Genomic DNA, 56653 nt, shown 5'->3' with positions numbered 1-56653 from the left:
GTGGATGCGGGAAGCGAGGTCGTCCAGCCAGGCGTGCCAGGTCTCGTCGCGGACGAGGCTGAACTGGAGGCCGAACTCGTCGAGCAGCGCCTCGAGCTCCTGCTCGGAGAGAGGCCGGAGTCGCTCGATCTCCTCGAGGAGGGCGTCGGCATAGGGGCCGGAGCCGGTGGCGAAGGCGGCGATGACCTCCGGGTACTCCTGACGGGCGTCCCAGCGGTCGAAGAAGTAGGCGTCGCACAGGTGTCGGAGGCCGGGCAGGTCCGTGCGTCCGCGCCGGGGGAACTCCGGAAACGAGGTCTCCACTCGGAACCTCTCGGGCTGTTCAGCATCCTGGCTGAGGATCACTCGTACGACGTGCTGGTCGCTCATTCCCAGCCGATAGTTGCCGACGCTCCCGACTGGCATCGGGAAAGTCCCCTCGATGACAAGTCGCTCCTCGTCGGTCTCGAGCCACCGTTCAATCTGGTCCTGGTGCGCGCGGACAACGGCCTCCGTGAGGCGCTGTCCCGTCTCCTCGTCCCGAAAGCGCGTCGTGTACCGCCCGGTGCGCCAGTCGGTGAAAGGCGGGGGGAGGAGTGAGTCGTCGGGTCCGAGGCGGGCGCGTCGGGCGGTCTCACTCAGCCATTCTCGGTATCCACCGGAGAACTCGGACCCTGTGTAGTTCAGGCCCTCCGCGTCGAGGAACGCGTCCAGTTGGACGTCGTCCATCTCGTTCAGCAGTAGATCGATCTCCTCGGGCAGTCTCCTCGCCAGACTCCCGGAACCGCGCAGGAAGTCGTCGAGGAGCAGCCACACGTCGTTCTTGTAGAGGAGGTCCCAGTCCTCATGGAAGTAAGCGCCCATCAAGTGATCCAAAGCAGGGAAGCGCTTGTTCATCGGGAGCAGTCGCTTTCGGTCATATGTGTGGGAAGGACGTGAGGAGTCGGAAGCCCTCGTCCATCTTTGCGTCTCTTATCAGGACGATGCGCACCTTCGTCGCCTCGTGGACCATGCCATCGCGGCCCAGGATGCGCCCGACCGAGGCATGAGCCGGATGCTCGAGCGTCAGCTTGGTGACGTCGTGAGGGCCCGCCAGCCATCGCTGGACCACATCGCTCTGTGACTCGATCCCATCGGCGATGACGCGTTCGGCGGTGTCTTGGTCGACATAGGTTGAAGAGTGCTTCAGTTTGCTGTTGGCGAAACGCCCACGTAGGAACCCGTCGGACTTTCCTACGTGCCGCTCGAGGGTGTGCCCCGGGCCCTCATGAGTTCTCAGCCAGCCCGGCTGCCGCAAGGAGGGGAACCGCCAGCTCCCGGGGACGCGACCCGCACCGCCACCCAGCGACCCCCGCTCGTCCCGCAGCCGCGCCCGCGCCCGCACGAACTTCGAGAGCTGCCCTTGTGAGTGAGCCAGCCCCTGACCGGCGGCGCGCACCCCGCTGGCGGAGGTGCCGGCGTACGCCGCGAGGGCGAGCGCGAGGGCATGCAGCTTCGGCGCCTTGGCGGCGATCTTGGCCGAGACCACTCCGGCCCCGCCGAGAGCGGCAACCCCGCCGCTGAGCAGGGCGAGCACGCCGGAGACCACCGCGCCCTCCACCAGCATGGCGATGATCTCGTCGAGCACCGCGTGCATCGCCTGGTGCGCCGCCTCGACCCGGTCGGCGTACTCCTCGCACGACTGGGCCAGCGCGGTGAGATCGGCCTGCACGTCGGCGACCAGGCCACGGATCTCCGCGAGGGCGTCCAGAGCGAGCGGCACCTCGGGGGAGACCTCGTTCTGGAGTCGATCCGCGGCCACCGCGCAGGAGTCGGGCAGGTCGGCCACGATCCGCGCGGCGTAGCGCCAGGCGGCACCGGCCCGACGCAGTGCGGCGATGTCCGCCGAGGGCCAGGCGAAGCCCTCGACCTGGTCGACGATCCAGCCCTTCACGTCGCCGGGGGGAGCGGGGGTGCCGCCGGCTGCGCTCGGCAGCGGGCCGGGGGTGAAGCTGCTCAGCGTCGGCGCGGCTCTGCGCGGCACGTCGGACCGGCCGGCGCTGGCCTCCTCGGCGGCCGCGTGGTTGGTCTCGGAGGCGGCCAGCAGGAGGGCCAGGCTCCCGAAGGTGTCGGTCAGGTCGGCCAGGGTGGCGAGCGCCTGGGGCGCTGCCTGGTCGTAGGCCTGCGCGAAGTCGTGGCTGGTCGCGTCGTCGCCCGCCATGCCGCCGCAGCCATCCAGCCGCTGCGCCAGGATCCCGGCGGCGACGGCGAGGACCTCGTTGCCGGTGGCGAGCTCCTCGGCGGCGCTGGAGTAGCCCTCGCCGAGGAACGCGATCCTCATGGGGTGGACTGCGAGGTGGCGTGCTCCACCCGCCGCGCGAGGTCCTCGACCCAGCCGTGCCAGGTCTCCCCGGCAGCGAGGGTGAACTGGCAGCCGAGCTCCTCCAAGAGCCGGTCGAGCTCGCCCTCGGTGAGCGGCCGCACCCGGTCGAGCTCCTCGAGGAGGGGGCGGGCGAACTCGGGGGAGTCGCGCAGGAACGTCGCCAGGGCGACGGGGTAGGTCCCGAAGTCGTGGTCCCAGTCCTGGTGGAAGTAGACGCCCGTGAGGTGCCGCAGGACGGGGAGGTCGGTGTGGGGCTCCAGGCCCGGCTCCGGATAGGCGGTGTGGACCCGGAAGCCGTCGGGCATCCGCGCGTCGCGAGCCAGGACGACGCGGACGCCCGTGACCTCGACGACGCCCCGGGGGCTGCCCAACCGGCCCGTCGGCACGCCGAAGCTGTCCTCGACCATCAGCCACGGGCGACCCGAGTCGAGCCAGTCGAAGACCTCGGGGGCGTGGCCGTTGATGACCTCGCCCACGAAGGTCTCGGCGGCGTGCTCGTCGGGGAAGGACGAGGCGGTGCGGGGCGGACGGCTGGCGCTGGTGAAGGGTTCCATGGTCAGGAGCATGGCGAAGACGGACGAACGCTGCCGGAGTTATCCCCAGCCCTCGCGACGAGCTCTCGGCCGCCGCGACGCCGCGTCTCACAGGAGAAGACGCTGCTTGTTATCGAACAGGTGTTCGATCAGGATGGGGTCATGACGACGGACGATCTCTCCTCAGCGGCGCTGCTCGCGGCCGCCTCCGAGGCTCTCGCGGCCCGCCGCTGCGCCGAGGTCGCCGAGATGGAGCTGGCTTCCCAGTGGGCGGTGCTGCACGGTCATCCGGCTGACGAGCGCGACCCGATGACCCGCTGCGGTGGGGAGGGGACGCCCCCGGTGCGCGAGTACGCCCTCCCGGAGCTGGCGATGGCCCGCGAGACCCACGTGGCCACGACCAGGGCCCTCGTCGCGGACACCCTCGACCTCCGCCACCGGCTTCCCAGGACCTGGTCCGTGGTGGTGGCGGGGGAGTGCGAGCCGTGGGTCGCCAGGAAGGTGGCGGTCCTCTCGCGTGAGGTCCCGCGGGAGGCAGTGGCCATCGTGGACGCCGCCGTCTCCCGTGCGATCGCCGGGCACGCCCCGTCCACCGTGCTGGAGATCGCCCGGGCCAAGGTGATCGAGGCCGATCCCGAGACCTACGCGATGCGGCGCGAGGCCGAGCGGCACCGGCGGTACGTCGCACTCGGCCGGACCGACGAGCTCGGCTTCCGGCACGTGATCGCCCGGGTCGGCTCCGGGGACGCCGCCTGGGTCGATGCGATGGTCGACCGGGTCGCCGACATCCTCAGTGCCGAGCTGGGGCGTGACCACAACCGCGACGAGCTGCGAGCGGAGGCGTTCGGCTGGCTGGCCCGCCCCGCCGACCTGTTGAAGCTCCTGCTCGACCACCACACGCCGGACGACGAGGAGCCCGACCGTCCCGCCTGGGCCCCCGACCACCTGCGGCGCACCGTGGAGCGACTGGCCGCCATGTCCACCCGACAGCTCGCCGCGCTGCGCGGCCGCGGCCGCGTCTTCGTGCACGTCACCGCCGCCTCGATGGCGCTCCAGGCCGGGACGGCCCGGGTCGAGGGGATGGGCCCGGCGCTGGTGCAGGCGCTCCGAGAGATCCTCGGGCACGCCGACGTCCGCCTCACCCCCGTGGTCGACACCCGGATCCGCCCGCGGGTCGACCAGTACGAGCACCCCGAGAGCACCAAGGACCTCGCCTGGCTGCTCAGCGGGGGAGACGCCTTCCCCTTCTCGCCCCGCAGCGCCACCCGCGACGGCGTCGACTTCGACCACGTCGCGGCCTACCAGCGCAACGGCCCGCCCGGCCAGACCGGCCCGCACAACTCCCGCCCCCTGCGCCGCACCCACCACCGCTGGAAGACCCACGGCGGCTTCCGGGCGCGCGCCTGCGGCCCCGGACGCGTGCTGTGGCAGACGCCTTACGGCGTCTGCGTGCTCGTCGACCAGGACGGGAGCCGGCGCCTGGCGGACCAGGAGGCAGCGACCATGCTCTCCGCCCCACCCGGGGTCGACCTCTACCTCTCCCGGTTCGCGCTTGACTACGACGGGTCGGAGCACTCGCTCACCGGACCTGCTGCCACATCGTGAGGTTGGCCTCCACCGCCCCTTCGTAGTTGGCGTGCGCGTCCGCCCCCAGGGCCCGGATGCCCGCCAGGGCCGCTCGCATGTCGTCGAGCTCGGCCTGCCACCGCTCGTGGGAAGCGGCGTGAGCGTCCCGGGCTACCCCGGCCCACCGCTCGTGCAACCCCTGCGTGGTCAGGGCCACGTCGGCGGCCAGGTCGGCCAGCTCCGCGTGGAAGCGGGCCATCTCCGTCACCACCAGGCGCAGCTCGTCCAGGTCGACGCGGTAGCCGGTCATCCCAGCCTGCTCAGCAGCCGGGCCTGCGACCGGCCGCTCTCCGAGTCGGCGGCCACGAGCACAGCGCCCGCGTGCCGGGCTGCCGCCAGGTCGGCGTCCATCTGGTCCAGCACCTCGCGGGCGCTGGACCGCCACTCCTCCCAGTGCGCCGCGAACCGGTCCGCGGCGTCACCGCGCCACTGCCCGAGCAGCGACGCCACCGCGGCCTCGATCCGCGCCGCGCGGGCGGCCGTCTCGTCAGCACGGGCCTCGAGGGCGTGGGTCGCCGACGTCAACGCCTCCTGCTGGAGCCTCATCTCCATGCTTCCTCCCCAGGGGCGGCCCGCGGACGGGTGCGCGCCCGGGCACGATCCTGCCGAGTCCGGGCACTCCGTGTGGACGCGGGACGCCCGGCCTGTGGAGAGAGCGGCTGTCCTCAGTCGCTCAGGCGCTCCGACGAGCGGCCCAGGCGGCGACCAGTCGCCAGCCGAGCATCGCCGCCCCCAGCACCCCGGTGGCCACGGCGACGAACGACCACGCGGTGCCGTCACCCGTGAGCTGGCGCAGGACCATGCCGGCCACCACCGTGGTCGGCCAGACCACGAGGCCCGCCACCAGGGTGGCGGCGGGGCGTCCGCGCAGGGCCGGCACTCCGAGGAGCAGCAGGTGCCCCAGGGCCGCGCCCACCAGGAACGGCCAGGCGATGTCCGCGACGGCCAGCAGGCCGTCCTCCCCGTCGTGGGACCGGCGGCCGAGCGCCGCGAAGACCACGACGGCGACGGCGTCGAGCAGGATCGCGAGGAAGGGCATCTCCTACTCCACCGTCACGGTGCGGGTGTCGGCGATCACCGGACCGCCCTCGCCGCCGGACATGTCGTCCTCGGCGACCTCGATCGTCCAGATGCCCGGCTCCAGGTCGACGGTGAAGCTGAACGGCGAGAGCGTCATGCCCTCGGCCGCCGTGGTGAAGCCGGTCTGCACCTCCTGGCCCTGCGCGTCGAGCACCCGCCACGGCACGTTGGCCTCGAAGGCCGCCGCCTCGCCGGTCACCGTCACCGGCGAGGTCACCCTCGCCCCCTCACCGGGGGTGTCGATGTTGAACAGGGTGCGGACGTCGTCGGCGCCGCCGCGCGTCGTCGCGCCGGGCCAGGTGACCCCGGCCCACAGCTCGCCGGCCGGCTCGCCCTCGATCAGCAGGTCGACCGGCAGGTCGACGCCGAGCGCCTCGGTGGCCGTCCAGACGAGCTGCTGCACCATCATCTTGGCGGTACGCCGGTTGGCGTCGGCCTCGAGCGCTTCCGCGGAGAGGTCGACCGTCACGACGCCGTCCGCCTCCTCGACGCCCAGCACCTGCGTGGCGGGGTTCCAGGTGGCCCGGTAGTCGGGGTCGAGGGGCCCCGCGAGCATCGCCTCGAGCGCCCCGGCTCCCGGGTCGCCGGCGACCGGACGCGACTCCCGCGCCAGCCGCGGTCCCAACCGGGTGTCGACCAGGTGGTAGACCAGCCCGGCGCTCGCGGGGGACGCGCTCGCCGTGGGGCTGGGGCCGGGATCCGTGGCCGTGCCGTCGTCGTCCTGGTCGCCGCAGGCCGCCAGGGCGCCGAGCGCCACCAGGGTCGCGGCGAGCGAGGCGGTACGGCGCAGGGTCGGTCGGACGAGCATGGGGACCTCCGGTTCCGAGGGGGAAGTGCAGGAGGCCCCATCGTGGCAGGCGCAGCGCCTCATTCGGGATCCGGGCGGCTCCACTCCTCCGACTGGGTGAGACGGAAGAGGTAGTAGAGGGCCGGGCCCACGATCACCACGGCGAGGCCGACCACGATGATCAGCCCCCACAGCGTCGAGTCGGCCCCGGCGGCGTCCTCGATGGTGACCTCGTCGACCAGCAGCCACGGGTACTGGCCGAACCCCCAACCGAAGAGCACCGCGGCGACCGCGCAGACGGCGGTCACCCGCGCGACGACGTACTCGCGCCGGTAGAGCAGCACCAGCGTGGCCGCGCCGGCCAGGGCCGAGACCACCACCAGCGGGGCGGCCCGTCCGGTCAGCCCGTCGGCGAGGGTGGGGGCGTCCCGCGAGATCGGCACCAGCGCGGCGAAGACCACCGCGCCGGTGACCAGGCCCCCGACGATGGTGCGGCGGCGCAGCCGCAGGGCCAGGCTCGTCGACCCCGACCGCTGGGCGTCGGCGGTCAGGAAGACGCCGGCCAGGAACGAGCAGGTCAGCACCGCGATCACCCCGCCGAAGAACGACGTCGGGGTCAGCCACGACGACCACAGCTCCCCGCGGCCCTCCGCAGGCACCCGGCCCGAGGCGATGGCGCCCGCCACCGCGCCGAGGAAGAACGGCGTGATCACCGACGACGCGGCGAAGACCACCCCGAAGATCCTGGCCTGGCCCAGCGTCGCGGAGTACTTGCGGAACGCGAAGCTCGACCCCCGCAGCACGATCCCCAGCAGGGCGAAGAGCATCGGGAAGATGAGCGTCGACATCGCCGACGCGAACGACTCCGGGAAGCCGGTCCACCACACGACCAGCACGTAGATCAGCCAGACGTGGTTGGCCTCCCAGACCGGGCCGATGCTGTGGTCGATCAGGGTCCGCAGCTCCGCCCCGTCGACGTCCCCGCCGGCGGTGAGGTCGTAGGAGCCGGAGCCGAAGTCGGCGCCGCCCAGCACGCCGTACGCCACCACGCCCACGAAGAGCGCGGCGGCCACGACCAGCGCCAGGCTCACGGCCGCTCCCTGTCGCTGTCGTGCATCCGCAGCTGCGGACCGTAGGGGCTGGGGAGGTCGAGGTTGCCGGAGCGCCACCGGGCGGTCATCGAGCGGATGACCACGGTCGCGGCCACCGTCATGGCGGCATAGAGCAGCAGCGTCGCGGTGACCAGCCACCACAGCCACCCGTTGCTCTCCGCGGCGTCGGCGGTGCGCAGCACGCCGTAGACCACCCACGGCTGCCGGCCCACCTCGGTCGCGGTCCAGCCCAGCTCGACGGCTACGACCGCCAGCGGCCCGGCGGCGACGCAGGCGCGGAGGAACCAGACGTTGCCGAGCAGGTCGTGCCCGCGCCACCGGGCGATCCAGTAGACGAGCACCAGCAGCATCAGCGCGAAGCCGATGCCCACCATCCCCTGGAACGTCAGGTGGGTGATGTTGACCGGAGGCTGGTCGGCCACCGGCACGGTGTCGAGCCCGGGGACGGGTGCGTCGAAGGAGTTCCGGGCGATCAGGGAGCCGATGTAGGGAATGTCGATCGCCCCCCGGACCTTCCCGTCGATCAGCAGCCCGCCCAGCCGCAGCGGCGCGCGCGTCTCGGTGGTGGTGGCCAGCTCGAACGCCGCGAGCTTGGCCGGCTGCCGGTCGGCCAGGCCGCCGCCCAGGAGGTGACCGACGACCGGCTGGAGCACGGCGGCCACCGAGCCGAAGGCGAAGGGGATCGTGAAGCCGGTGCGGTGGTGTGCGTCCCGCCGCCCCCGCAGCATCCCGACGGCGTAGACCCCGGAGGTCAGCAGGCCCACGACCATGAACGCCGCCACCCACATGTGCAGGAACTGCAGGAACGCCAGGTCGTTGAACATCGCGCGCCACGGGTTGACGTCGACCACCTCGCCGTCCCGGATCCGGAAGCCGGCCGGCTGGTTCATCCAGGCGTTGACCGCCACCACGCAGAAGGTGCCGATCACCCCGCTCACCGCCATCGGCAGCAGGGTCAGCAGGTGTCGCTTCGGCGCCATCCGCCCCCAGCCGTAGAGGTAGATGCCCAGGAAGATGGCCTCGGTGAAGAACGCCAGCCCCTCGAACGCGAAGGGCAGCCCGAGCACGTCGCCGAACGGACCCATCAGCCCGGGCCACAGCAGCCCCATCTCGAAGCTCAGCACCGTCCCGGAGACCGCGCCCACCGCGAAGAGCACGGCCGAGACCTTGGCCCAGCGTTGCGCCAGCCCCAGGGCGACGGGGTCGTCGCGGTAGATGCCACGCCAGTGCATCACGAAGATCATCGACGGCAGCGCGACCCCGAAGCAGGCCAGCACGATGTGCCAGCCGAGCGAGAACGACATCTGCAGCCGGGCGGGGAGAAGACCCGCGGGTTCCTCCGCGGTGACCACCTGGAGGAGCACCTCGGGCAGGAGCACCCTGACCACGGTACGACCGGGCTAGACAGGCGGCTAGTCCCTTCAGCCCCTAGGCTCACGGGGTGACCGACGCCGCGCCCCCCAGTGACGTGCTCGTCGTCGACTCGCTGGAGCGCCGCTTCGGCGACCTGCGCGCCGTCGACGGCGTCTCCTTCCACATCGCCCCCGGCGAGACCTACGGCCTGCTGGGGCCCAACGGGGCCGGGAAGACGACGACCATCTCGATGGTCGCCGGACTGATCCGTGCCGACGCCGGCACGGTCACCGTCGCCGGGCAGCCGATGACGCCCTCGACCCTCGAGCCCAAGCGACACCTCGGCCTGGTGCCCCAGGACCTCGCCGTCTATCCCGAGCTGACCGGCCGGGAGAACCTCACCCTCTTCGGCAGGCTCCAGGGCCTGCGGGGCAAGGCGCTCGGTGCGCGGGTCGAGGAGGTGCTCGACCTCATCGGCCTCGCCGACCGAGCCAAGAGCCTGACCAAGGAGTACTCCGGCGGCATGAAGCGCCGCCTCAACATCGGCATCGGTCTCCTCCACCAGCCCACCCTGCTGATCCTCGACGAGCCCACCGTCGGGGTCGACCCGCAGTCGCGCAACGCGATCCTGGAGTCGGTCGAGGCCCTCTCTGCCGAGGGGATGGCGGTCCTCTACACGACCCACTACATGGAGGAGGCGGAGCGGCTCTGCGACCGGATCGGGATCATCGACTCCGGCCGCCTCCAGGCCGAGGGCACCCGTGACGACCTGATCCGCCTGACCGGGGGCGTCGACACCATCCGGCTCAGCGGCAGCGGTGGCCTCGACGCGGCCGCCGACCGGCTCCGCGCCCTGCCCGGCGTGGAACGGGTCGACGCCGACCGGCGTACCGCCACCCTGACGGTGCGGGACGCGCCGGCCCTCGTGGCCCAGGTGGTCGGCACCGTCGCGGACGCGGGTGTGACGCTGGCGGACGTGGAGATCTCCCGCCCGGACCTCGAGTCGGTCTTCCTGCACCTGACCGGCAAGGCCCTGAGGGACTGACCGTGCGCCAGCTCCTCGCCCTGACCGCCAGCGACCTGCGGATGCGGATCCGGGACCGGTCGGTCCTGATCTTCGCCTTCGTGGTGCCGCTGGCGCTGATGTTCGTCTTCAACCTGGTCTTCGGCAGCACCGACGACCTCGAGCTGGAGCCGATCACCGTCGCGGTGAGCGTCCCGGAGGGCGACCCGATGGCCGCGGTCGTCGTCGACGTGCTCGCCGGCCTCGACGGCCAGGACGGCCTCGAGGTCACGGTCACCGAGACCGGCGAGAAGTCCGCCCGCCGGCAGGTCGAGGACGGCGAGGCCGCTCTCGCCCTGCTCGTCCCCGAGGGGTTCGGCGACGCCGCGCAGGCGGGCGAGCCGGTCACCGTCGACGCCGTCCGCGGCGACGAGGCGGGGCTCGAGGCCGACGTGGTGCTCTCGGTGGTCCTCGGCGTGCTCGACCGGTTCGGCGCGGGCGCCGAGACCGCGCGCGCCGGGCTGGCCTCCGGCGTCCCGCCGCAGCAGGTGGGCGCCCTGGTGGAGGAGGCCACCACCGCGGGCCCGGCCTACGAGCTGCGCCAGGGCGAGGCCTCGGACCAGCAGCTCGACGCCGGCGCCGCGCTCGTCGCCGGACAGGCCGGGCTCTTCCTGCTCTTCACCGTCAGCTTCGGCGTCACCTCGCTCCTGGTGGACCGCGAGACCGGCACCCTGGCCCGGCTCCGCTCGATGCCGATCCCGCCCTGGCTGATCGTCTCCGCCAAGGCCCTGGTCAGCTTCGTCCTGGGGGTGGTCTCCACCAGCGTCCTGCTCACCGTGGGGAGCTTCTTCTTCGACGCCGACTTCGGGTCGCCGCCGGCCGTCGCCCTGCTCGTCGTCTGCGTCGTGGCGGCCGCCACGTCGGTGATGTTCCTGATCGCCCGGGTGGCCCGCACCAGCGAGCAGGCGAGCATCGCCACCTCCATCGTGGCGGTGGTCCTGGGGATCGGCGGCGGCGCATTCTTCCCGATCAGCGCCGCCGGGAGCCTCGCCGTCGTCCTCGACCTCAACCCGGTGGCGGCGCTGCTGCGCGGGCTCGGGATCACCTCGGCCGGTGGCGGCGTGGGCGACCTCGGCGCCCCGATCGCGATCATGCTCGGCTTCGCCGCCACCATGTGGCTGCTCTCCCGGCTCGTCCCCGACCGGGGAGCACTCTCGTGAGGGGGCAGGCATGAGGAACGCGCTCACCGTCGCCGGCCTCGAGCTGCGGCTCTTCCTCCGCGACCGCTCCAACATCTTCTTCGTCTTCGTCTTCCCACTGCTGCTGGTGCTGATGATCGGCGCGCAGTTCGGGGACTCCGCCAACGCCGGCCGGGTGGCGCTCAGCGGCAGCGGCAGCGCGCTCGAGCAGCAGCTCGCCGACCAGCTGGAGGACTCGGACGTCGTCCTCAGCGACCAGGACTGGGACGGCGCCCTGGAGCAGCTGGCTCGCGGCCGGATCGACGTCGCCGTCCGGGTGGACGCCGAGGCGGAGGCCGCGCACGAGGCGGGAGAGCCCGTCGTGCTGGAGGTCGTCCGCGGCTCCTCGGCCAACGCCCAGGTGGTCGAGCAGCAGGTCCGCGACGCGGTGGGCGCCCTCCGCGTCGCCCAGGGGCAGATCGCCGCCCTCACCGCCCGCGGCGTCCCGGTGGACCGGGCGCGGGCGGCCCTGGCCGACGCCGCCGGGCAGGTCGAGGCCCCGGCCCTGGAGGTGACCAGCGTCGACGAGCTCAGCGAGCAGTTCGCCGGTCTCGGCCAGTTCGACCTCGGCGCCTCGGGCCAGCTGCTGCTGTTCGTCTTCCTCGCCTGCCTGGCCGGCTCGGCGACGCTCATCCAGGCGCGCCGGCTGGGGGTGATCGCGCGGATGCTCGCCGGCCCGGTCTCCACCGTCGAGCTGATCGCCGGCGAGACCCTCGGCCGCTGGGCCATCGGCCTCTTCCAGGGTGCCTACATCATGCTCGCCACCTCCCTGCTCTTCGGCGTCCGCTGGGGCAACCTGGCGCTCTCGCTGCTGGTGCTGGCGGTCTTCAGCCTGGTCGCCGCCGGCGCCGCGATCCTGCTCGGCACCCTGCTGGAGAACGAGGGCGCCGCGGGTGGCGCGGGCGTCGGGATCGGCCTGGTGCTGGCCGCGCTGGGTGGCTCGATGCTGCCGCTCGAGCTCTTCCCCGACACCATCCGCACGGTCGCCAACCTCACCCCGCACGCCTGGGCCTACGAGGCGTTCGCGGAGATCCAGCGGCGCGGCGGCGGCCTGACGGACGTGCTGCCCCAGCTGGGGGTGCTCGCCGCGATGGCGCTGGTGCTGCTGGCGCTGGGCGCCTGGTCGCTGCGCCGCAGCCTCGCCCGGGCGATGTAGCGGGACCGCGCAGAAAAACCTCGGGCGTCTTTCGCCGTTCTGCTGCGCGACCCGTGGTGCGCCCGGCATGCTCTTGCTCAGACCCCGCCGGTGACCCGAGACACCGGCGGGGTCTTCCTCGTCCGCGGCACGCGCCGGATGGCAGGATCGCCCGGGTGAGCGACCCCCGAGCCCTGACCCCCGACCAGCTCCGCGAGCACCTCAACTCCTGGCCGACGTTCGCCGCGCAACGGATCACCGTCGAGGAGATAGCCCCCGACTGGACCCACGCGCTGGTCCGGATGGACCTGACTCCGGAGAACGCGAACTTCTTCGGCACCGCCTTCGGCGGCAGCCTCTTCTCCATGGTCGACCCCTTCGTGGTGATCCTCGCCGCCCAGCAGCTCGGTCCCGGGTACGCCGTGTGGGACAAGGTCGTCGAGATCGACTTCCTGCGCCCCGGCACCGGTCCGGTGACCGCCCGGGTCGAGATGCCGGTCAGCGCGGTCGAGCGCCTGCGTGAGGGGACCGCCGACGGGCAGCGCCTGCTGCGGGTCTTCCCGGTCGACCTGGTCGCCGAGGACGGCAGCGTCGTCGCCCGCCAGGAGCGCACCCTCTACGTCCGCCGGCTGCAGCCGGACGCGGTCGAGGCCCCGTGAGCGCCAGGCGGGTGGGGGAGCGCGAGCTCGTCGCCCCGGTCCCGCTGACGCTGCCCGACGGCCGGCTCAACCCCGACGCCGTCGGCTGGAGCCGCACCCCGCTGGTCAACACCGACGGGATCGGTCGCGGCCGGCTCGGCTTCGGGCGCAACAAGCGGTGGGAGTACTGGGCGGTGACCACCCCCACCCACGTGGTCGCCCTGGTGACCTCCGCCCTGGACTACGCGGCGGTGCACGGCATCTGGCTGCTCGACCGGGCCACGGGGGAGACCGTCGCGCACGACGCCATCGGGGTGCTCGGGGGCAGCGTCTCGCTTCCCGGCACGCTCGGGGCCGGCCCCGTGCGGACGAGGACCAGGAAGCTGCGCATCGAGATCGATGAGGTCCCCGGTGGCACCCGGCTGCGCGCCGCCGGACCGCGGGTGCGGGTCGACGTGATCGCCGAGCGCCCGGCGGGCCACGAGAGCCTCGGGGTGGTGGTGCCGTGGAGCGAGCGCCTCTTCCAGTACACGGTCAAGGACGTCGCCCGGCCGGCGACCGGGAGCATCCGGGTCGACGGGGCCGAGGTCGAGGTCCCGGCGGGGGAGTCGTGGGCGACCCTGGACCACGGCCGGGGTCGTTGGCCCTACGCGGTGCGCTGGAACTGGGGCGCGGGGTCCGGGCGGACCGACGGCCGCGTCGTCGGCGTCCAGGTGGGTGGCCGTTGGACCGACGGCACCGGTTCGGTGGAGAACGCCCTCCATGTCGACGGCCGGCTCTCCAAGATCAGCGAGGAGCTGGTCTGGGAGTACGACCGCGACGACTGGATGGCACCCTGGCGCGTCCTGGGGGAGAGCGTGGAGCTGACCTTCACACCCTTCCACCTCAAGCGTTCGGTGATCGACATGGCGGTCTTCGCCTCCCGCACCCACCAGTGCTTCGGTCACTGGGAGGGCCGCATGCGTGACGACACCGGGGCGTGGGTCCGGGTCGCCGACCTGGTGGGGTGGGCCGAGGACGTGCGCAACCGCTGGTGAGGGTGTTTCCATCTGTCGCCGGCCACGCCTAGGGTCGGGCGCAGCACCATCGACTTCACCGGTCCTGGAGGGCTGTCATGCGTTCGTTCCACTCTCGTCCGGCCTACTGCGCGGCCGCGGCCGTCCTGGCCGCCTCGCTGCTGCCCCTGGCCGGCGCCGCGCAGGCGGCTCCCGCGACCGAGCTCTTCCTCTCCGAGTACGTCGAGGGCTCCGCCAACAACAAGGCGCTCGAGATCTACAACGGGACCGGCGCCCCGGTCGACCTCGCCGCGGGCGGCTACAGCGTGCAGATCTTCTTCAACGGCGGCAGCACCGCCGGCCTCACGGTCCCGCTGAGCGGCACGGTCGCCCCCGGCGACGTCTTCGTGCTCGCCCACTCCGGCGCCGGACCCGAGGTGCTGGCGGTCGCCGACCAGACCAGCGGCTCCGGCTTCTTCAACGGCGACGATGCACTGACCCTGCGCCGGGGCGACACCGTGGTCGACTCGCTCGGCCAGGGCGGCGTCGACCCGGGCACCGAGTGGGGCAGCGGCCAGACCTCCACCGCCGACAACACCCTGCGCCGCAGGGAGGCGGTCACCGCGGGTGACACCGACCCGGCCGACCCGTTCGACCCGGCGGTGGAGTGGGAGGGGTTCCCCACCGACACCTTCGCCGGCCTCGGCTCCCACCTCGGTGGCGGCGAGGAGCCGCCGCCTGCCGAGGGGCCGTCCCCGGCGTGCGGTGACGAGTCGACCCCGATCGGCGCCATCCAGGGCAGCGGTCCGTCCGCGGCCCTCACCGGGGTGGTCGCCACCGAGGGCGTGGTGGTCGGCGACCACGAGGGAGCCTCGCCGCGGCTGCGCGGGTTCTACCTCCAGGACCCCGAGGGCGACGGGGACGAGGCCACCTCCGACGGCATCTTCGTCTTCAACGGCACCGACGACGACGTCGCGCTGGGAGACCGGGTGCGCGTGGTCGGCACCGCCGAGGAGTTCGCGGGCCAGACCCAGATCTCCCGGACCACCTCGGTGGAGGTCTGCGCCTCCGGGCAGACGGTGGAGCCCACCGAGATCAGCTTCCCGGCCGACGAGGCGGAGCTCGAGCGCGTGGAGGGGATGCTGGTCAGCGTGCCGCAGACCATGACGGTCACCGAGCACTTCCAGCTCGGCCGCTTCGGCCAGGTGGTCGTCTCCTCCGGCGGACGGCTGCTCCAGCCCACCGACGTGGCGGCGCCCGGAGCGGAGGCGCAGCGTGTCCAGGAGGCCAACGACCGGCGGCGGCTGATCATCGACGACTCCACCCAGGCGCAGAACCCCGACCCGATCGTCTGGGGGCGTGAGGGGCGGCCGCTCTCCGCCGACAACACGCTGCGCGGTGGCGACACCGTCACCGGCGCGGTGGGCGTGATGACCTACACCTGGGGCGGCAACGCCGCCAGCCCCGACGCCTACCGTCTGCGCCCCGTGGACGCGCTCGGCGGGCAGGCGCGCTTCGAGGCCGCCGGTGAGCGCCCGGGCGGTCCGCCGCAGGTCGGCGGCAGCCTGCAGGTGGCCGGTCTCAACGTCCTGAACTACTTCAACACCTTCACCGGCTGCACCCTCGGTGTCGCCGGCGGGCCGACCGACTGCCGCGGGGCCGACGACGCCGCCGAGCTGGAGCGGCAGGCGGCGAAGACCGTCGAGGCGATCACCCGGATGGGCGCCGAGGTCGTCGCCGTGGTCGAGATCGAGAACGACGGCTACGGTCCCGACAGTGCGCTGGCCGACCTCGTCGCCCGCCTCGACGCGGTCGAGGGTGACGGGACGTGGGCCTTCGTCGACGCGGACGCCGGCACCGGCGAGGTCGATGCGCTCGGCACCGACGCGATCAAGGTCGGCATGCTCTACCAGCCGGCGGCCGTCACCCCGGTCGGCACCACCGCGGCGCTCAACACCGACAGCTTCGTCTCGGGCGGGGAGGCGGGCCGCGCCAACAACCGCCCCGCGCTGGCCCAGGCGTTCCGGGAGCGCGCGACCGGCGGGGTCTTCACCGCCGTGGTCAACCACCTCAAGAGCAAGGGCAGCGCCTGCGCGGTGCCCGACGCGGGCGACGGGCAGGGCAACTGCAACGAGGTCAGGCGGGTGGCCGCCGCCGAGCTGGGGGAGTGGCTGGCCGCGGACCCCACGGGAACCGGCGACACCGACACGCTGATCCTCGGCGACCTCAACGCCTACGCCCAGGAGGACCCGGTGCGCGCCCTGGAGGAGGCCGGGTTCTCCGACCTGGTGGCCCGTGAGCGTGGCGAGGAGGAGTACAGCTACGTCTTCGACGGCCAGTGGGGCTCGCTCGACCACGCCCTCGGCTCGCGGAGCCTCGCCGCGCAGGTGACCGGGGCCGCCCCCTGGCACGTCAACGCCGACGAGCCGAGCGTCCTGGACTACAACACCGACTTCAAGAGCCCGGGGCAGGTGGCCTCCCTCTTCGCCCCCGACGAGTTCCGCAACTCCGACCACGACCCGGTGCTGGTCGGCCTCGACCTGCGCGGCGCCGTCGCGGACGGCTCGGTGCTCGGTGCGGGCTTCGTCCGCACCGAGCGCGGCCAGGGCGTGTTCGCCCTGGGCGTCCAGGGCCGGGGCGGGCGGGCCGCGGGGGTGGTCACCTTCGCGAGCGCGTCGGTGCGGCTCCTCGGCACCCGGGTCGACCGGCTCGAGATCACGGACCGCCAGGCGCGCCTGGCCGGCACCGGATGGGTCGACGGCCGGTCCGGCTCCTACGAGATCACCGTGGTCGACGGCGGCCGGTCGGGTCCTGACCGGTTCCGGTTGGTGGTGCGCGACTCCGCCGGGAGCCAACTCCTCGACACCGGGTCGCGGCAGGTCACCGGCCAGGTGAAGATCCTCGGGTAGTACCCGGCCGTCACCGCCCGATTGCGTGAGATTCGCGTCACTTCCCTGCAGGAACGCGTGCGCGCAGGCCCGGTGCGACCTAATCTCTTCAATAGACCCCGCTGGTGACCCGAGACATCAGCGGGGTCCTCCAATTTCAGCAGGAGACGTTCCCGAGGCGGGCGAGCCCCTCGAGGTCACCCGGCCCGAAGCGTCCCTGCGAGGCCCCGCTCGGGTGCATCAGCTCACCCTCGTCGTCCACGTGGTCCAGACCGACCAGGTGGCCGAGCTCGTGGTCCAGGATCGCCGCGGCGTGGGCCCGGCCCGCCGGGCTGCCCATCAGGTCGGCGAAGGTGTCGCGGTCCAGGGCGACCATCCCGGTCACGAACTCCCGACGTCCCGAGCCCCGGGAGACCACGGTGCTGCCCGCCACCCCGGCGACGTCCCCGGCGAGGTCGGGGAGCTCCTCGGGGGTCGCCCACCCGATCAGCACCGGGTCGCTGCGGTCGAGCGCCCGGGCCAGGAAGTTGCGCGAGGCGGTCTCCCCGGCGTACTCGAAGACCAGGCCCGTGGCCTGTCCGATCCGCGCCACCGAGCCCTCGACCAGGGCCATGTGGTCGCTGGGGGCTCCCTCGGGGTTGACGGTGTAGCGCACCGGGCGGCACGGGCTGTAGGAGACCGGCTCGTCGGAGCCCCGCTGGGTGTACAGGAACTTGAAGGTCCCCGACCCCTCGTGCACCGGCAGCGGGGCGCTCAACCGGTCCGGGCCCATCCCGAAGATCCGCCGCAGGTCGTCGTACTCGGCCCCGGGGTGGAGCATGAAGACGCCTCCGAGGAGCACCGCGACCACGAGCAGCCCGCCGACCAGCGGGCTGCTCTGACGTCCCAGGCCCCTGCGGCCCTGCTGCTCCATGGATCAAGCCTGCCTCACCCGAGGTCGACGCAGAGCGCGCGGTGGTCGGAGAGGTCGAGCCGGGTGGAGCCCCCCGAGCGCACCCGCGCGGCCAGGCCCGGGCTGCCCAGGATGTGGTCGAGCTGCTCCGTGGGCCGGTCCGCGGGGAAGGTCGGCGCCTCCACCAGGGACCTCAGGGCGGTGAGACGCTGCGCCCGCTCGGTGCCCATGTTGAGGTCGCCGAGCACCAGCACCGGCCCCTGGCGACCCGCGAGCGCGGCGCGCAGGGTGCGCAGCTGACGCCGCTGCCACCACTCGATGAAGGTCAGGTGGGTGTTGGCCACGGTCAGCCGGCCGGTCGGCCCCTCCACCGTCGCCACCACCGCGACCCGGGCCTCGTCGCGCACCAGCTCGGGTCGTCGGCTCCCGTCGAAGCGCATCGGCACCCGCACCGGCACCGGAGCCAGGCGGACCGACTCCCACGCCGTGACGGGGTGGCGCGAGAGCAGCGCCACGCCGTAGGCCGCCGCGTCGGGGGCCAGGTCGCCGTCGGCCGCCATCCACACCCCCGGGCTGCCGTGCAGCGCCGCGACGAAGAGGTGCTCCGTGGCCCCCATCGCCTCGGCGGCCAGCGCGGTCAGATCGGCGCCGGCGGAGCGGGCCTGGTTGCGGTCGACCTCCTGGAGGGCCAGCACGTCGGCGTCCAGGCTGGCGATCGCGGCCGCGAAGCGGTCCAGGTCGACCTGGTCGTCCTCCGGTGAGCGGCCGTGGAGGATGTTGAAGGTCGCGACGCGCATGGCGGGCCTGTGCCCGCTGGGCACGTTGATCAATCGCGCCGCTGGGTACCGTGGCGCCGTGGACGTCGATGAGGAGAAGGCCAACCTGCGCGAGGCGCTCAAGCGCGTCGCCGTGGCCCTGAAGGAGTCGGGACTGCCTTTCGCGCTGGCGGGGGGCTACGCGGTGTGGGCGCGGGGCGGCCCCGAGCCGAGCCACGACGTGGACTTCCTGGTCGCCGAGGCGGACGCACCGGCGGCCGCGACGGTGCTGGCCGAGCACGGCCTCCAGGTGGTCCAGCCCCCCGAGGACTGGCTCTTCAAGGTCTTCACCGACGACGTGATGGTCGACGTCATCTTCCGGGACGCCACCGTCCCGGCCGAGCGCGCGATGTTGGCCGACGCGGACGAGATCGAGGTGATCTCGGTGGTGATGCCGGTGCTCTCCGCGACCCGGCTGATGATCCACAAGCTGCACGCCATGGACGAGCGGTACTGCGACTTCGGCCGGCTGCTGCCGGTGGCGCGGGCGCTGCGCGAGCAGGTCGAGTGGGACGTCGTGGCCAAGGAGACCGACGACAACGAGTTCGCCGTCGCCTTCCTCTACTTGCTCGAGCGGCTCCGCATCATCGACTGAGCCGGGCTCACCCGGCCCGCACGGGGGAGGAGTGCTCGCTCACGCCGTACCTGGCGTGCAAGCGCTTCATCCACCGCGGGGCCCACCAGTTCCAGCGACCGAGCATCGTCATCGTGGCGGGCACGATGACCATCCGGACGATCGTCGCGTCGATCAGCACCGCGACCGCGAGGGCGAAGCCCGTCTGCTTGATCACCAGCATCTCGCCGGCCGCGAAGCCGGAGAAGACGATGACCATGATCGCCGCCGCGGAGGTGATGATCCGTCCCGACCGCTGGAGGCCGACCCGTACGGCGGTGTCGTCGTCCTGGCCCTGCTCGTGCAGCTCGATGACGCGCGCCAGCAGGAAGACCTCGTAGTCCATCGAGAGCCCGAACCCGAAGGCGAGCACCAGCAGCGGGATCACCGACTCGATGCCGCCCGTCGAGTCGAAGCCCAGCACCGACTCCAGCGCCCCGTCCTGGAACGCCCAGACCAGGATCCCCAGGCTCGCGCCGAGGGAGACGATGTTGAGCAGCAGCGCCTTGACCGGGATCACCACGCTGCCGGTGAGCAGGAAGAGGAGCAGGAAGGTTGCTCCGGCGATCCAGAGCGCGGCCCACGGGGCCCGGTCGTGGACCGAGTCGGTGAAGTCCTGGAGCGACGCGGCCTGACCGGCCACCCAGGTCGGCACGCCGAGGTCCGCGTCGCGGAGCTCGGCGGCGACGTCGCGCGCCGCCCGGCCCATCGCGCCGCCGTCGGTGTGCACCCCGAGGGAGACCAGCTCGGGTCCGCCCGGGACGGCCCCGTCCGCCTCGACCCCCTCGGGCAGCGGGCCGAGCACGCGCGGCGGATCCACGGAGGTGACCTCGTCCAGGCCCTCCAGCTCCGCGACCAGGGCGGCCGCCTCCTCGGGGCTCGCCTGGGCGACCAGGGTCACGGTCGGGCTGGCCAGGACCGGGTAGTCCCGTTCCAGGTCCTCGATGAAGACCCGCTGCTCGGCGTCCTCGGGCAGCAGCTCGACTCCCGACGCGGTGAGGCGCAGGTCGAGCGCGGGGAGCGCGAGCAGCAGCAGCACCGCGACGCTGACGAGGGTGGTCAGCACCGGCCAGCGCTGCACCAGCCTGGCCAGGCGGCTGAAGACGCCGTCCTCGGGCGCCGCCTCCGCCCCCTGGCGCCGCACCAGCCGGGCGGCCCCCCAGGAGCAGAGGGCCGGGACCAGGGTGAGCGCCACGACCAGGGCGACCACGACGACCGCGACGCCGGCGGCGCCGATCGCCCGCATCACCGGGGCCTCGAAGAGCATCAGCCCCGACAGCGAGATGCCGACGATCAGGGCGGAGAAGAGCACCGTGCGGCCCGCGGTCGCCACGGCGGCCCCCACCGCGTCCTCGACCTGGGCGCGGGTGGGCGGGACCGTCCGGTCGGCTTCCGCGAGGTGCCCCAGCTCCTCGCGGAAGCGGCTCACCAGCAGCAGCCCGTAGTCGATGCAGAGGGCCAGGCCCATCACCGTGACGATGTTGACCACCGTGGCGTCGAGGTCGATCAGGTAGGAGAAGCCGAAGAGGATGGCCAGGGCCCCGGAGATCGACGCGATCGCCCCGGCGATCGGCAGGCCGGCCGCGATGAAGCCGCCGAAGACGAAGACCATCAGCAACAGGGAGAGCGGGAGGGCGATCCCCTCGCCGCGGGTCAGGTCCGCCTTGATCTGGTCGACGACGTCGTCGACGAGCAGGCCGGTGCCTCCCACCGAGACCTCGGCGCCATGCGGGCCGAGCAGCCGCTCCCCGTCGGTCCTGAGCACCTCGACGACCTCGTCCTGGACGGCGCCCCCGATCTCGCTGCCCACCTCGACCACCACCAGGAACGAGCCGCCGGCGGGGTCGTTGCCCTGCACCAGGCCGTAGGAGTCGGGGGAGCGCGGCCACCCGGGGGTGGTCATCGGGGAGGTGACCTCGCCGACGCCCTCGACCTCCTCGATGCGCTCCACCAGCTCGGTCACGTCACGGGCGAGGCCGGGGTCGGCCAGGTCGACGCCGTCGACCCGCGCGGTGACGTTGAGGGCGCCCTCGTCGGTGGCGGTGATCAGGTCACGCGCCGTCTGCGCCTGGCCGGGGGCCACGATGTCGCCGGTCTCGAGGCGGTCGAAGAGCGAGCTGCCCCCGAGGAGGCCGAGACTGGTGACGAAGCCCAGGACGACGAGCAGGCTCCAGGTGATGACCAGCGCGAGCCAGTGCCGGGCGGTGCCACGACCGAGGCGGAACAGGAGGGGGTCGGACGTCTTCACGACGAAGAGCCTGCCACCAAGCGGGTCGGCGCGGAGCGTCGGTCCCTGACGCTACGGTGTGACTCACGCCACTCCGAGGAGGCTCGATGGACCCCATGGACCCGGTCTACGGATCCGGCACGCTGCTCCTGATCGCGGCCGCGGGCATCGCCGTGCTGCTGGTGCTCATCATCGGGCTCCGCATGCACGCCTTCGTCGCGCTCGTCCTGGTCAGCTTCGGCACCGCGATCGCGGCGGGGGTGCCGCTGGCCGACGTGGCCGGCGTCGCGGTCGGGGCGTTCGGCTCCACGCTGGGGACGGTCGCCCTCCTGGTGGGCCTGGGCGCCATGATCGGACGGCTCCTGGAGATCACCGGGGGCGCCCAGGTGCTGGCCGACACCCTGATCAACCGGTTCGGCGAGAAGCGGGCCCCGTTCGCGCTCGGCGTCTCGGCCCTCCTCTTCGGCCTGCCGATCTTCTTCGACGCCGGCCTGGTCGTCTTCCTCCCGATCATCTTCTCGGTCGCCACCAGGTTCGGCGGCTCGGTGCTGCTCTACGCCCTGCCGGCGGCCGGCGGGTTCGCCGCGATGCACGCGATCGTCCCGCCCCACCCCGGCCCGGTCACCGCCGCCGCCGAGATCGGGGCCAGCATCGGCCTGACCACCCTGATCGGTGTGCCGGTCGCGGTCATCGCCTGGTACGTCGGGGTCCACCTCTTCACGATCGCCTACGCCGGGAAGGTGATGGTGCCGATCGACGACAGCGTGCTGACGGGTGGTCGGAGGGGGTCAGGTGCGGACGAGGCGGAGACGACCCCGCGTCGGGCCCCCTCGTTCGGGCACGTGCTGGCCATCCTGCTGCTGCCGCTGGTGCTGATCGGCGCCAACACGGTGCTCACCACGCTGCGCACCGCGGGGGACCTCGACGAGGAGGGGGTGGTGGTCGACTCCCTGATCTTCATCGGCCAGACCCCGGTGGCGCTGCTCATCACCCTGCTGGTCGCCACCTACACCCTGGGCAGCCGGGGCCGTTCGCTGGCCGACGTCGAGTCGATCCTCAACGACGCGCTCGGGCCCATCTGCGCGATCATCCTGATCACCGGCGCCGGGGGGATGTTCGGCGGCGTGCTGCGCTACAGCGGCATCGGCTCCGCGCTCTCGGAGTCGCTGGAGGACCTCGGCCTCCCGCTGATCCTCTCGGCGTTCGTGATCGCCACAATCCTGCGGGTGGCGCAGGGGTCGGCGACGGTGGCGCTGACCACCACGGCCGGGCTCATCTCGGCGGCCGTCGCCGCCGAGGGGCCCTCGTCGGTGCAGCTGGTCGCCCTGGTGATGGCGATCGCCGCCGGCGCGACCGTGCTCTCCCACGTCAACGACTCCGGCTTCTGGCTGGTCAGCCGGTTCTTCGGGATGGACGTCAAGACGACGCTGCGCACCTGGACGGTGATGGAGACGACCCTGGGGCTCTCCATCTTCGTGCTGGCCTGCGGGCTCTGGCTGGTCGGATGAGCACCTCGGACGAGCCGCCGTTCCACCTGGTCTTCATGGGGGTCTCCGGCTCCGGCAAGAGCACCGCGGCCCTGGCGGTGCAGGAGGAGCTGGGCTGGGAGATGGCCGAGGGGGACGACTTCCACCCGCCGGAGAACATCGAGAAGATGAGGTCGGGGCGCCCCCTGACCGACGACGACCGGTGGGGGTGGCTGCAGTCGCTGGCCGACTGGACCCGGGAGCGGGACGAGGCGGGGCAGCCGACGATCCTCAGCTGCTCGGCGCTGCGCCGCGCCTACCGCGACGTGCTGCGCCGGGGTGGTGAGGGCACCTTCTTCGTCCACATGGTCGGCGACAAGGGGCTGCTGCTGGAGCGGATGTCGGAGCGGGCCCACTTCATGCCGCCCACCCTGCTGGAGTCCCAGCTCGACACCCTGGAGCCGCTCCAGCCCGACGAGGCGGGCATGGTGGTGGACGTGGCCCACCCGCCGCGGCGGATCGCGGCCATGGTGCTGGCCCGGCTCGACCTCGGGAGGTAGCAGGTGGGGGAGGAGATCGCGTGCGGTCTGGCGCGCAACGGGGTCGGTGGGGATCCGCACCCGCTCGGCCGCGACACGGCCGGCTGACCCCCTACGCGTCGGGGGTGGCGGCGATCGCCTCCTCGGGCTTCGTCGGGAGGAACCGGTCGATGTAGTCACCGGCGGTCTCGAAGATGTCGACCTCGTGGCCGGCCTGCTCCGAGAGGTACCACCGGTGCTCGAGGATCTCGTGGAAGACCTCCGCGGGCTCGAGCTTGCCCCGTGCCTGCGGGGGGATCATCGCAACGATTGGGTCGTAGACGGTCGTGAGCCACATGTTCGCCACCAGGTGGCGGTCCTCGCGGCCGAGGTCGTGGGTCGCGGTGAAGGCCGCCAGGTCGTTGAGGAGCCGTCGGGCCTGGTTCTCCTCCACGTGCAGGCCGGTCAGCGACGCGAGCTCGCGCGCGTGGTGCCCGAGCTCGACCACCTTGGGCTGGATGCGCACCTGCTCGCCGTCGTAGTCGGTGATGATGTCGAGCTCGTCGACGTCGAAGCCGAGGTCGTTGAGGTGCTCGATGCGCTGCTCGATCCGCCACATCTCGTCGGTGGAGAACTCCTCCTCCCGGGTCAGCTCCGCCCACAGCGCGGCATAGCGCTCACGGAGCAGGTCGATCACGTGGTGCGGTGTCATCTCGCCGGCGACCACGCCGCTGGCCTGCAGGTCGAGCAGCTCGGCGAAGACGTTCTCGCAGCCCACGGTGATGTCGTGCTCGCGCAACCGGTCGCTGAGCGTCGCGCGCAGCTCCCCGGTCTCGGCGTCGACGAGGTAGGCCGCATACTCGCCCGCGTTGCGCCGGAAGAGGGCGTTGGAGAGCGACACGTCGCCCCAGTAGAAGCCCGCCAGGTGGAGCCGGACCAGCAGCACCACCAGGGCGTCGACCAGGGACGGCACGTGGGCCGCGGTCGCCCCGTGCGCGAAGAGGCTCCGGTAGGGGAGGGAGAACCGCAGGTGCTCGGTGACCAGCGCGGCGGGGAGCTCCTCGCCGCCCGAGCCCGTCCGTCCCGCGACCACTCCCATGGGGGCCACGGTGGGCAGGTCGAGGCGGCGCAGGTCCCGCAGCGTGCGGTACTCGCGGAACGCGATCGGCTCCTGGGTCTCCTTGACGGCGTAGGTGCGCGAGCCGAGGCGCACGATCCGCACCACGTGGCGGGAGAGACCGCGCGGCAGCGGGACGACGTAGTCGTCGCCCCACTCGGCCAGGGGCAGGTGCCAGGGCAACCGGACGATCGCCGGGTCCGGTCGGTGTGCCACGATCCGCAGCGCCATCGAGGCAGCCTAGCGCCCTCGCGTGATCACGGATCCTGGCTCGGGGAGGCGGTGCCGCTCTCCAGGATGGAGACGATCGAGTAGAGGGTGAAGCAGATCGCCCCCAGCCCCACCAGCACGTGCGCGGCGATGAAGACGCTTGAGTCGGTGAAGGCGGCCTGGAAGACGAACGCGGCGAGGAACAGACAGCTGAGCGCGGTCACCACGGGGATCAGCGGCACCCGGTTGGCCAGGCTGAAGGTACGCCGCCACACCAGCGCCAGCAGGCCGACCTTGCTCAGGATGCTGAAGCAGACCAGCCCCAGGCCGATCAGGACGAACCCCGGGGTGCGGTAGTAGGACTCGGCGTCGAGGACCAGCAGCACCACGCCCCAGCCCACGGAGAAGGCGCCCATCACGATCACGAGCCAGGGCCAGCCGACGCGGTCCCGCTCCCCGTAGCCGTCCTGGATCTGGCGCAGGATGCTCCAGACCAGCGCGATCAGGCTCGTGCAGATGGTCGCGAGGCCGCTCACCACGTGACCCACCGTGAACCGGCTGGGCGAGGTGGGCAGCGCCAGGTTGACGAGGCCGAAGCCCCAGGCGATCGCCGCCAGCAGCACCGGGATCGCGGCCAGCACCAGGACCGAACCCCTGGAGAACGCCTCGGCAGGCGGGCGGCCGGTGGGCGGCCGGGCGGAGTTGCGAGGGATGAGGGAGAACTTGGTGGAGGCGGTGGCGACGGTGGCCACGCAGCCGCAGATCAGGCCGAGACCGAGGACGACGTGCCCGGCGACGTACTCCGGGCTCTGGCCGGTCCCGGAGGCGCCGGTGAAGACGTAGATGCCGTACGCGGCGGTGACGACCGCCGCCAGGTAGCCCAGCGCGGGGTAGAGGACGCGGTCGACGGCGTTGAAGCGGCCGATCAGCTGACGGATGATCGTCGCGGCCGTGCAGAACAGGCACAGGCAGATCGCGCCGAGGAAGGTCACGACGCGGCCGGCCACGTAGTTGCCCGGCGCGTCGCCGGCGTTCCAGACGTAGACGCCGAACCCGATGCAGACGCCCATCATCGCCAGGGGGATGGCCCGGAAGACGACGCTGACCCAGTAGTTCACAAGATCACCATCCACCGCCATCCGGCTGGGCGCGTCACTCATTGTGAGTGATGCGGCCGGGGGGGGCACGCACCTATGTTCGGGGACGGAGCAATCCAGCGGAAGGTGTTGAGATGGCTACTCGGGAAGACGGCTCGACGCCGGCGCCGCAGCGTTCGGCGCCGAAGAGCTCGTACATCAGCTGGACCTCGATGGCGATCCTCATCGCCACGGCGGTCGCCAGCGTCCGCGGGCTGCCGGCCATGGCCGCGTACGACTGGGCATCGATCTTTCTCTACATCCTGCCCGCCATCTTGTTCATGGTGCCGGTGGCACTGGTGGCCGCCGAGCTGGCCAGCGGGTGGAAGGGCGGAGTCTTCGTCTGGGTCAAGGAGGCCTACGGCGACCAGCTCGGCTTCTTCGCGATCTGGCAGCAGTGGATGCAGAACGTCGCCTGGTATCCCGCCCAGCTGGCCTTCTTCGCGTCCGCGCTCGCCTACGTCTTCGATCCGGGCCTGGCGAACTCCGGCCTCTTCACGGGGCTGGTCATCCTGGTGGTGTACTGGTTCTCCACCTTCATCGCGACCTTGGGCGTCGACGCGTTCGCCAAGGTGGGGACGTGGGGGTTCCTGGTCGGGACGATCGTGCCCGCAGCGGCGTTGATCGTCTTCGCAGTCATCTACTGGCAGGACGGCGGGACCTCGCACCTCCCGTCGGTCAGCGACGCGGAGTGGTTCCCGAAGTTCACCGGCCTGGCGAGCATCGTGCTCATCGTCAGCAACTTCCTCTCCTACGCCGGGATGGAGATGAACGCCGTCCACGTGACGGAGATGCGCAAGCCGAGCGTCGAGTTCCCCAAGGCGATCGTGCTCTCGGTCATCCTCATCCTCTTCGTCTTCATCCTCCCCACCCTGGCCATCTCGATCGGCGTGCCGGGATCCAGCGTCAACCTGACCCAAGGCGTGCTCCAGGCGTTCGACGTCTTCTTCAACCATCTCGGGATGTCCTGGGGAACGACGGTCATGTCCTTGCTGATCGTCATCGGGATCCTCGCCTCGGTGGTCACCTGGATCCCCGGGCCGAGCAAGGGTCTCCTGCTGGTGGGCAAGGAGGGCTACCTGCCTCCGCGACTGCAGGGCACCAACAGCCACGGGATGCAGGTCCCGATCATGATGGTCCAGGGGCTCATCGTCACCGCGATGGCTGTGCTGTTCGCGATCCTTCCCTCGGTGCAGTCGGTCTTCTGGATCCTCACCGCCATGGCCGTGCAGCTCTACCTGCTGATGTACATGGTCATGTTCCTGGCGGCCATGCGGCTGCGCAAGACCCACCCCGAAGTCAAGCGCGGCTTCCGGACCCCGGCCATGCCCGTGGTGGGCTCGGTCGGGTTCGTGGCCAGCGTCGCGGCGTTCCTCCTCGGCTTCGTCGAGCCGTCGGGCAACGCGGACTCGACGCCCCAGGGGGTCTACATCCTGATCCTGGTGGCCGGGATCGTCCTGCTCGGGGTCTGGCCGTTCGTGCTCTACAAGATGCGCCGGCCGGAGTGGAAGGTCGAGACCTCCACGGAGAACACCCATACCGACACCCCGGTTGAGGAGGCGTGAGCTTCGATGATCACGACGCGTGAAGGCCGTCGCGCACGGCGGCGGATGACGGGCCTGGCGGTCGCGCTGGCACTGGGCCTCTCCGCGTGCACGGCCGCGGGCACTGCCTCCGACTCGGACGGCGACAAGGCGCGGGAGCTCGCCGCCCAGCTCAACACGAAGCTCGCCGACGCCGGCCTGCCGGCACTCGACACCGAGACGGCGACCGCGCTCTACGGCACCGACGGGGGGGTGAGCTGTGAGAACGCCGGCGAGCTGCAGCACCAGCTCTCCCTCTCCCAGTTCGGCAACAACTCCAGCCACCTGCGCCGGGTGGTGCTGGACCCGAGCCTGGTCAGCTACGACCTCGCCGTGGTCCAGACCTACTGCCCGGACAAGCTCGACGACTTCGAAGACGTGATCGACAAGCTCGAGACCGAGGAGACGGTCCCCACGCCCTAGCCGACCCCAGCCCACCACGACAGGCGCGCCATGCGCCGACCTGAGGAGCCAATGACATGCTGCACAACCGACGCTCAGTGCGAGACGCCCTCGAGGACGACGTCTTCGCCTCGACGGACCTCTCGGTCACGATGCCGAAGTACAAGTTCCCGAACGACGAGCAGGTGCCCCGGCACGCCTTCCAGGTCGTCCACGACGAGCTGATGCTCGACGGGAACTCGCGCCAGAACCTCGCCACCTTCTGCCAGACGTGGGTCGAGCCCGAGATCAACGAGCTGATGGCGTTGTCGGTCGACAAGAACATGATCGACAAGGACGAGTACCCGCAGACGGCCGAGCTCGAGGCGCGCTGCGTGCACATGCTCGCCGACCTCTGGAACAGCCCCGAGGCGGCCGACACCATGGGCACCTCGACCACCGGCTCCAGCGAGGCGGCGATGCTCGGCGGGATGGCACTGCTGTGGAAGTGGCGGGAGCGTCGTCGGGCCGAGGGCAAGCCCACCGACCGGCCCAACCTGGTCACCGGCCCGGTGCAGATCTGCTGGCACAAGTTCACCCGCTACTGGGACGTCGAGCACCGGGAGATCCCGATGGAGGGCGACCGGCTGCTCATGAACCCCGAAGAGGTGCTCAAGCGCGTCGACGAGAACACCATCGGGGTCGTCCCGACGCTGGGGGTCACGTTCACCTGCCAGTACGAGCCCGTCGCGGACGTGGCCGCCGCGCTGGACAAGCTCGAGGCCGACACCGGGCTCGACGTGCCCATGCACGTCGACGGTGCCAGCGGAGGGTTCATCGCGCCGTTCGTGGAGCCGGACCTGATCTGGGACTTCCGGCTACCGCGCGTGAAGTCGATCAACGCCTCCGGGCACAAGTTCGGCCTGGCGCCTCTCGGGGTCGGGTGGGTGGTGTGGCGCGACGCCGCGGAGCTCCCCGACGACCTGGTCTTCCACGTCAACTACCTGGGCGGCGACATGGCGGTGTTCGCCCTGAACTTCTCCCGCCCCGGCGGCCAGATCGTCGCCCAGTACTACAACTTCCTGCGGCTCGGCAGGGAGGGGTACCGCAAGATCCACCAGGCAGGCTACGAGACCGCGCGCTACCTGGCCGACGAGATCGGCCAGATGGGTCCGTTCGAGATGATCTACGACGGTCGAGGCGGCATCCCCGGCCTCACCTGGAAGCTGAAGGAGGGCGTGGACCACGGGTTCAACCTCTTCGACCTCGCCGACAGGCTGCGCACTCGTGGCTGGCAGGTGCCCGCGTACACGTTGCCTCCCGACCGGGAGGACCTGGCCATCCAACGGATCCTGGTGCGGCACGACTTCAGCCGGGACATGGCGTCGCTGCTGCTCGACGACTACCGGCGGTCGATGAAGATGCTCGACAAGCATGGGCCCAAGGAGTCCCTGAGTGCGGAGGAAGGCACCGGCTTCCACCACTGATGAAGGGGAGGTCCGTGCGGGAGGGCCGCGAGGCCTACGGCGAGACGCGGTGGCCCATGGCGGCAGCAGTCCTGGTCTCCATGGGCCTCACGGCCCAGCTCCCCGAGAGCCTGCGGCTCGGTCAGCCGTGGGTGCTCCCGAGCATCTCCGGGCTGCTGCTCGTGGCGCTGCTCGCCGGCGACCCCGGGCGGATCTCGCGCCGGACCACCGCGCTGCGGCTCACCTCGGTCGCGCTGATCACCCTGCTGTCCCTGGGGGCCATCTGGTCGACGGTCCAGCTCGTCGTCGACATCCTCGACGGCGGTGCCCAGACGGACTCGGCGCGGGAGCTGCTGTGGTGGGGTGGCTGCGTCTGGCTGATCACCGTCATCGCCTGCGCCATGCTCTACTTCGAGCTCGACGGGGGCGGGGCCGCGGCGCGCGCCGAGCGGATGCCACGCACGCCCGACCTGGCCTTCCCGCAGCAGCTGAGCCCTGAGGTGAGCCCCGAGGGCTGGTGCCCGCGGTTCCACGACTACCTCTACCTCGGTCTGACCAACGCCACCGCGTTCAGCCCCACCGACGTGATGCCGCTCGCCCCCTGGGCCAAGGCAGTCATGTCGGTCCAGGCCGTGACGTCGTTCGTGATCGTCGGGCTGATCGTGGCGCGGGCCGTGAACGTGCTGGACTGACCGGCTCACCCGCCGAGCAGGCCCAGCAACGTCGCGCGCTCGACCGCCTCGCCGCGCGACGTCACGCCGAGCTTGCGGTAGATGGCCGAGACCTCCGAGGCGACGGTGTTGCGTGAGATCCGGAGGCGTGCGCCGATGTCGGCGATCTTCAGGTGCGTCGCCAGGTAGGGCAGGACCCGGAGCTCCGCCGGAGTGAGGGGGGCCTCGTGCGGAGCGGTGCGGGCGCCCTGGGCGATCAGCGCGCGGAACTCTGAGACCTCCTCGGCCAGTACGCCGAGTGCCGGCCGTCGTCTCAGGACGGTGTCGATCTCGCTCAGCAGCCGCCGGGCACCGGCGTGCTCGCCGCGCGCCCAGCACACCTTCGCCAGCTGCACGCGTCCTCTGGTCGCCAGGCACGGCATCACGACGGTGGATGCCGCTCGGGCACGCATCGCCTGCTCGACTCGCTCGTCAGCCCGGGCCAGGTCGCCGCGGTGCATCGCCAGCCGGGCGGCGGCGGCGAAGGCGAGCAGGCTGACCGCGTAGTCCTCCAGCCGGTGCTGCGCGACCGTGCGCAGCGCGAGGTCGACATGGTCCGCCGCCTCGCGCCAGCGGCCCGCGTCCATGTCGAGGACGGCCAGGCTCGACTCGCCGTGCACCACCGCGTCGGCGCTGCCTGCGGAGAGCGCCTCCGCGCTCGCGTCCTCGAAGAGGTCCGCGGCCGGCACGAGGGCCCCGCAGAGGAGGTGCGCCTCGGCGAGCAGGCACAGGGACGCGGCCCGCCAGGGACTCCACTGCGCCCCCGCGGCGGCGGCTGCGAGCTCCCCGTCCGCCCTCATCTGCTCGGGTCCCGCGGGACACATCGCGGCCCGCAGCATCGACCGGGGGGCGAGTGAGTCGGGGACGTCCGGCGTGCGGGCTGCCCACCGCTGCGCCCGGGGTGTGTCGCCCACCGAGGCCGCCACCCAGCCGGCCATGACCGACAGGGGCGGGTGCGCCTCGATCACGGAGTCCCCCAGGGCCCCCAACCAGCGCTGCACCGTCGCGACGTCGCCGGCGCCGCTGGTGGGCAGGGCGAGCTCTGTGACCAGCTGGGCGCACCGGTGGAGGTCGCTGGTCGCCAGCAGGCACTCCACCGCCCGCTCCGGGGCACCGTGGGACTCGAACCAGTCCGCGGCGCGCAGGTGCAGCTTCTCGGTCACTTCCGGCTCGACGCTGCCGAGCTCTGCCAGCAGGAACTCCCGGAAGAGGGGGTGATAGCGGTACCACCCCCTCGTCCGGTCGAGGGGGACGAGGAAGGAGCTCGACGCCTCGAGGGTGCGCAGCCGGTCCTGGGCGCCCTGCTCCTCCAGGACGGCGTCGCACAGCGGGCCGTGGAGCCGGTCGAGGACGGCGGTGCGTCGCAGGAACCGCTGGGTCGCCGGGTCGAGGTCGCCGAAGACCTCGCGGTGGAAGTAGTCGGCGATGAAGGGGTCGGTCCCGGTGACGGCCTCGGCCGGGCCGGCGTCGACGTGGGCCTGGGCGACGAGGGCGGCCAGGTGGAGGCCGACCGGCCAGCCCTCGGTCCGCTCGGTCACCTCCCGGGCCCGCTCGGGGGTGAGGTGCGTGCCGGCAGCCGCGAAGATGTGCGCGGCACCGGCCGCGTCGAGACGCAGATCGGCTCCGGTCAGCTCGATGGCCGCGCCGGCGGCGCGGAGCCGGGGCAGGTGCGGCTGGGCGTGGCGGCTGGCGCACACGACCTGGGAGCCGGCCGGGACCGCGGCCCCGACGATGCCCAGGACGTCGTGGCACTCGGGGGAACGGAGCACGTGCAGGTCGTCGAGGAACAGCACGAACGGGGTCGCCGTCTGCCTGAACGCCGCGGCGAGATGAGCCGCGTCCCGGCTGTGCGTGGCGACGGCCGGGCCTGTCTGCTCCGGTGACGTGCGCTGGAGGGCGGAGGCGAGCAGGAAGAGCAGGCGGTCCGCGTGGTCGTCGAGTGCGTCCAGCGAGACCCAGCCGACTCTGCGGTGCTCGCGCTGGGCCCACTCGTGGAGCAGGGCCGACTTCCCGTAGCCGGCGGGTGCGGTGACGCCCACCGCGACGGCTCCGGTCTGGCGGGCCGCGTCCGTGAGCCAGGCGCGGCTCAGGAGCCCGGGGGTGGGCGTCGGGACCGACAGCTTGACGTCGAGAAGGACGTCGTCAAGCCCGACTCGGCGAGCGAGCCTGTCGACGGTCGTGGTCACGTCCCTCAACGTAGGAAGCGTCCCCGGCCGCGGACAGAGGCGAAGTGCCCCGTCTCACCGGGCCAGATGGACGGTGAGCACCGGCCCGTCGTACGCCGCGCCGGGGGCCGGGTCGACACCGTCCTCGGTGGCCAGCAGGAGGCGTCCCGACGGGAGCCCCTCGATCGCGGCGCCGCCGGCCCGTCGGGCGGTGACCAGCACGGTGCCCTCGGGGTGCTCGCGCAGGTAGGCCACCGCGTCGGCGCCGACGTGCGCCCACCGCAGTCCGCCGCGGCGCAGGGCGGGATGCTCCCGGCGCACCCGGGCCAGCGCGGCGTACGTCGCCAGGGTGGCGGTGTCCCACTCCTCGCGGCGGTGCCAGGGCATCGGGCGGCGCGAGTCCTCACCGAGCACGCCCTCCAGGCCGATCTCGTCGCCGGCGAAGACCATCGGGATCCCGGGCATGGTGAACTGCAGGCCGGCGGCGACCCGGTGCACCTCGGCGGAACCGACGACCGTGCGGATCCGGGCGCTGTCGTGGGAGCCCAGGATGTTCCACCCGGCCGCGGTGGCCCGCCAGCCCAGCGAGCCCTGCCAGTCGCGCAGGGCGCGGACCAGTGCGTGGCCGTCGCGCCGAGGCACCGGGAGGGGGCGGCCGAAGGCGCGGGCCGGGCTCGCCGGGTCGCGCAGCCACGACCAGACCGGCCAGGAGAAGCCGGAGTAGTTCATGGCGCCGTGCCAGCCGTCGCCGTCGACGTCGCCGGTGGCGTCGTGGTTGTGCTCGCCGATCACCCAGGCGTCGGCGCGCTCGGCGGTCGCGGTGCGGCGTACCGCGCGGGCCACGTCGTGGGCGACGTCGACGGCGCCGAGGCGGCCGGTCATGTTGGCGACGTCGATGCGCCAGCCGTCCAGCGCGAAGGGCGGGCGCATCCAGCGGGCGACGACGGAGTCGGGCCCTTCCACCATCCGGGCGCGCAGAGCGGGGCTGGTGTGGTCGATCTTGGGCAGCGTGCGGTGGCCCATCCAGCACTCGTAGTCGCCGTCGTCGTCGAGGAAGTAGTAGCCGCGCTCGGGCGACTCGGGGTCGCTGAGCGCGGTGCGGAACCACTCGTGGGTGTCGCCGGTGTGGTTGGTGGTCAGGTCGCCCAGCAGTCGCCAGCCGCGCTCGTGGACCGCGCTGCTCAGCCGGGCGTACGCCTCGTCGCCGCCGAGCAGGGGGTCGACCCGGTCGAAGGTGGAGGCGTTGTAGCGGTGGTTGCTCTCGCCGGGGAAGACGGGGGTGGTGTAGACGATGTCGGCCCCCACCTCCTCGACGTGGTCGAGGTGCTCGGTGAGCCCGTCCAGGTCGCCCCCGAAGAGCTGGAGCGGGGTGCGTGGGTCGTGGCCCTCGAAGAGGACCTCGTCGTCCCAGCCGGCCGGGACGGCCCAGTCGGGCACCGTGCGCTCGTCGGCCGCCGCCGAGCGGGCGAAGCGGTCGGGGAAGACCTGGTAGATGACTCCGTCACGCGCCCAGTCGGGTGCCTCCGGATGGGCGGAGACCTTGAAGTCGAAGGCGTCCGGCACGTCGTGGTCCACCGGGCCCGCGCCCGTCAGCCACTGCTGCTCGCCGCCGCGCGTCAGCAGGAAGCGGTAGTGGGTCACCGGGTTGTGGACCGGCAGGGTGCCGTGCCACCAGCGCGCGGTCTCCCCCTCGCCGACGGGCCGGGCGACCATCAGGTGGTACACCGGCTCCGCGTCGTACGTCGTGCGCACCCACATCGCCTCGACCGGGTCGGCGGCGGCGGTGCGGACCCGGACCGTGACCAGGTCGCCCAGGTGCGGCGGGACGTCGACGCCGCGTCCGCTGTCGAGGTAGACGCTCGAGCCGTCGTGGTGGGGCAGGTCCAGGGGCGTCATGGGGGACATCTTGCGTGGAGCCGGTGACAGGAGTCGAACCCGCGACATCCATATTACAAGTATGGCGCTCTACCAACTGAGCTACACCGGCGTGCGCCATCTCGCGGAGAGCGCCCGCACATCGTAGTCAGCGGACCTGTCGGACCTCGAACTGCATCCGCGGGTTCGCGAAGACCTCCTGGGACTGGACCAGCCGCAGCTCGCGCTCGCCGGAGTCGAGGGTGGCCTGCAGCAGGTCGAAGACGCTGGAGGTGGTGGCGGCCAGCGCCTGGGCCGCGGAACCGGTCTCGTTCAGGTGGGCGGTGAAGAGCGCAGCGGTGACGTCGCCCGACCCGTTGGCCTTGAAGGGCAGGTGCGGGGTCTGCACGATCCAGGCACCGTCGCCGGTGACGGCGAGCATCTCGATGGTCCCCTCAGGGCGGTCGGGGCGCTCCACGCTGGTGACCAGCACGGTGCTCGGGCCCATCGCCATCGCCTTGTCCGCGGAGTCCAGGGTGCTCTCCAGGGTGTCGGGCTCGGTGTGGGTGAGGAAGCCGAGCTCGAACTGGTTGGGGGTGATGATGTCGGCCACGGGCACGACGCGCTCGCGGATGATCGGCGGGATGCCGGGGTCGACGAAGCAGCCCGACTTGGCGTTGCCCATCACCGGGTCGCAGGTGTAGGTCGCCTCGGGGTTGGCCGCCTTCACCTTGGCGACCGCCGAGAGGATCACGTCGGCGATCCCGGCGCCGCCCTGGTAGCCGGAGAGCACGGCGCCCACCTCGCCGAGGACTCCGCGGTCCTCGATGCCGTCGACGACGGCCGCCACGTCGCTGGGGGCCAGCAGCGGCCCGCCCCACGACCCGTAGCCCGTGTGGTTGGAGAAGTTGACGGTGTGCACCGGCCACACCTCGTGGCCGCGACGCTGGAGCGGGAAGACGGCGGCCGAGTTCCCGACGTGGCCGTAGGCGACGTGGGACTGGATCGAGAGGATCTTCACGGGTGTCAGTCTCGCACTCCTGGCCGCGGGCCGCCCCCCGTGCTTGCGGTGCGTCCCTGGCGGTTTCGCCGGGGCCCCGGCGAACCCGCCAGTTCCTGACCGTTGCAACGGTCAGGAACTGGCGGGAGAAGTAGGGAAGTCCCCGGTTTCGGACCCTTGGGCGTGCACAGGCGCAAGGGGTCGGCTTTCCTCCCCAGAAGCACGGTGGTGGCGAGGCGTTCACGACCGATTCGGTCAGAGAGTTCATCGTGCTCGATCTCTCCCAGCTCCGCCCCAGTGGTGTGTTCCTACGCCGTGACGCCCTCGCCCATGGGTACCGCGACCGGGACCTGTCGGCCGCGCTTCGCGGCAAGGTGCTCCACCGGGTACGTCACGGGGCGTACGTCGAAGCCAGCCGATGGGCGGAAGCTGATCTGGAGGGCAGGCATGCACTGGCCGTGCACGCGGTCCTGCTGACCCACCGGCCAGGTTCCGTGGTGCCGAGCCACACCTCAGCCGCTGTCCTGCACGGTCTCTCCCTCCACCGCCCAGACCTGACCAGGGTCCACGTGACAGTGCTCGACGGCTCCGCAGGCAGGCGTGGGCACGATCTCGTCTACCACCAGGGTGAAGTTGAACCCTCCGACATCGTCACGGCCGAGGTGGATGCGATGAAGCCGGTCCGGGCGGCGTTGGAGGCCGCGTCGTTGGCGGACGTGGAGGCGGGGGTGGTCGTCCTCGACTCCGTGCTGCATCGCGGTCTTGCCGACCTGGCCGGCGTGTGGGCGGCGTACGAGCGGATGGCACGCTGGCCAGGAACCCTCCGTCTGCAGACCACGGTGCGGCTCGCCAGGCACGGTGCCGAATCGGTCGGCGAGTCTCGTGCGCGGTACCTGTGCTGGTGGGCGGGAGTGCCCGAACCTGTGCTGCAGCACCCGGTGACAGACCTCCACGGCCATCTGATCGGGCTCAGTGACTTCTGGTGGCCGGACGAGCGCCTGCTGGGCGAGTTCGACGGTGCCGTGAAGTACGGCCGTCTGTTGCGTCCTGGCGAGTCCGCGGGGGACGCGGTCTTCCGGGAGAAGCAGCGGGAGGACCGGATGCGGGAGGCCGAGCGAGCCTCGATGATCCGGTTCGTCTGGTCGGACCTGTCCCAGCGTGCTGCGACCGCGCGACGTTTGCGGCACGCGCTGGGTCTGGATCGGTGAACTGCCCGGTCTCCCCGAGGATCCCTGTCACTTCTTGACCGTTGCAACGGTCAAGAAGTGACGGTTTCACCGGGGACCCGGTGAAACCACCAGCCCTTCAGGCGACCTGGAGGGACCGCTTGGAGAGGCCCATCCAGAAGCCGTCGATCCGCTGGTCCCCGGGGTCGTCGGCGACGGTGGCCGCGCCGAGCGTCACGAAGAGGGGCGTGTAGTGCTCCACGGTCGGGTGGGCGTAGGGCATGCCGGGGGCCTTGGACCGGTAGGAGGCGAGCTCGTCGACGTCGCCGCGGGCCAGTGCCTCGGCGGCCCAGGCGTCGAACTCGTGCGACCAGCCGGGGGCGGGTGCGTCGATCCGGAACTCGCGCAGGAAGGGCAGCCCGTGGGTCAGGAAGCCCGACCCGATGATCAGCACGCCCTCGTCACGCAGCGGGCGGAGGCGCGCGCCGAGCTGCATGAGGGTGCCGGGGTCCTGGGTGGGCAGCGACATCTGCACCACCGGGACGTCCGCGGCGGGGTACATGATCCGCAGCGGAACCCAGGCCCCGTGGTCGAGGCCGCGGGAGACGTGCTGGTGCACCGGCTGGGTGTCCGGCATCATCGCGGCGATCCGCGCGGCGAGGGCGGTGGAGTCGGGGGTGTCGTAGCGCATCTCGTAGTACTTCGGGGCGAAGCCGCCGAAGTCGTAGACCAGCTCGGCGCCACTGGCCGTGAGGCTCACCGGCGCGGACTCCCAGTGCGCGCTGACGATCAGGATCGCCTTCGGCCGGGGCAGGTCGCGGGCCCAGGCGGCGAGCTCGCCCGACCAGACGGGGTCATCCAGCAGGGGGGGAGCGCCGTGGCCGAGGAAGAGGGCGGGCATCCGGTTCATGCCCACCATAATAGTTAAACTCTCAACTTTATTCCGGCAGGCGCCAGTCCACGGGTGTCCCGCCCTGCTCCTCGAGCAGCCGGTCGACCCGGCTGAACGGGCGCGAGCCGAAGAAGCCGCGGGAGGCCGAGAGCGGCGAGGGGTGCACGGACTCGACCCAGGGGATCGGTCCGAGCAGCGGCTTGAGGGTCTGGGCGTCCCGGCCCCAGAGGATGGCGACGCACGGACCGCCCCGGGCGGCCAGCGCCTTGATCGCGTGCTCGGTCACCGCCTCCCAGCCGCGCCCGCGGTGCGACCCGGAGTCCCCGGGGCGCACGGTGAGCACCCGGTTGAGCAGCATCACCCCCTGATCGGCCCAGGCGCTCAGGTCTCCGTGCGGGACCGGGGGATGACCCAGGTCGTCGGCCAGCTCGCGGTAGATGTTGACCAGGCTGCGCGGGACCGGGCGGACGTCGGGCGCCACGGCGAAGCTCAGGCCGATCGGGTGACCGGGCGTGGGGTAGGGGTCCTGGCCCACGACCAGCACCCGGACGTCGGCGAGCGGGCGCTGGAAGGCCCGGAAGACCGCGTCGCCGGCGGGCAGGTAGGGACGGCCGGCTGCGACCTCGTCCCGCAGGAACCGGCCCAGGGCGGCGATCCGGTCGTCGACCGGCTCCAGGGCCCGGGCCCAGTCCTCGGCCATCAGGCCGCGTTCGACCAGCGAGGCGAGTCCGCGTGCTCCCATGGCCCGACAACCTAGCTGGCCGGTGGACGCACCGGTCGCGCGAGCCGGTCCAGGAAGGCCACCAGCAGCGCCTCCCGCATCGCCGGCGCCGCGACGTCGAGCAGCGCGTTGACCTCCGCCATCCGGTCTGGCAGCGCCAGGTCGGCACCGGAGCCGGCGAGCAGCCCGGACGCCGCGAGCAGGCCGTCGAAGTCGGCGTCGGTCAGTGCAGCGGGGTCGAGCGCCTCGACGAAGGCCACGACGCCCGCGTCGACCCGGACCGGACCCGCGGCCACCGCCGCGGCCACCGAGGCGCTCAGCGCTGCCAGCAGCTCGTCGACGTGGGCCAGCGTGGCCGCGCTCACCGAGAGGTGCACGGTGGCCGGCTGGTCGCCGTACGACATCTGGGGCTGGGCGTACCAACCGCGCGCCGCCAGCTCGTCGGTCAGGGTGAAGGGGTCGCAGCTGCCGTCGGTGGCCAGTGCGAGCAGCGTCGAGTCCGGGGCCACGACCAGGCGCAGCGCGGGGAGCGACCCGAGACCGTCGCGGATCCGGTCGACCGCCTCCAGGACCTGGGCGGTCAGCCGCAGGTAGCCCTCGTGGCCCAGCGTGGTGACCACCGCCCACGTGCCGGCCAGGGGGCCGCCGGACTTGGTGGACTGCACCGTGGAGTTGAGCATCGTGTAGCCCGGCCAGGCGGCCGAGGCGAAGTACTGCGGACGGCGCAGGGCGCTGGTGCGGTGCAGGAGGAGCGAGGTGCCCTTGGGGGCGTAGGCGTACTTGTGGGTGTCGACCGAGATCGAGGTGACGCCCTCGACCGCGAAGGTCCACGGCGGCACCGCACGTCCGAGCCGCGCGGCGTACGGGAGCACCCAGCCGCCGATGCAGGCGTCGACGTGGCAGCGGATCCCTCGGGCGGCGGCGGCCGCCGCGATCTCGGGCACCGGGTCGACGACGCCGTGCGCGTAGGACGGGGCCGAGGCGACCACCAGCACGGTGCTCGGGTCGAGGGCGCCGGCCATCGCGACCGGATCGGCGCGGAAGTCGGGGCCGACCGGGACGAGCACGGGTCGCACCCCGAAGTAGTGGGCGGCCTTGTGGAAGGCGGCGTGCGCGGTCTCGGGCAGCACCATCGAGGGCCGCTCGATCTCCGGGTGCGCGTCGCGGGCGGCCTGGACCGCGAGCAGCACCGACTCGGTGCCGCCCGACGTGAGCGTGCCCACCGCTCCCTCGGGCGCGTCGAGCAGGTCGGCAGCGAAGCCGACCAGCTCGTTCTCCATCTGCAGCAGGCTGGGGAACGCGGTGGGGTCCAGGCCGTTGGAGCCGGCGTACGCCGCGACCGCCTGTCGGCCGATCTCGTCGACCTCGGAGAGCCCGGAGTCGTAGACGTAGGCCAGGGTGCGGCCGCCGTGCACCGGCAGGTCGGCGGCCTGCCGGGCGTGCAGCAGGGTCAGGGCGTCAGGCACGGCTCTCCTCGAGGTCGACGTCGGCGGCCTCCAGCCGGTAGCCGCGCAGCCACCAGAGGCTGAGCAGCACCAGCACCGCGGGCAGCAGGCTGAAGCCGTAGGTGATCGCGGTCAGCGCGGAGTCGGGCTGGACGGCGCCGCCATCGGTCGAGGAGCGGTAGTCGCCCAGCGCCAGCACCACGGCGAAGACGCCGGGGCCCAGGGCCAGCCCCAGGGTCTCCCCGGCGGTCCAGACGCCGGTGTAGACGCCCACCCGGTTCTCGCCGGTCCGCCGGGTGTCGACCGCGGCCGCGTCCGGCATCATCGCCATCGGGAAGACCTGGCAGCCGGCGTACCCGACGCCGACCAGCGCGGTGGCGGCGAAGACGACTCCGGTCGGGGCCACCTGGGCGGTGGCGGCCAGCGCGGCCCCGGCGGCCAGGACCAGGGACGAGAGCAGGTAGCCGTTCTTCTTGCCCAGCCGTCCTCCGACCCGGGCCCAGGCCGGGGTCAGCACCAGGGCCGGGCCGACGAAGCAGACGAAGAGCAGGGTCGCCGCCCCCGAGCTGTCCAGCACGTCGCCCGCCAGGTAGTCGACGCCGGCCAGCATGCAGCCGGTGGCCAGCGCCTGGAGCACGAAGGTGATCAGCAGCAGCCGGAAGTCCCGGGCGCGCCCGACCACCCGAAGCTGCTCGCGGAACGAGCCGCTGCCGGCCGCGACCCGGCCGACCGGGGCGTGCCGGGTGCCGCGGTAGGCGCTCACCACCCCGAGCGCGATGACCAGCGCCATCACCACGCCCATCACCCGGTAGCCGTCGCGGCCGCCGACCCCGTCGCGGATCAGCGGGGCGGTGGCGCCAGCCAGCATGATCGTGAACGCGAGGATCGCCACCCGCCAGGTCATCAGCCGGGTGCGTTCGGCGTAGGAGTCGGTGATCTCGGCGGGCATCGAGACGTAGGGCACCTGGAAGAACGCGTACGCCGTCGCCGCGGCCAGGAAGAGCGCCAGCACCCAGCCGGCCTCGGCCACCTTCGACCCCATCTCGGGCGCGGCGAAGATCAGCGCGAAGCAGACCGCCAGCGCGAGGCCCGCCCGCAGCAGCCACGGACGACGAGGGCCGCGAGGATCCACGGTGCGGTCGCTGATCCGGCCGGCGACCGGGTTGAGGACCACGTCCCAGGCCTTGGGGGCGAAGACGATCAGCCCCGCCCACAGGGCGGCGATCCCGAGACTGTCGGTGAGGAACGGCAGCAGCATCAGCCCGGGCACCGTGCCGAACGCGCCGGTGGCCACCGAGCCCGACCCGTAGCCGAACCGCACGCGGGCCGGCAGTCGGGTGGCGGGGGTCACACCTGTCTCGGTCATGGCGGCACCCTAGGGCCAGCGGGGGACAGGGCCGGGCAGATCGGCGAGTTCGGTGGCTCGGCCCCGAGTGTCGGCCGAACCTGGCGCTCCGTCGTGGCTACGTCGGGCGGCGGCGGCGCTTGCGGTTCGCCCCGGCCTTCGGCTCCTTGCGACCCGACCACTGGTCGAGCCACTCGTCGAGGACCGGCCAGGTGGTGCTCCGTGCCTGGCGGCCGGTGAGCATGCCGAGGTGCCCGCCGGGGACCATCTCGAACCTCGCCTCCGCGGCACCGGTCAGCAGCCTGACGACGGGCCGGATGGCCGAGATCGGCGCGATCGCGTCGTGCATCCCGGCGAAGAGCAGCACGGGTGCGGTCACCCGGGCCAGGTCGACCGTCCGGTCGCCGACGGGGACGAGCCCGGTCGCGGCCACGCCGGGGGGGACGAACCGGTGGTAGAGCTGGCCGTAGGTCCGGCCCGGGTAGGCGGCCATCCGCTCGGTGAACCGGCCGACCGCCTCGAGCTGGGCGAGGTAGTCGCGGTCCTCGAGGTTGACCACCCGGGCCAGGGGGCCGGTGATCAGCCGCTGCACACTGCCCAGCTCGGTGGCCCAGCGGACCAGGGGCTGGGGGGCGGCCACCGCCTGGTAGAGCCGGCCGAGCGGACCGCCCAGGTCGGCGAGGTCGAGCAGCGGTCGGGCCGGCGCCACGATCGGCACCCGGTCGACGTCGAAGGGCGTGCCCAGCGCGGTGACCGAGGCGATCGGCAGGTCCGGCCGGTCGGCCGCGGCCAGCACCGCGAAGGTCCCGCCCAGGCTCCAGCCCACGACGTGGACCGGCCGGCCGCCGGCATCGCGCGAGACCGCCTCGACGGTCTCCGGCAGCACCGACCCGACCCAGGGCCCGAGGTCGAGGTCGCGGTCGCGGAAGGAGACCTCGCCGTACTCGACCAGGTAGGTGGGCCGGCCCCGCTCCACCAGGTGCTCGACCAGCGAGCAGCCGCGGCGCAGGTCGTAGCAGAGGGCGGGCGCGGCCAGCGGCGGCACCAGGAGGACCGGGTCGCCGTGCTGCGCCTCGTGCGGCCGGGGCCGGTAGCGGTAGAGCTCGCGGTGCTCCCCCTCCTCGACCCTGGTCCGGGGCAGCGGCCGCAGGTCGGCCACCCCGCCCGACAGGACCATCTGGGCGAGGTTGCCGGCCGCCGCGACGACCTGTCCGGGCCGGGGGACGAGATCCATGGGGACGAATCTAGCCCCGTCCTCGACAACGCGTGGTGCGGCGAGCTAGACACGGACCATGCGATGGAAGAGCGCGACCGGCCTGGCCACCACCGTCCTGGGGGGCGTGGTGGCCTACGACCTCACCCAGAAGAAGCACGCGATCCTGCGGAACTTCCCGGTCATCGGGCACTTCCGCTACTGGGCGGAGACCATCGGGCCCGAGCTGCGCCAGTACATCGTCACCAGCAACGACGAGGAGCGCCCGTTCAGCCGCGACCAGCGCCGCTGGGTCTACGCCAGCGCCAAGCTGGAGAACAACTACTTCGGGTTCGGCACCGACAACGACGTCGAGCAGGTCGCCGGCTACCCGATCATCAAGCACCGCACCTTCATGGGAGAGGGCGCCGCCACCGCGCCGCACGGCGACGAGGGCGTGCCGCTGCCGTCGGCCAAGGTGCTGGGCGGCCCCCGCGGGCGCCGGCACGCGTTCCGCCCGCGCTCGGTGGTCAACGTCTCCGGGATGAGCTTCGGGTCGCTGTCGGGCGCCGCGATCGAGGCGCTCAACCGGGGCGCCGCGATCGCCGGGAGCCTGCAGAACACCGGGGAGGGCGGGCTGTCGCCCCACCACCGCAACGGCGGCGAGATCGTCTTCCAGCTCGGCACCTCCTACTTCGGCTGCCGCGACGAGCAGGGCCGCTTCGACCTGGGCCGGCTCAAGGAGCTGGTCGCCTCGGCGCCGGTGCGGGCCCTGGAGATCAAGCTCTCCCAGGGCGCCAAGCCCGGGCTGGGCGGCATGCTCCCCGGGGCCAAGGTCAGCCCCGAGATCGCGGAGATCCGCGGCATCCCGGTCGGCGTGGACTGCGCCTCGCCCAGCCGCCACTCCGTCTTCGGCGACGTGGACTCGATGCTCGACTTCGTCGAGCTGCTGGCCGAGGAGACCGGGCTCCCGGTGGGGATCAAGTCGGCCGTCGGCAACCTGGAGTTCTGGGACCAGCTGGTCGACCAGATGGGGAGCGGGAGCCGCGGCGTCGACTTCGTCAACGTCGACGGGGGAGAGGGAGGCACCGGGGCCGCGCCGATGATCTTCGCCGACTCGGTGGCCTACCCGTTCCGGATCGGGTTCAGCGAGGTCTACCGGCGCTTCGCCCGGGCGGGCCTGGCCGACGACGTGACCTTCATCGGAGCCGGCAAGCTCGGCCTCACCGAGAACGCGCTGGTCGCCTTCGCCCTGGGTGTCGACATGGTCAACGTGGGCCGGGAGGCGATGATGTCGATCGGCTGCATCCAGGCCCAGAAGTGCCACACCGACCACTGCCCGGTGGGGGTCGCCACCCAGAAGGCCCGCTACACCCGCGGCCTCGACGTGGAGCTGAAGAAGGACCGGGCCGCCAACTACCTGATGTCGCTGCGCCGCGACCTGCTCAAGGTCTCCGAGGCGGTGGGGGTGCCGCACCCGGGCTTCCTGACCCCGGACGACATCGACATCCTCGACGGGCAGCGCTCCGCCGTCCCGCTGCGCGAGGTCTACGGCTACGAGCGCGGCTGGGCCGCGCTCCCGCCCGAGCTCGCCGGTCCGCTGCTGGCCGAGATGAGCGCCGCGGTCAACGGCGACACCGCCTGAGGGTCGCTCAGCCCGGGTGGGCCGGGCGGACCGTCTTGCCGTGGTCGCTGCGCACCTGCGAGAGCTCGTCGAGGAACTCCGTGGCCCAGGTGGCCACGTCGTGGTCGACGACCGTCTTGCGCATCGCCTTCATCCGGCGGGTGCGCTCCTTGTCGGTGGCCCGGAAGGCCTCCAGCAGCGCCGCCTTCATCCCGTTGATGTCGTAGGGGTTGATCAGCCAGGCCTGGCGCAGCTCGTTGGCCGCGCCGGCGAACTCCGAGAGCACCAGGGCGCCGTCGGCGTCGTAGCGGCAGGCGACGTACTCCTTGGCGACCAGGTTCATCCCGTCGCGCAGCGGCGTGACCACCATGATGTCGGCGGCGCGGTACAGGGCGGCCATCTCCTCCCGGGGGAACGAGGAGTGCATGTAGGAGATCGCGGGCTGTCCGATCTTGCCGAGGTCGCCGTTGATCCGGCCCACCAGGCGGTCGATCTCGTCGCGCAGGATCCGGTACTGCTCGACCCGCTCCCGGGAGGGGGTCGCCACCTGCACGAAGACGGCGTCCTCGACGTCGAAGTGACCCTCCTCCACCAGCTCGCTGTAGGCGCGCAGCCGGGCGTAGATGCCCTTGGTGTAGTCGAGCCGGTCGATGCCCAGGAAGACCTTGCGCGGGTTGCCGAGAGCCTGGCGGATCTCCGCCGCCCGCTTCTGCACCGGCTCGGAGCGGGCGAGCTCCTCGAAGTCGGCGGCGTCGATGGAGATGGGGAAGGCGGCGGCGCGCACCGTGCGCCCGTCGGGCAGGTAGACCAGGTCGCGGTGCGTCTTGTGGCCGACCCGCTGACGGACCAGGCGGATGAAGTTCTGGGCGCCGCCGGGCAGCTGGAAGCCGATCAGGTCGGCGCCCAGCAGGCCCTCGAGCACCTGGCGCCGCCACGGCAGCTGCTGGAAGAGCTCGGTGGGCGGGAAGGGGATGTGCAGGTAGAAGCCGATGCGCAGGTCGGGGCGCAGCTCGCGGAGCATCGACGGCACCAGCTGGAGCTGGTAGTCGTGCACCCACACGGTGGCACCCTCGGCGGCGACCTCTGCGGCCTTCTCGGCGAAGCGGCGGTTCACCACGACGTAGGAGTCCCACCACTCGCGGTGGAACTCCGGCTTGGCCACGACGTCGTGGTAGAGCGGCCACAGGGTGGCGTTGGAGAAGCCCTCGTAGAACTGCTGGAGCTCCTGCTCGGTGAGGTGGACCGGGACCAGCTTGAGCCCGTCCTCGACGAACGGCTCGAGCCCCTCCTCGGTGCCGCCGGGCCACCCGATCCAGGCGCCGTCGTTGGCCCGCAGCACCGGCTCGAGGGCGGTGACGAGGCCACCCGGTGAGCGTCGCCAGCCCTGACTCCCGTCGGGCAGCGTGTGCCGGTCCACGGGCAGCCTGTTGGCGACGATGACGAGATCTGCGGAGCCGGGAGTGGTCACGCACACACCTTAATGGGAAGGGTGCGGCCACTCGGCCCGTTGAATGACATCGGTGTGGTTCGTCGCCTACAGTGGGCGCCAGCACCGGCCACGTACCACCAGGCAAGTCAGCAGGGAGACACACATGGACGCCGCCAACGCCCTTCCGGGCCAGGAGCCCGCGCCCGGCCGGAGCCTGAGCGAGCGCGACCGCGACATCCTCGACTTCGAGCGTCACTGGTGGAAGTACGCCGGCGCGAAGGAGCAGGCGGTGCGGGAGAAGTTCGACATGAGCTCGACCCGCTACTACCAGGTCCTCAACGCGCTGATCGACCGCCAGGAGGCCCTGGAGGCCGACCCGCTGCTGGTGCGCCGGCTGCGTCGCCTCCGCTCCCAGCGTCAGCGCCAGCGCTCCGCCCGTCGTCTCGGCTTCGAGGTCTGAGATGAGCGCGCGAGGCCTCCGGGCACGCGACGAGCGTGGGGTCGCCTACCCCTCGCCGCTGGTCATGCTGAGCGTCATCGCGATCGCGATGGCGGGGGTCGCCTTCGTGGCCACCAAGGACCAGCCGGAGCAGGAGCGCCGGGTGGAGACCGTGGCGAGCTCCCAGGAGGAGCCGTCCGCGGCCGAGCCGGCCCCCGAGGCCGTCCCTGAGCCTGCCCCGGTGGAGCCGGAGAAGCCGGCCGTGGAGCGCGGTCAGGTCTACGTCGAGGTCTACAACAACACCGGCATCAAGGGGCTCGCCGCCTCCACCGCCGAGAAGGTCAGCGGCGCCGGCTGGCAGGTCGTGGGGACCGACAACTGGGTGGGCACCATCCCGGCCCCGACCGTCTACTTCCCCAAGCGGCTCAAGGCCGCGGCCGAGCTGCTGGCCCTCGACCTCGGCATCGCGCGGATCCAGCCCGCCGTGGCCCCGATGAAGCAGGACCGGCTCACGCTGATCCTGACCGGCTAACGACCGGCTGGCGACCTGGGGAGCCTGGCGCGCCGAGCACTCTGACAGAGTAGGGCCATGGAGTTCCCCACCCCCCAGGTGGCCGCTCAGTACGCCGACGTGGTCGCGGCGGCGCCCGACCTGGTCATCGGGCTCGACTTCGACGGCACCTTGGCCCCGATCGTCGAGGACCCCACCCGGGCCCACATCCACCCCGACGCCCCCGAGCTCCTGCTCGAGCTGGCGCCCCTGGTCCGCGGCATCGCGGTGGTCACCGGACGACCCGCCCGACAGGCCCTGGCGCTGGGCGACCTCGACGTCCTGGGCGCGCAGATCGCCGACCTGGGCAAGGAGCTCACGGTGCTCGGCCAGTACGGCAACGAGCGATGGACCTCCACCGAGCGCCGGGTGATCTCGCCGCGGCCGCCCCACGGCCTGGCTTCCTTCGTGCGGGAGATCCCGACGCTGCTGCGCCGCGCCGGTGCGTCCGAGGCGTTCGTGGAGCTCAAGGGCCTGGCCGTCGCGCTGCACACCCGTCGGCTGGCCGAGCCGCAGGCGTCCTTCGACCGGATGCTCCCGCTGCTGCAGGAAGCGGCCGACCGCCACGGGCTGAGCGTCGAGCCCGGCCGCCTGGTGGTGGAGGTCAGGGCCCCCGGCATGCACAAGGGCCTGGCGGTGCGCAGCCTCTCCGAGCGGCTCGGGGCGGGTGCCTTCCTCTTCGCCGGTGACGACCTCGGTGACGTGGAGGCGTTCAACGAGCTCCGGCTGATGCGCGAGGAGGGCATGCCCACGCTGGTGGTCTGCTCCGACGGCGGCGACGGACCCGACGTCCTCAACGAGCTCGCCGACCTGGTCGTGGAGGGACCCGACGGGGTGCTGGCCCTGCTCCGGACGCTCCTCGCCGACATCCGTGCAGGACACGTCCTCTCCTCCTGACGCCCCTCCACATCGTGGGACGCGTGTGCACATCGTGAGACGGCGTCGTACGCTGGCACAGCTCATCCAGAGGGACTGAGGGAACGGCCCTACGAAGTCCCGGCAACCGCCGCGTGCCTCCTGACGACCACGTCGTCAGTCGCGGAAAAGGTGCTAATTCCGGCCCGCGGCGAAAGACGCCGTGGGGCAGATGAGAGAAGGAGACCTTCATGAGCGCCGTCACGATCGAAACCCCTGCCGGCCAGGGCGTCACCGACTACCCCACGACCGGGCAGCTCCGCGAGGGCGCCTTCGGCCACGCCACCGGGCTGGCCTGCCGCGAGTGTGGCCACGCCATCGCCCTGGGGCCCCACTACGCGTGTCCGGAGTGCTTCGGGCCGCTGGAGATCGCCTACGACTTCCCGCAGGTCACCCGCGAGGAGATCGAGGCCGGCCCCGCCAACATCTGGCGCTACAAGGCGCTGCTCCCGGTCCCGGCCGACATCGAGCAGAGCCCCAACATGGAGCCCGGCTTCACCCGGCTGCTCGAGGCCCGCAACCTGGCCCGCGAGCTCGGTCTCGAGAAGCTGTGGGTCAAGGACGACTCGACCAACCCGACCAACTCCTTCAAGGACCGCGTCGTGGCCTGCGCCCTGAGCGCCGCGCGCGAGTTCGGCAGCAAGGTCTTCGCCTGCCCCTCCACCGGCAACCTGGCCAACGCGGTCGCGGCGGCGGGTGCGCGAGCCGGGATCAAGACCGTGGTCTTCATCCCCAGCAACCTGGAGAAGCCCAAGCAGGTCAACTCCGCGGTCTACACCGACTCCCTGGTGGCCGTCGACGGCAACTACGACGACGTCAACAAGCTCGCCTCCGAGATCGCGGGGGAGGAGGACGGCTGGGCGTTCGTCAACGTCAACGTCCGTCCGTACTACGCGGAGGGCTCCAAGACCCTCGGCTACGAGATCGCCGAGCAGCTCGGCTGGCGGCTGCCCGACCAGGTCGTGATCCCGGTCGCCTCCGGCTCCCAGCTCACCAAGGTCGACAAGGCCTTCCAGGAGCTGATCAAGCTCGGGCTCGTCGAGGAGAAGCCCTACCGGATCTACGGCGCCCAGGCCACGGGCTGCTCCCCGGTCAGCGTCGCCTTCAAGGGCGGCACCGACGCCATCCGGCCGGTCAAGCCCGACACCATCGCCAAGAGCCTGGCGATCGGGAACCCGGCGGACGGCATCTACGTCCTCGACATCTGCCGGCGCACCGGCGGCGCGGTGGAGGACATCACCGACGACGAGGTCCGCGAGGGCATCCTGCTGCTGGCGCGCACCGAGGGGATCTTCACCGAGACCGCCGGTGGCACCACCGTGGGGGTGCTGAAGAAGCTGGTCGAGACCGGGCAGCTCGATCCCACGCTGGAGACGGTCGTGATCAACACCGGCATGGGCCTGAAGACGCTCGACGCGGTGGCCGACCAGGTCGGGCCGGCCGCGACCATCGCGCCGTCGTACGCCGCGTTCGTGGCCACCGGCCTGACCGACTGACCAGCACCCGTCCCGCACGAGCAGAGAGCGAAGCCATGAGTGTCTCCGTCCGCATCCCCACCATCCTGCGCACCTACACCGGGGGCGACTCCGAGGTGAGCGCCGAGGGCGCGGACCTCGCCGCCGTGCTCGACGACCTCGACGCGAGGTTCCCCGGCCTCAAGGGCCGGGTCCTGGACGAGTCGGGTCAGCTGCGCCGCTTCGTCAACGTCTACGTCGACAACGACGACGTACGCTTCCTCGACCACCTCGCCACGCCCACCCCCGACGGCACCCAGATCTCGGTGATCCCGGCGGTCGCGGGCGGCTGATCAGTCGGTCCGCAGCCCGACGACGGAGGCGTTGCCGCGGCCGTCGATCCGCACCTCGGCGAGCGTGCCGCCCTCACTGAGCGCCTCCTCGATCTCCCGGGCGTCGTCCTGGGGCACGAACCAGCTCTCGATCCCGCAGTTGGCCGTCCACCCCTCGTCGAGACAGCTGAGGTAGACGCCGTCGTCGGGCCGGTCACGGGACCACCCCGAGGCCACCATCACGCCGCCCTCCTCGGCCAAGGAGACGAAGATCCGACGCCTCTCGCCGTCCAGGAACCTGGTGCTGCGGTTCTCCGGCCACAGGTCCGGGTAGTCGAGGGTGACGTAGGCGCCACGGAACGGGTCGATGGGGTCCACCGGGGCGACCTGCATCAGGTAGGTCTCCCCGGTCAGCCGGGCGGAGAGCTGGGGACCCACCGCGACGGCGGTGAGGGCGAGCTGGACGGCCGCTACTCCGGCGGCCACGGCGTACCTGTTCATCGGAGTGACTCCTGCTCGAGGGTGGCGGCCAGGTGGCGGCGGGTCCGGTCGAACCCGAAGCCGGTGGCCAGGAGGACGGCGCCGAGGAGCAGGAAGAGGAAGGCCCCCTGGACGATCGGCGCGAAGACGGCGAAGCTCTGGAACGAGGTGAAGACGACGAGGCCCACGGTCGCCATCACGGCCAGCAGCCCGGAGTCGCGCAGCGTGCCGAGCGCGGCGACGCCGACGGCCAGGGCGACGTAGCCGACCACCCCGACCACCGCGTGACCCACGTCCTCGGCGGTCACCGACGCGGAGTCGGAGCCGGCCGGCCAGGCGGCGAGCAGGGCGGCGAGCCCCATCACGGCCAGCCCGCCCAGCACCTCCCACCGGGCGGTGGTGCGGTCCAGCAGGACCGTCGCCACCGCCAGGACCGTGGCGAGTGACGTCAGCAGGACCGGCCACCAGCTCGAGGGCAGCTCCCACCCGTCGCCCACCGGGATGCCGGCCACGAAGAGGCCGACCAGGGCGAGACCGGCGCCGACGTGACGCCACGGGCCGGAGAACTCCGGACGCCACCGCTCGTGCAGGCCGGCGACAGCGAGGGCGAGGACCGCCGAGGCGGTGACCACCAGGACGGCACCGGCGAAGGTCGGGTCGGGCCCGATGCCCTGCCACAGCACCCAGCCGGTGGCGCCGGCGATACCGACCAGCAGCGGACCGCGGGCGCGGGTGGCGTAGGCGTGGACGAGGGCTCCCAGACCCCACAGCCCGACGAGCTTGGGCTCGTAGGCCGGCACCTGGAGGCTCTGGGCGGCCTGGAAGATCACCGCGCCGGTGCCGAACGCGGCGATCGTCCTGACCGCGCCCACCACCAGCGGCGACGTACGGCGCTCCTCGAGCGCCTCCGCACCGACCAGGCACGCCAGCCACAGCACCACGACCAGGCCGAAGCGGAGGAGGGGGGAGAGCTGGTCGAGGTTGGCCGCGACCAGCCAGATCACGCCGATGCCCACGAAGCCGGCGCCCAGGGCGAGGAGCAGGCGGGCGAGGGAGAAACGGCGCGACTCCGAGTAGCGCGTCGCGATGGCGTGGGCGGTGGCGTCGTCGACGAGCCCCTGGGCGCGCCAGTCGACGAGCTGCTCGCGCAACCAGGCGAGCTGTCCGGGGGTGGCGGGGACCAAGTGCGGCGTGGGTCCGCGATCCCGTGTGGTGGTGTCCATGGGCACATCGTGGTCCCTGGCGGCCGTCGGGGCCATGAGCCGTTGTACTCATCCGGGCGCCCACTAGGGTGAGCGCCGTGCCGGACGAACCCTCGACGCAGCCTCCGCTGAAGGAGCGCGACCTCACCGAGCTGGCGCAGCACTTCGGGACCGACAAGTGGGGGGTGCACCGCTACACCCCGCACTACCAGCGTCACCTCGAGCACCTGCGCGACGAGGAGTTCACCCTGCTCGAGATCGGGGTCGGCGGCTACGCCCGGAACCGGCAGGGTGGGGCGTCGCTGAAGGCGTGGAAGTGGTTCTTCCCGCGGGCGAACATCGTCGGGCTCGACATCGAGGACAAGTCCTTCGTCGACCGCAACCGGATCACCACCTACCGCGGCGACCAGACCGACGAGGCGGTGCTGCGCCGGATCCTCGAGGAGCAGGGCGTGCCGCTGGTCGTGATCGACGACGGCTCCCACGTGCCGGCCCACATCCGCCGGACCTTCGAGATCCTCTTCCCGCTGCTCCCCGAGGGCGCGGTCTACGCGATCGAGGACACCCAGACCTCCTACTGGCCCGAGTGGGGCGGCGCCGAGGACCGGCACGCCCGCGGCACCACGATGGACCTGGTCAAGGACCTGGTCGACGGCCTCAACCACGAGGAGTACGTCGTGCCGCACCAGCCGTCGTACACCGACCGCTGGGTGAGGGCGGTGCACTGCTTCCACAACCTGGTGATCATCGAGAAGGGCGACAACCTCGAGGGCACCAACAAGTGGTCGGTGCTCAGCGAGCGCTACCCCGACGGTCAGCCGATGGGACAGTCGGACTAGACCGTTCGGGCCATTTCCTCCCGAATCGCTCGCGACCCGGTCCGGGCGTTCGTACAGTCGACACGCTGTGCCGTACCCACCGGTAGTCCTGTCGGTGGTGGCGGCCGGCGCGACCGTCTGAGGAGTCCCATGTCGATACGTCGTAGGCGCCGCGATGAGCGGGGAGCTTCCGCGGTCGAGTTCGCGCTCATCCTGCCGATCTTCCTGCTGCTCCTCTTCGGCATCATCGACTTCGGCTACATGATCAACCGCGGCTCGATGATCAACAACGCGGCGCGCGACGCGGCCCGTGAGGCGAGCCTCAACGCCACCAAGGTGCAGGTCGAGCAGGTGGCCCGAGCGGGCACGGCCCAGGTCGGCAACACCTCCAACGTCCTCATCACCGTCACCTGCAAGAAGCCGGCCGGCGCGGGCAACTGCGGGAACTACGACTCCGACAAGGCGACCGGCGGGACAGCGGTCATCACCATCAAGTACCAGCACAACATGCTGACCCCAGTCGGGATGTTCTTTCCGGGCGGGTTCGATCTGACCCGCAAGGCAGAGATGAGGATCGAATGAGTCGTCAGGTATTCCTACGGCGTCGCCGCGACGAGCGGGGCGCCTACGCCGTCCTCTTCTCCGTCCTGGTCGTCCTGCTCATGGCGCTGGCCGCCATCGGCGTCGACATCGCCAGCAACGTGGCCGCCAAGCAGCAGCTGATGGACACCGTCGACACGGCCGCGCACGCGGGAGCGCTGGCCTTGCCCGCCTCGTCGACCAACGTCCAGGGCGTCGTGAACGACATGGCCAAGGCCAACGACCCCAACTCCTCGGTGACCTCGGACCTGTGGTGCGTGGTGGCATCGACCGGCACCACGCCCTACGCGCCCCAGTTCGCCCAGATCCCCTCGACCTGCAAGCCGCACGGATCGAAGCCGTACGCCGGCACCAAGTGCACCGCGGAGCTCTGCTTCATCCCGTGCATCCCGTCCGCGACCGACGCCTCGATCAAGTGCAACACCGTGCGCGTGGCGGACTCCAAGGTCGTGCCCTACGCGTTCGCCCCGGCCATCGGCTTCAAGGAGGGCGACACCGGGGCCCTGGTCTCGGTGGCGTGCAAGGGGTCGTGCGGCACCGCGGCACCCAACCCGATGGACGTGGTGGTGGTGGCGGACCGGACCCTGAGCCTCAGCACCGGCGACCGGACGGCGATGAAGAACGCCATCAAGACGATGACGCTGCAGATGGATCCGTCGATGCACTTCCTCGCCCTCGGCACGATCCACAAGAGCGAACCGACCAGCTCCTGCAAGAGCGCCGCCGGATCCGTGGGCTCCAATCCCAAGGAGGCGGACATGAACAAGGGCGTGTGGGTGCCCACCGACTTCAGTAGCACCTACGCGTTGGGCGACGTGGGCAGCCGCACCCACAACCCCCTGGACCCGGTCTACAAGGCGATCAACTGCCTGGACTCCTCCGACGGGGACTACGGCACCCACCTGGCCGCACCGATGAAGGAGGCGGCGCGCAAGCTCCTGGGGTACAGCACCAGCAACCTGGGCTCCCTCACGGCCGCCAACCCGCGCGAGGGCGAGATCCGGAAGGTCATCATCTTCGAGACCGACGGTGAGCCGAACGAGAAGGTGAAGAAGACCAGCTCGACCGCGCTGACCGCCTCGGGGGACCCTCGCGACACGAACGGGGTGACCGCCTGCAACAACCTGGTCGACGTGGCCACGAAGGCGAAGAACGAGGGGATCCTGATCATCACCATCGGCTTCGGCGGCGCGACCTCCGCCCGGTGCGAGGGCAGCGGCAGCAGCTACACGCGCGACATCCTGGCCAAGGCGGCCTCGCCCCACCCCGCCACCGGGGCGGCCAGCGCGGCCAACACGTGCAAGAACGCGGACATCAAGAAGGAGAACGAGGACGGCGACTACTTCTTCTGCGCGGTCAGCGGCTCGGAGTTCGAGGAGATCTTCCGCACCGCCTTCGGCCAGCTCAGCAAGGGTGTCCGCTTCCTCAAGATGCCGCTCTGACTCCCGACCCCTCCCGCCGACGCCGCCCCCGGATTCCCGGGGGCGGCGTTTGCACTCACACCACCCGAGTGCTAAACATGGAGTTGGCACTCTCGACACGAGAGTGACAGAAGCGGACTGGTGACGTTGAGGTCCGAAGCGCCGGCGGGAAGGGTTCGCCGGGCAGCCGGATCGTCCGTCGCGGGCAACCCATCAGGGCCGCACCCCCGAACTCCCGAAAAGGAATCACAGGAGTTATGCCGAAGCTGATTGCTTTCAACGAGGAGGCCCGCCGCGGTCTCGAGCGTGGAATGAACACGCTCGCCGACGCGGTCAAGGTCACGCTCGGCCCCAAGGGTCGCAACGTCGTCCTCGAGAAGAAGTGGGGCGCGCCCACCATCACCAACGATGGTGTGTCGATCGCCAAGGAGATCGAGCTCGAGGACCCGTTCGAGAAGATCGGTGCCGAGCTCGTCAAGGAAGTTGCCAAGAAGACCGACGACGTCGCCGGTGACGGTACGACGACGGCGACCGTGCTCGCCCAGGCGATGGTCCGCGAGGGCCTGCGCAACGTGGCCGCGGGTGCGAACCCCATGGGTCTCAAGCGCGGCATCGAGGCGGCCGTCAACGCCGTCTCCACCGAGCTCCTGAGCATGGCCAAGGACGTCGAGACCAAGGAGCAGATCGCGTCCACCGCGACCATCTCCGCCGGTGGCGACACCACGGTCGGCGACGCCATCGCCGAGGCGATGGACAAGGTCGGCAAGGAAGGCGTCATCACCGTCGAGGAGTCGAACACCTTCGGCATCGACCTCGAGCTGACCGAGGGCATGCGGTTCGACAAGGGCTACATCTCGGCCTACTTCGTCACCGACCCCGAGCGCATGGAGACGGTCCTCGAGGACCCCTACATTCTCATCGCCAACTCCAAGATCTCGTCGGTCAAGGACCTGCTCCCGCTGCTGGAGAAGGTCATGCAGTCCGGCAAGCCCCTGGTGATCATCGCCGAGGACGTCGACGGCGAGGCGCTGTCGACCCTGGTGGTCAACAAGATCAAGGGCACCTTCAAGTCCGTCGCCGTCAAGGCCCCGGGCTTCGGTGACCGCCGCAAGGCCATGCTGCAGGACATCGCGATCCTGACCGGCGGCCAGGTGATCTCCGAGGAGGTCGGCCTCAAGTTGGAGTCCGCCGGCATCGAGCTGCTCGGCCAGGCCCGCAAGGTCGTCATCACCAAGGACGAGACCACCATCGTCGAGGGCTCCGGCGACACCGGCCAGATCGAGGGCCGGGTCAACCAGATCCGCGCCGAGATCGAGAAGTCGGACTCCGACTACGACCGCGAGAAGCTGCAGGAGCGCCTGGCCAAGCTGGCCGGCGGCGTTGCGGTGATCAAGGTCGGCGCGGCCACCGAGGTCGAGCTCAAGGAGCGCAAGCACCGCATCGAGGACGCCGTCCGCAACGCGAAGGCTGCCGTCGAGGAGGGCATCGTCGCCGGTGGTGGCGTCGCCCTGGTGCAGGCCGCCAAGAACGTCTTCGAGAAGCTGGACCTCTCGGGCGACGAGGCGACCGGTGCCGAGATCGTCCGCAAGGCGACCGAGGCCCCGCTCAAGCAGATCGCGATCAACGCCGGTCTCGAGGGTGGCGTCATCGCGGAGAAGGTGCGCAACCTGGAGTCGGGACACGGCCTCAACGCGGCCAACGGCGAGTACGTCGACATGATCGCCGAGGGCATCATCGACCCGGCGAAGGTCACCCGCTCCGCCCTGCAGAACGCCGCCTCCATCGCGGCGCTGTTCCTGACCACCGAGGCCGTCGTGGCCGACAAGCCGGAGAAGGCGGCGCCCATGGGCGGCGACCCGACCGGTGGCATGGGTGGCATGGACTTCTGATCCTCGGATCGGACCTCAGCACGACCAGCACCACCAGCAGGGCCCCCGCTCCGGCGGGGGCCCTGTTGTGTTCGCCCCTGTTGTGTTGCCCGTGGGCCGCCCAGCACTGTGACGGTCGCACGCACGCGCGTCGTATGACTGTTGCACTAGCGCAACGCCCCTCGATCGACCATGCTGCTGGGCATGGCCACGCCCTCCCCCCAGCACGTCGCGGTCGTCGGTGCCGGCATGGTGGGGCTCTCCACCGCCTGGTTCCTCCAGGAGCGCGGGGTCCAGGTCACCGTGCTCGACCGCACCGGGGTGGCCGCGGGCTCCTCGTGGGGCAACGCCGGCTGGCTGACCCCCGGCCTGGCGACGCCGCTCCCCGAGCCGGCGGTGCTCAAGTACGGCCTCCGGGCCGTGGTGAGCCCCAAGTCCCCGGTCTACGTCCCGGTGACCACCGACCGCCGGCTGCTCTCCTTCCTGGTCCGGTTCGCCCGCAACTCCACGATGGAGCGCTGGCGCGAGGCGATGCGGTCGCTGGTCCCGATCAACTCCCTGGCGCTCGACGACTTCGACCGGCTCCGCGACGGCGGGGTGCAGGCGCCCACGCCCGAGGCGCGACCGTTCCTCGCGGCCTACCGGACCCCGGCGGAGCGGGCGGTGCTGCTCGAGGAGATCGAGCACATCCGGGCCAGCGGCCAGCCGCTGGACTACGAGGTGCTCACCGGTGACGAGGCGAGGGCGCTCGAGCCCGCGCTCTCCCCGGCGATCGGGGCCGCCATCCGGCTCGACGGGCAGCGCTACCTGACTCCCAGCACCTACGTCGCCGCGCTCGCCGAGCAGGTCCGCGCGCGCGGGGCGCGGATCGTGAGCGGGGTGCAGGTCGACGCGCTCAAGCAGCGCGGCGACCAGGTGCAGGTCGCGGGGGAGTCCTACGACGCGGTGGTGATCGCCTCCGGCGCCTGGCTCAACCAGCTGGCCCGGCCGTTCGGGGTGACCCTGCCGGTGCAGGCCGGTCGCGGCTACTCCTTCACGGTGCCGATCGACCCGGTGCCCGCGGGGCCGGTCTACTTCCCCGCCCAGCGGGTCGCCTGCACGCCCGACGGCGACCGGCTGCGGATCGCGGGGATGATGGAGTTCCGGCCCGCCGACGCCGGACTCGACACCCGGCGGATCGAGGCGATCGTCGACGCCGCCCGCCCGCTGCTGCGCGGGGCCGAGCTCGGGTCCCGGCGCGACGAGTGGGTCGGGGCGCGGCCCTGCACCCCCGACGGCCTGCCGCTGATCGGGGCCACCCGGGCCGACCGGGTCTTCGTCGCCGGGGGCCACGGCATGTGGGGGATCACCCTGGGACCGGTGACCGGCCGTCTGCTGGCCGAGCGGATCGTGACCGGGAAGCTGCCCGAGCCGCTGCGCCCCTTCGACCCGCTGCGGGGATGAGGTGGGCGCGGTCCGCGGGGTCGCGGCCCTGGTCGTGGGGGGTGCGCTGGTGCTCGGCGGCTGCACCCGCGGCGCCGAGACCGAGGACGCCGAGCAGCCGCGGGACACGCCCGCGCAGAGCGCGACGCCCTCGCCGCGCGCCACTGGTTCACCGACGCGGGAGCCCGACGCCGCGCCGGCCGTCACCTCGCCGTACTCGCTGCCCGCGCTGATGGCCGAGGAGTTCGGCAGCGAGCGGCCGCGCCGGCTCCGGGTCTCGGTCGACGACGAGGCCTACACCGAGCACGAGGTGCGCTACCGCAGCGGGGACCTGCGGGTCTCCGGGGTGATGCTGATCCCGAAGGGTCCCGGGCCGTTCCCCGGCGTGGTGCTCAACCACGGCTACATCGAGCCGTCGGTCTACGCCACCGGTCAGGGGCTCAGCCGCGAGCAGGA

General features: G+C 71.9%; 52 protein-coding genes, 1 tRNA gene and 1 riboswitch (2 of these 54 only partly in view). Of the genes, 27 read left to right on the top strand and 26 right to left on the bottom strand.

Annotated features, from left to right (window positions below; translation table 11 throughout):
• The 3 genes in view from AC4BGE_RS15230 to AC4BGE_RS15220 are tightly spaced (at most 19 nt apart) and all read right to left on the bottom strand, a layout consistent with a single transcriptional unit that may run on beyond the window.
• Positions 1 to 876 carry the 5' portion of a contact-dependent growth inhibition system immunity protein gene (locus AC4BGE_RS15230; RefSeq protein WP_490575810.1) on the bottom strand. 45 nt of this gene lie to the left of the window's left edge, so only the first 876 of its 921 coding nucleotides appear in the window; it begins with the start codon at positions 874 to 876; its stop codon lies beyond the left edge, outside the window.
• A gap of 19 nt (positions 877 to 895) precedes the next feature.
• Positions 896 to 2299, bottom strand: a complete 1404-nt coding sequence (locus AC4BGE_RS15225) for an RNase A-like domain-containing protein (RefSeq protein ID WP_490575809.1) — start codon at positions 2297 to 2299, stop codon at positions 896 to 898.
• Positions 2296 to 2895, bottom strand: a complete 600-nt coding sequence (locus tag AC4BGE_RS15220; RefSeq protein ID WP_490575808.1) for a contact-dependent growth inhibition system immunity protein — start codon at positions 2893 to 2895, stop codon at positions 2296 to 2298. The genes AC4BGE_RS15225 and AC4BGE_RS15220 overlap by 4 nt, the downstream gene beginning before the upstream one ends.
• Before the next feature lie 141 nt (positions 2896 to 3036).
• On the opposite strand from AC4BGE_RS15220, the gene AC4BGE_RS15215 reads away from it, so the two are divergent.
• Positions 3037 to 4479, top strand: a complete 1443-nt coding sequence (locus AC4BGE_RS15215) for a hypothetical protein (protein ID WP_490569527.1) — start codon at positions 3037 to 3039, stop codon at positions 4477 to 4479.
• Here AC4BGE_RS15215 and AC4BGE_RS15210 read toward each other — a convergent pair.
• The 6 genes from AC4BGE_RS15210 to AC4BGE_RS15185 form a co-directional block, all read right to left on the bottom strand.
• Positions 4454 to 4750 (bottom strand): WXG100 family type VII secretion target, encoded by a 297-nt coding sequence (locus AC4BGE_RS15210; RefSeq protein WP_490569526.1) that lies wholly within the window; start codon positions 4748 to 4750, stop codon positions 4454 to 4456. The two genes, AC4BGE_RS15215 and AC4BGE_RS15210, sit on opposite strands and share 26 nt — an antisense overlap.
• Positions 4747 to 5046, bottom strand: a complete 300-nt coding sequence (locus AC4BGE_RS15205) for a WXG100 family type VII secretion target (RefSeq protein ID WP_490569525.1) — start codon at positions 5044 to 5046, stop codon at positions 4747 to 4749. The genes AC4BGE_RS15210 and AC4BGE_RS15205 overlap by 4 nt, the downstream gene beginning before the upstream one ends.
• 127 nt (positions 5047 to 5173) lie before the next feature.
• On the bottom strand, positions 5174 to 5539 hold the full coding sequence (locus tag AC4BGE_RS15200; protein ID WP_490569524.1) for a DUF3054 domain-containing protein: 366 nt from the start codon (positions 5537 to 5539) through the stop codon (positions 5174 to 5176).
• A 3-nt stretch (positions 5540 to 5542) separates the two neighbouring features.
• On the bottom strand, positions 5543 to 6388 hold the full coding sequence (locus AC4BGE_RS15195; RefSeq protein WP_490575807.1) for a Gmad2 immunoglobulin-like domain-containing protein: 846 nt from the start codon (positions 6386 to 6388) through the stop codon (positions 5543 to 5545).
• A gap of 59 nt (positions 6389 to 6447) precedes the next feature.
• Positions 6448 to 7458 carry a cytochrome d ubiquinol oxidase subunit II gene (locus AC4BGE_RS15190; RefSeq protein WP_490569522.1) on the bottom strand — a complete coding sequence of 337 codons (1011 nt, stop codon included), beginning with the start codon at positions 7456 to 7458 and terminating at the stop codon, positions 6448 to 6450.
• The gene (locus AC4BGE_RS15185; RefSeq protein WP_490569521.1) at positions 7455 to 8858 is read right to left on the bottom strand and encodes a cytochrome ubiquinol oxidase subunit I; all 1404 of its coding nucleotides are present in this window, start codon (positions 8856 to 8858) and stop codon (positions 7455 to 7457) included. Before AC4BGE_RS15185 ends, AC4BGE_RS15190 begins: the two co-directional genes overlap by 4 nt.
• A 62-nt stretch (positions 8859 to 8920) precedes the next feature.
• On the opposite strand from AC4BGE_RS15185, the gene AC4BGE_RS15180 reads away from it, so the two are divergent.
• The 6 genes from AC4BGE_RS15180 (at position 8921) to AC4BGE_RS15155 (ending at position 16750) form a co-directional block, all read left to right on the top strand.
• A complete protein-coding gene (locus AC4BGE_RS15180; RefSeq protein ID WP_490569520.1) occupies positions 8921 to 9877 on the top strand; it encodes an ABC transporter ATP-binding protein in 957 nt (318 codons plus the stop codon).
• Between the two features lie 2 nt (positions 9878 to 9879).
• Positions 9880 to 11055, top strand: a complete 1176-nt coding sequence (locus AC4BGE_RS15175; protein ID WP_490575806.1) for an ABC transporter permease — start codon at positions 9880 to 9882, stop codon at positions 11053 to 11055.
• A 10-nt stretch (positions 11056 to 11065) separates the two neighbouring features.
• Positions 11066 to 12229 carry an ABC transporter permease gene (locus AC4BGE_RS15170; RefSeq protein WP_490575805.1) on the top strand — a complete coding sequence of 388 codons (1164 nt, stop codon included), beginning with the start codon at positions 11066 to 11068 and terminating at the stop codon, positions 12227 to 12229.
• 155 nt (positions 12230 to 12384) lie between these two features.
• Positions 12385 to 12867: a PaaI family thioesterase gene (locus AC4BGE_RS15165; RefSeq protein ID WP_490569517.1), complete on the top strand. Its 483-nt coding sequence runs from the start codon at positions 12385 to 12387 to the stop codon at positions 12865 to 12867.
• Positions 12864 to 13883, top strand: coding sequence for a DUF2804 domain-containing protein (locus AC4BGE_RS15160; RefSeq protein ID WP_490575804.1), 1020 nt, complete (start codon positions 12864 to 12866; stop codon positions 13881 to 13883). Before AC4BGE_RS15165 ends, AC4BGE_RS15160 begins: the two co-directional genes overlap by 4 nt.
• Before the next feature lie 77 nt (positions 13884 to 13960).
• The gene (locus tag AC4BGE_RS15155) at positions 13961 to 16750 is read left to right on the top strand and encodes an ExeM/NucH family extracellular endonuclease (RefSeq protein ID WP_490575803.1); all 2790 of its coding nucleotides are present in this window, start codon (positions 13961 to 13963) and stop codon (positions 16748 to 16750) included.
• A gap of 136 nt (positions 16751 to 16886) precedes the next feature.
• On the opposite strand, the gene AC4BGE_RS15150 is transcribed toward AC4BGE_RS15155, so the two are convergent.
• Entirely contained in the window at positions 16887 to 17642 is a 756-nt protein-coding gene (locus AC4BGE_RS15150) for a zinc metalloprotease (RefSeq protein ID WP_490575802.1), read from the bottom strand.
• 14 nt (positions 17643 to 17656) lie between these two features.
• Entirely contained in the window at positions 17657 to 18418 is a 762-nt protein-coding gene (locus AC4BGE_RS15145) for an endonuclease/exonuclease/phosphatase family protein (RefSeq protein ID WP_490569513.1), read from the bottom strand.
• A gap of 58 nt (positions 18419 to 18476) precedes the next feature.
• On the opposite strand from AC4BGE_RS15145, the gene AC4BGE_RS15140 reads away from it, so the two are divergent.
• Positions 18477 to 19031 (top strand): nucleotidyltransferase family protein, encoded by a 555-nt coding sequence (locus AC4BGE_RS15140; RefSeq protein WP_490575801.1) that lies wholly within the window; start codon positions 18477 to 18479, stop codon positions 19029 to 19031.
• Between the two features lie 7 nt (positions 19032 to 19038).
• Here the strand turns inward: AC4BGE_RS15140 and AC4BGE_RS15135 are convergent, their stop codons facing one another.
• Positions 19039 to 21297, bottom strand: a complete 2259-nt coding sequence (locus tag AC4BGE_RS15135; RefSeq protein ID WP_490575800.1) for an MMPL family transporter — start codon at positions 21295 to 21297, stop codon at positions 19039 to 19041.
• A gap of 86 nt (positions 21298 to 21383) precedes the next feature.
• Here AC4BGE_RS15135 and AC4BGE_RS15130 point away from each other — a divergent pair, with 86 nt between their 5' ends.
• Complete coding sequence (locus AC4BGE_RS15130; protein ID WP_490575799.1) at positions 21384 to 22784, top strand: GntP family permease; 1401 nt, start codon at positions 21384 to 21386, stop codon at positions 22782 to 22784.
• Entirely contained in the window at positions 22781 to 23302 is a 522-nt protein-coding gene (locus tag AC4BGE_RS15125) for a gluconokinase (RefSeq protein WP_490575798.1), read from the top strand. The genes AC4BGE_RS15130 and AC4BGE_RS15125 overlap by 4 nt, the downstream gene beginning before the upstream one ends.
• 91 nt (positions 23303 to 23393) lie before the next feature.
• Here AC4BGE_RS15125 and AC4BGE_RS15120 read toward each other — a convergent pair whose 3' ends face one another.
• Positions 23394 to 24608 (bottom strand): DUF4032 domain-containing protein, encoded by a 1215-nt coding sequence (locus tag AC4BGE_RS15120; protein ID WP_490575797.1) that lies wholly within the window; start codon positions 24606 to 24608, stop codon positions 23394 to 23396.
• Between the two features lie 26 nt (positions 24609 to 24634).
• A complete protein-coding gene (locus AC4BGE_RS15115) occupies positions 24635 to 25747 on the bottom strand; it encodes a DUF2776 family protein (RefSeq protein ID WP_490575796.1) in 1113 nt (370 codons plus the stop codon).
• A gap of 71 nt (positions 25748 to 25818) precedes the next feature.
• Here AC4BGE_RS15115 and gadC point away from each other — a divergent pair, with 71 nt between their 5' ends.
• Genes gadC through AC4BGE_RS15095 form a run of 4 tightly spaced genes read left to right on the top strand, consistent with a single transcriptional unit; the run spans position 25819 to position 29845 of the window.
• Complete coding sequence (gene gadC, locus AC4BGE_RS15110; protein WP_490575795.1) at positions 25819 to 27288, top strand: glutamate/gamma-aminobutyrate antiporter GadC; 1470 nt, start codon at positions 25819 to 25821, stop codon at positions 27286 to 27288.
• A gap of 6 nt (positions 27289 to 27294) precedes the next feature.
• A complete protein-coding gene (locus AC4BGE_RS15105; RefSeq protein ID WP_490569505.1) occupies positions 27295 to 27729 on the top strand; it encodes a hypothetical protein in 435 nt (144 codons plus the stop codon).
• Positions 27730 to 27785: 56 nt separating this feature from the next.
• Complete coding sequence (gene gad, locus AC4BGE_RS15100; protein WP_490569504.1) at positions 27786 to 29174, top strand: glutamate decarboxylase; 1389 nt, start codon at positions 27786 to 27788, stop codon at positions 29172 to 29174.
• 14 nt (positions 29175 to 29188) lie between these two features.
• Positions 29189 to 29845, top strand: a complete 657-nt coding sequence (locus tag AC4BGE_RS15095) for a hypothetical protein (protein ID WP_490575794.1) — start codon at positions 29189 to 29191, stop codon at positions 29843 to 29845.
• Positions 29846 to 29850: 5 nt separating this feature from the next.
• Here the strand turns inward: AC4BGE_RS15095 and AC4BGE_RS15090 are convergent, their stop codons facing one another.
• The 4 genes from AC4BGE_RS15090 to pdxY form a co-directional block, all read right to left on the bottom strand.
• Positions 29851 to 32049, bottom strand: a complete 2199-nt coding sequence (locus AC4BGE_RS15090) for a helix-turn-helix transcriptional regulator (RefSeq protein ID WP_490575793.1) — start codon at positions 32047 to 32049, stop codon at positions 29851 to 29853.
• Between the two features lie 54 nt (positions 32050 to 32103).
• Positions 32104 to 33924 carry a glycoside hydrolase family 13 protein gene (locus AC4BGE_RS15085; protein WP_490575792.1) on the bottom strand — a complete coding sequence of 607 codons (1821 nt, stop codon included), beginning with the start codon at positions 33922 to 33924 and terminating at the stop codon, positions 32104 to 32106.
• A gap of 15 nt (positions 33925 to 33939) precedes the next feature.
• A tRNA-Thr gene (locus tag AC4BGE_RS15080) sits at positions 33940 to 34015 on the bottom strand.
• A gap of 36 nt (positions 34016 to 34051) precedes the next feature.
• A complete protein-coding gene (gene pdxY / locus AC4BGE_RS15075) occupies positions 34052 to 34903 on the bottom strand; it encodes a pyridoxal kinase PdxY (RefSeq protein ID WP_490575791.1) in 852 nt (283 codons plus the stop codon).
• A gap of 248 nt (positions 34904 to 35151) precedes the next feature.
• On the opposite strand from pdxY, the gene AC4BGE_RS15070 reads away from it, so the two are divergent.
• Positions 35152 to 36090 carry a hypothetical protein gene (locus tag AC4BGE_RS15070; protein WP_490575790.1) on the top strand — a complete coding sequence of 313 codons (939 nt, stop codon included), beginning with the start codon at positions 35152 to 35154 and terminating at the stop codon, positions 36088 to 36090.
• 97 nt (positions 36091 to 36187) lie between these two features.
• Here the strand turns inward: AC4BGE_RS15070 and AC4BGE_RS15065 are convergent, their stop codons facing one another.
• From AC4BGE_RS15065 to AC4BGE_RS15045, 5 genes are all read right to left on the bottom strand, one after another.
• Positions 36188 to 36958: a dioxygenase family protein gene (locus tag AC4BGE_RS15065; protein WP_490569498.1), complete on the bottom strand. Its 771-nt coding sequence runs from the start codon at positions 36956 to 36958 to the stop codon at positions 36188 to 36190.
• 28 nt (positions 36959 to 36986) lie between these two features.
• Positions 36987 to 37682 carry a uracil-DNA glycosylase gene (locus AC4BGE_RS15060; RefSeq protein ID WP_490575789.1) on the bottom strand — a complete coding sequence of 232 codons (696 nt, stop codon included), beginning with the start codon at positions 37680 to 37682 and terminating at the stop codon, positions 36987 to 36989.
• A gap of 11 nt (positions 37683 to 37693) precedes the next feature.
• Entirely contained in the window at positions 37694 to 39127 is a 1434-nt protein-coding gene (locus AC4BGE_RS15055; RefSeq protein ID WP_490575788.1) for a pyridoxal phosphate-dependent decarboxylase family protein, read from the bottom strand.
• The gene (locus AC4BGE_RS15050) at positions 39120 to 40472 is read right to left on the bottom strand and encodes an MFS transporter (protein WP_490575787.1); all 1353 of its coding nucleotides are present in this window, start codon (positions 40470 to 40472) and stop codon (positions 39120 to 39122) included. The genes AC4BGE_RS15055 and AC4BGE_RS15050 overlap by 8 nt, the downstream gene beginning before the upstream one ends.
• 97 nt (positions 40473 to 40569) lie before the next feature.
• Positions 40570 to 41685: an alpha/beta fold hydrolase gene (locus tag AC4BGE_RS15045; RefSeq protein ID WP_490575786.1), complete on the bottom strand. Its 1116-nt coding sequence runs from the start codon at positions 41683 to 41685 to the stop codon at positions 40570 to 40572.
• A 58-nt stretch (positions 41686 to 41743) separates the two neighbouring features.
• Between AC4BGE_RS15045 and AC4BGE_RS15040 the strand changes: the two genes are divergently transcribed.
• Positions 41744 to 43288 (top strand): glutamate synthase-related protein, encoded by a 1545-nt coding sequence (locus AC4BGE_RS15040; protein ID WP_490569493.1) that lies wholly within the window; start codon positions 41744 to 41746, stop codon positions 43286 to 43288.
• Between the two features lie 7 nt (positions 43289 to 43295).
• Here the strand turns inward: AC4BGE_RS15040 and AC4BGE_RS15035 are convergent, their stop codons facing one another.
• Positions 43296 to 44741: an alpha,alpha-trehalose-phosphate synthase (UDP-forming) gene (locus AC4BGE_RS15035; protein ID WP_490569492.1), complete on the bottom strand. Its 1446-nt coding sequence runs from the start codon at positions 44739 to 44741 to the stop codon at positions 43296 to 43298.
• A gap of 118 nt (positions 44742 to 44859) precedes the next feature.
• Between AC4BGE_RS15035 and AC4BGE_RS15030 the strand changes: the two genes are divergently transcribed.
• The 5 genes from AC4BGE_RS15030 (at position 44860) to AC4BGE_RS15010 (ending at position 48407) form a co-directional block, all read left to right on the top strand.
• A complete protein-coding gene (locus tag AC4BGE_RS15030; RefSeq protein ID WP_490569491.1) occupies positions 44860 to 45156 on the top strand; it encodes a DUF3263 domain-containing protein in 297 nt (98 codons plus the stop codon).
• A 1-nt stretch (position 45157) separates the two neighbouring features.
• The gene (locus AC4BGE_RS15025) at positions 45158 to 45667 is read left to right on the top strand and encodes a LytR C-terminal domain-containing protein (RefSeq protein WP_490569490.1); all 510 of its coding nucleotides are present in this window, start codon (positions 45158 to 45160) and stop codon (positions 45665 to 45667) included.
• Between the two features lie 57 nt (positions 45668 to 45724).
• On the top strand, positions 45725 to 46582 hold the full coding sequence (otsB, locus tag AC4BGE_RS15020; RefSeq protein ID WP_490575785.1) for a trehalose-phosphatase: 858 nt from the start codon (positions 45725 to 45727) through the stop codon (positions 46580 to 46582).
• A gap of 59 nt (positions 46583 to 46641) precedes the next feature.
• Positions 46642 to 46779, top strand: a riboswitch (SAM riboswitch).
• Between the two features lie 12 nt (positions 46780 to 46791).
• A complete protein-coding gene (gene thrC, locus AC4BGE_RS15015) occupies positions 46792 to 48096 on the top strand; it encodes a threonine synthase (protein ID WP_490569488.1) in 1305 nt (434 codons plus the stop codon).
• 35 nt (positions 48097 to 48131) lie between these two features.
• Complete coding sequence (locus AC4BGE_RS15010; protein WP_490575784.1) at positions 48132 to 48407, top strand: MoaD/ThiS family protein; 276 nt, start codon at positions 48132 to 48134, stop codon at positions 48405 to 48407.
• On the opposite strand, the gene AC4BGE_RS15005 is transcribed toward AC4BGE_RS15010, so the two are convergent.
• Both AC4BGE_RS15005 and AC4BGE_RS15000 read right to left on the bottom strand, forming a co-directional pair.
• Positions 48408 to 48887 carry a GDYXXLXY domain-containing protein gene (locus AC4BGE_RS15005; protein ID WP_490575783.1) on the bottom strand — a complete coding sequence of 160 codons (480 nt, stop codon included), beginning with the start codon at positions 48885 to 48887 and terminating at the stop codon, positions 48408 to 48410.
• Positions 48884 to 50089, bottom strand: a complete 1206-nt coding sequence (locus tag AC4BGE_RS15000; protein WP_490575782.1) for a DUF2157 domain-containing protein — start codon at positions 50087 to 50089, stop codon at positions 48884 to 48886. The genes AC4BGE_RS15005 and AC4BGE_RS15000 overlap by 4 nt, the downstream gene beginning before the upstream one ends.
• Before the next feature lie 77 nt (positions 50090 to 50166).
• Between AC4BGE_RS15000 and AC4BGE_RS14995 the strand changes: the two genes are divergently transcribed.
• The 6 genes from AC4BGE_RS14995 to AC4BGE_RS14970 form a co-directional block, all read left to right on the top strand.
• The gene (locus AC4BGE_RS14995) at positions 50167 to 50907 is read left to right on the top strand and encodes a hypothetical protein (protein ID WP_490575781.1); all 741 of its coding nucleotides are present in this window, start codon (positions 50167 to 50169) and stop codon (positions 50905 to 50907) included.
• A gap of 129 nt (positions 50908 to 51036) precedes the next feature.
• Positions 51037 to 51468, top strand: coding sequence for a TadE/TadG family type IV pilus assembly protein (locus AC4BGE_RS14990; protein ID WP_490575780.1), 432 nt, complete (start codon positions 51037 to 51039; stop codon positions 51466 to 51468).
• Complete coding sequence (locus tag AC4BGE_RS14985) at positions 51465 to 52928, top strand: hypothetical protein (RefSeq protein ID WP_490575779.1); 1464 nt, start codon at positions 51465 to 51467, stop codon at positions 52926 to 52928. The genes AC4BGE_RS14990 and AC4BGE_RS14985 overlap by 4 nt, the downstream gene beginning before the upstream one ends.
• A 236-nt stretch (positions 52929 to 53164) precedes the next feature.
• The gene (gene groL, locus AC4BGE_RS14980) at positions 53165 to 54796 is read left to right on the top strand and encodes a chaperonin GroEL (RefSeq protein WP_490569481.1); all 1632 of its coding nucleotides are present in this window, start codon (positions 53165 to 53167) and stop codon (positions 54794 to 54796) included.
• Between the two features lie 183 nt (positions 54797 to 54979).
• Entirely contained in the window at positions 54980 to 56218 is a 1239-nt protein-coding gene (locus tag AC4BGE_RS14975; protein WP_490575778.1) for an NAD(P)/FAD-dependent oxidoreductase, read from the top strand.
• A gap of 1 nt (position 56219) precedes the next feature.
• On the top strand, positions 56220 to 56653 hold the beginning of the coding sequence (locus AC4BGE_RS14970; RefSeq protein ID WP_490569479.1) for an alpha/beta hydrolase family protein. Its footprint extends 616 nt past the window's final position; 434 of the gene's 1050 nt are visible here — the first part of the coding sequence; its start codon is at positions 56220 to 56222; the stop codon falls past the right edge of the window.

Source organism: Nocardioides sp. Z50_6 (assembly GCF_058215755.1).
The sequence above is the reverse complement of the archived record's forward strand: the minus strand, read 5'-3'. Positions and strand labels throughout refer to the sequence as shown.

Coding starts and splice junctions, on each gene's coding strand:
- thrC (WP_490569488.1), top strand. CDS start 46,792: ATGAGCGCCGTCACGATCGAAACCCCTGCCGGCCAGGGCGTCACCGAC.
- AC4BGE_RS14985 (WP_490575779.1), top strand. CDS start 51,465: ATGAGTCGTCAGGTATTCCTACGGCGTCGCCGCGACGAGCGGGGCGCC.
- AC4BGE_RS15210 (WP_490569526.1), bottom strand. CDS start 4,750: ATGACCGGCTACCGCGTCGACCTGGACGAGCTGCGCCTGGTGGTGACG.
- AC4BGE_RS15225 (WP_490575809.1), bottom strand. CDS start 2,299: ATGAGGATCGCGTTCCTCGGCGAGGGCTACTCCAGCGCCGCCGAGGAG.
- AC4BGE_RS15170 (WP_490575805.1), top strand. CDS start 11,066: ATGAGGAACGCGCTCACCGTCGCCGGCCTCGAGCTGCGGCTCTTCCTC.
- AC4BGE_RS15215 (WP_490569527.1), top strand. CDS start 3,037: ATGACGACGGACGATCTCTCCTCAGCGGCGCTGCTCGCGGCCGCCTCC.
- AC4BGE_RS15195 (WP_490575807.1), bottom strand. CDS start 6,388: ATGCTCGTCCGACCGACCCTGCGCCGTACCGCCTCGCTCGCCGCGACC.
- AC4BGE_RS15045 (WP_490575786.1), bottom strand. CDS start 41,685: ATGGATCTCGTCCCCCGGCCCGGACAGGTCGTCGCGGCGGCCGGCAAC.
- AC4BGE_RS14975 (WP_490575778.1), top strand. CDS start 54,980: ATGGCCACGCCCTCCCCCCAGCACGTCGCGGTCGTCGGTGCCGGCATG.
- AC4BGE_RS15065 (WP_490569498.1), bottom strand. CDS start 36,958: ATGAACCGGATGCCCGCCCTCTTCCTCGGCCACGGCGCTCCCCCCCTG.
- AC4BGE_RS15010 (WP_490575784.1), top strand. CDS start 48,132: ATGAGTGTCTCCGTCCGCATCCCCACCATCCTGCGCACCTACACCGGG.
- AC4BGE_RS15085 (WP_490575792.1), bottom strand. CDS start 33,924: ATGACGCCCCTGGACCTGCCCCACCACGACGGCTCGAGCGTCTACCTC.
- AC4BGE_RS15150 (WP_490575802.1), bottom strand. CDS start 17,642: ATGGAGCAGCAGGGCCGCAGGGGCCTGGGACGTCAGAGCAGCCCGCTG.
- AC4BGE_RS15155 (WP_490575803.1), top strand. CDS start 13,961: ATGCGTTCGTTCCACTCTCGTCCGGCCTACTGCGCGGCCGCGGCCGTC.
- AC4BGE_RS14990 (WP_490575780.1), top strand. CDS start 51,037: ATGTCGATACGTCGTAGGCGCCGCGATGAGCGGGGAGCTTCCGCGGTC.
- AC4BGE_RS15200 (WP_490569524.1), bottom strand. CDS start 5,539: ATGCCCTTCCTCGCGATCCTGCTCGACGCCGTCGCCGTCGTGGTCTTC.
- AC4BGE_RS15130 (WP_490575799.1), top strand. CDS start 21,384: ATGGACCCCATGGACCCGGTCTACGGATCCGGCACGCTGCTCCTGATC.
- gad (WP_490569504.1), top strand. CDS start 27,786: ATGCTGCACAACCGACGCTCAGTGCGAGACGCCCTCGAGGACGACGTC.
- AC4BGE_RS15030 (WP_490569491.1), top strand. CDS start 44,860: ATGGACGCCGCCAACGCCCTTCCGGGCCAGGAGCCCGCGCCCGGCCGG.
- AC4BGE_RS15220 (WP_490575808.1), bottom strand. CDS start 2,895: ATGGAACCCTTCACCAGCGCCAGCCGTCCGCCCCGCACCGCCTCGTCC.
- AC4BGE_RS15050 (WP_490575787.1), bottom strand. CDS start 40,472: ATGACCGAGACAGGTGTGACCCCCGCCACCCGACTGCCGGCCCGCGTG.
- AC4BGE_RS15000 (WP_490575782.1), bottom strand. CDS start 50,089: ATGGACACCACCACACGGGATCGCGGACCCACGCCGCACTTGGTCCCC.
- AC4BGE_RS15120 (WP_490575797.1), bottom strand. CDS start 24,608: ATGGCGCTGCGGATCGTGGCACACCGACCGGACCCGGCGATCGTCCGG.
- AC4BGE_RS15005 (WP_490575783.1), bottom strand. CDS start 48,887: ATGAACAGGTACGCCGTGGCCGCCGGAGTAGCGGCCGTCCAGCTCGCC.
- AC4BGE_RS15125 (WP_490575798.1), top strand. CDS start 22,781: ATGAGCACCTCGGACGAGCCGCCGTTCCACCTGGTCTTCATGGGGGTC.
- AC4BGE_RS15105 (WP_490569505.1), top strand. CDS start 27,295: ATGATCACGACGCGTGAAGGCCGTCGCGCACGGCGGCGGATGACGGGC.
- AC4BGE_RS15115 (WP_490575796.1), bottom strand. CDS start 25,747: ATGAGTGACGCGCCCAGCCGGATGGCGGTGGATGGTGATCTTGTGAAC.
- AC4BGE_RS15205 (WP_490569525.1), bottom strand. CDS start 5,046: ATGAGGCTCCAGCAGGAGGCGTTGACGTCGGCGACCCACGCCCTCGAG.
- AC4BGE_RS15060 (WP_490575789.1), bottom strand. CDS start 37,682: ATGGGAGCACGCGGACTCGCCTCGCTGGTCGAACGCGGCCTGATGGCC.
- AC4BGE_RS15040 (WP_490569493.1), top strand. CDS start 41,744: ATGCGATGGAAGAGCGCGACCGGCCTGGCCACCACCGTCCTGGGGGGC.
- AC4BGE_RS15145 (WP_490569513.1), bottom strand. CDS start 18,418: ATGCGCGTCGCGACCTTCAACATCCTCCACGGCCGCTCACCGGAGGAC.
- groL (WP_490569481.1), top strand. CDS start 53,165: ATGCCGAAGCTGATTGCTTTCAACGAGGAGGCCCGCCGCGGTCTCGAG.
- otsB (WP_490575785.1), top strand. CDS start 45,725: ATGGAGTTCCCCACCCCCCAGGTGGCCGCTCAGTACGCCGACGTGGTC.
- AC4BGE_RS15025 (WP_490569490.1), top strand. CDS start 45,158: ATGAGCGCGCGAGGCCTCCGGGCACGCGACGAGCGTGGGGTCGCCTAC.
- gadC (WP_490575795.1), top strand. CDS start 25,819: ATGGCTACTCGGGAAGACGGCTCGACGCCGGCGCCGCAGCGTTCGGCG.